At 73.4% G+C, this 57,671-nt stretch carries 40 protein-coding genes, 1 tRNA gene and 2 pseudogenes (2 of these 43 only partly in view); 26 read left to right on the forward strand and 17 right to left on the reverse strand.

Features of this window, described 5'->3' with window-relative positions:
- The 4 genes in view from AC5L3C_RS02925 to AC5L3C_RS02940 are tightly spaced (at most 49 nt apart) and all read right to left on the reverse strand, a layout consistent with a single transcriptional unit that may run on beyond the window.
- A protein-coding gene (locus AC5L3C_RS02925; RefSeq protein WP_125502267.1) for an Rv1733c family protein crosses the window boundary here: on the reverse strand, window positions 1-440 show its 5' portion. The gene continues 190 nt to the left of window position 1, outside the view; 440 of the gene's 630 nt are visible here — the first part of the coding sequence; its start codon is at window positions 438-440; its stop codon lies beyond the left edge, outside the window.
- A 43-nt stretch (window positions 441-483) separates the two neighbouring features.
- The gene (locus AC5L3C_RS02930; protein ID WP_164555554.1) at window positions 484-1,287 is read right to left on the reverse strand and encodes an acetate and sugar kinases/Hsc70/actin family protein; all 804 of its coding nucleotides are present in this window, start codon (window positions 1,285-1,287) and stop codon (window positions 484-486) included.
- Window positions 1,284-1,649 (reverse strand): TraR/DksA family transcriptional regulator, encoded by a 366-nt coding sequence (locus tag AC5L3C_RS02935; protein WP_185931123.1) that lies wholly within the window; start codon window positions 1,647-1,649, stop codon window positions 1,284-1,286. The genes AC5L3C_RS02930 and AC5L3C_RS02935 overlap by 4 nt, the downstream gene beginning before the upstream one ends.
- Before the next feature lie 49 nt (window positions 1,650-1,698).
- Window positions 1,699-2,025, reverse strand: coding sequence for a TraR/DksA family transcriptional regulator (locus tag AC5L3C_RS02940; RefSeq protein ID WP_125502272.1), 327 nt, complete (start codon window positions 2,023-2,025; stop codon window positions 1,699-1,701).
- Window positions 2,026-2,295: 270 nt separating this feature from the next.
- Between AC5L3C_RS02940 and AC5L3C_RS02945 the strand changes: the two genes are divergently transcribed.
- The 4 genes from AC5L3C_RS02945 to secD are packed head-to-tail and all read left to right on the forward strand — an operon-like array spanning window position 2,296 to window position 6,706.
- A complete protein-coding gene (locus tag AC5L3C_RS02945) occupies window positions 2,296-3,273 on the forward strand; it encodes a HAMP domain-containing sensor histidine kinase (protein ID WP_125502274.1) in 978 nt (325 codons plus the stop codon).
- On the forward strand, window positions 3,270-3,956 hold the full coding sequence (locus AC5L3C_RS02950) for a response regulator (RefSeq protein ID WP_493646675.1): 687 nt from the start codon (window positions 3,270-3,272) through the stop codon (window positions 3,954-3,956). Before AC5L3C_RS02945 ends, AC5L3C_RS02950 begins: the two co-directional genes overlap by 4 nt.
- On the forward strand, window positions 3,953-4,369 hold the full coding sequence (locus AC5L3C_RS02955) for a hypothetical protein (RefSeq protein WP_493646677.1): 417 nt from the start codon (window positions 3,953-3,955) through the stop codon (window positions 4,367-4,369). Before AC5L3C_RS02950 ends, AC5L3C_RS02955 begins: the two co-directional genes overlap by 4 nt.
- Window positions 4,370-4,411: 42 nt before the next feature.
- Window positions 4,412-6,706 carry a protein translocase subunit SecD gene (gene secD / locus AC5L3C_RS02960; RefSeq protein WP_493646679.1) on the forward strand — a complete coding sequence of 765 codons (2,295 nt, stop codon included), beginning with the start codon at window positions 4,412-4,414 and terminating at the stop codon, window positions 6,704-6,706.
- Between the two features lie 576 nt (window positions 6,707-7,282).
- Here the strand turns inward: secD and AC5L3C_RS02965 are convergent.
- A complete protein-coding gene (locus AC5L3C_RS02965) occupies window positions 7,283-9,166 on the reverse strand; it encodes an ABC transporter ATP-binding protein (RefSeq protein WP_493646681.1) in 1,884 nt (627 codons plus the stop codon).
- A gap of 168 nt (window positions 9,167-9,334) precedes the next feature.
- Here AC5L3C_RS02965 and AC5L3C_RS02970 point away from each other — a divergent pair, with 168 nt between their 5' ends.
- From AC5L3C_RS02970 to AC5L3C_RS02990, 5 genes are all read left to right on the forward strand, one after another.
- Window positions 9,335-10,234, forward strand: coding sequence for a lysylphosphatidylglycerol synthase transmembrane domain-containing protein (locus AC5L3C_RS02970; protein ID WP_493653724.1), 900 nt, complete (start codon window positions 9,335-9,337; stop codon window positions 10,232-10,234).
- Between the two features lie 84 nt (window positions 10,235-10,318).
- On the forward strand, window positions 10,319-11,083 hold the full coding sequence (locus AC5L3C_RS02975; protein ID WP_493646682.1) for a crotonase/enoyl-CoA hydratase family protein: 765 nt from the start codon (window positions 10,319-10,321) through the stop codon (window positions 11,081-11,083).
- A 169-nt stretch (window positions 11,084-11,252) separates the two neighbouring features.
- Window positions 11,253-12,350 (forward strand): mechanosensitive ion channel family protein, encoded by a 1,098-nt coding sequence (locus AC5L3C_RS02980; RefSeq protein WP_493646683.1) that lies wholly within the window; start codon window positions 11,253-11,255, stop codon window positions 12,348-12,350.
- A gap of 157 nt (window positions 12,351-12,507) precedes the next feature.
- Window positions 12,508-14,727, forward strand: a complete 2,220-nt coding sequence (locus tag AC5L3C_RS02985; RefSeq protein ID WP_493646684.1) for an NADP-dependent isocitrate dehydrogenase — start codon at window positions 12,508-12,510, stop codon at window positions 14,725-14,727.
- 139 nt (window positions 14,728-14,866) lie between these two features.
- Window positions 14,867-15,661: an N-formylglutamate amidohydrolase gene (locus AC5L3C_RS02990; RefSeq protein ID WP_493646686.1), complete on the forward strand. Its 795-nt coding sequence runs from the start codon at window positions 14,867-14,869 to the stop codon at window positions 15,659-15,661.
- A 147-nt stretch (window positions 15,662-15,808) separates the two neighbouring features.
- Here the strand turns inward: AC5L3C_RS02990 and AC5L3C_RS02995 are convergent, their stop codons facing one another.
- Genes AC5L3C_RS02995 through AC5L3C_RS03005 form a run of 3 tightly spaced genes read right to left on the reverse strand, consistent with a single transcriptional unit; the run spans window position 15,809 to window position 18,347 of the window.
- Complete coding sequence (locus tag AC5L3C_RS02995) at window positions 15,809-16,285, reverse strand: hypothetical protein (RefSeq protein WP_493646688.1); 477 nt, start codon at window positions 16,283-16,285, stop codon at window positions 15,809-15,811.
- A complete protein-coding gene (locus tag AC5L3C_RS03000; RefSeq protein ID WP_493646690.1) occupies window positions 16,282-16,857 on the reverse strand; it encodes an RNA polymerase sigma factor in 576 nt (191 codons plus the stop codon). Before AC5L3C_RS03000 ends, AC5L3C_RS02995 begins: the two co-directional genes overlap by 4 nt.
- A 59-nt stretch (window positions 16,858-16,916) precedes the next feature.
- Window positions 16,917-18,347 carry a S8/S53 family peptidase gene (locus AC5L3C_RS03005; RefSeq protein WP_125502295.1) on the reverse strand — a complete coding sequence of 477 codons (1,431 nt, stop codon included), beginning with the start codon at window positions 18,345-18,347 and terminating at the stop codon, window positions 16,917-16,919.
- A 125-nt stretch (window positions 18,348-18,472) separates the two neighbouring features.
- Here AC5L3C_RS03005 and AC5L3C_RS03010 point away from each other — a divergent pair, with 125 nt between their 5' ends.
- Window positions 18,473-21,085 (forward strand): CHAT domain-containing protein, encoded by a 2,613-nt coding sequence (locus AC5L3C_RS03010; protein ID WP_493646692.1) that lies wholly within the window; start codon window positions 18,473-18,475, stop codon window positions 21,083-21,085.
- Window positions 21,086-21,251: 166 nt separating this feature from the next.
- Here the strand turns inward: AC5L3C_RS03010 and AC5L3C_RS03015 are convergent, their stop codons facing one another.
- Window positions 21,252-22,988, reverse strand: coding sequence for a helix-turn-helix transcriptional regulator (locus AC5L3C_RS03015; RefSeq protein WP_493646693.1), 1,737 nt, complete (start codon window positions 22,986-22,988; stop codon window positions 21,252-21,254).
- A gap of 96 nt (window positions 22,989-23,084) precedes the next feature.
- Between AC5L3C_RS03015 and absR1 the strand changes: the two genes are divergently transcribed.
- The 6 genes and pseudogenes from absR1 (at window position 23,085) to AC5L3C_RS03045 (ending at window position 40,090) form a co-directional block, all read left to right on the forward strand.
- Window positions 23,085-24,170, forward strand: a complete 1,086-nt coding sequence (gene absR1, locus AC5L3C_RS03020) for a beta-glucuronidase AbsR1 (RefSeq protein WP_493646695.1) — start codon at window positions 23,085-23,087, stop codon at window positions 24,168-24,170.
- Window positions 24,171-24,457: 287 nt separating this feature from the next.
- Window positions 24,458-24,664 carry a hypothetical protein gene (locus tag AC5L3C_RS03025; protein ID WP_493646697.1) on the forward strand — a complete coding sequence of 69 codons (207 nt, stop codon included), beginning with the start codon at window positions 24,458-24,460 and terminating at the stop codon, window positions 24,662-24,664.
- 639 nt (window positions 24,665-25,303) lie between these two features.
- Window positions 25,304-30,904, forward strand: a pseudogene (locus tag AC5L3C_RS03030) (SDR family NAD(P)-dependent oxidoreductase); the annotation flags it as partial.
- Window positions 30,905-31,133: 229 nt separating this feature from the next.
- A complete protein-coding gene (locus AC5L3C_RS03035; RefSeq protein WP_493653725.1) occupies window positions 31,134-31,586 on the forward strand; it encodes an acyl carrier protein in 453 nt (150 codons plus the stop codon).
- A gap of 61 nt (window positions 31,587-31,647) precedes the next feature.
- A complete protein-coding gene (locus tag AC5L3C_RS03040) occupies window positions 31,648-38,877 on the forward strand; it encodes an amino acid adenylation domain-containing protein (protein WP_493646698.1) in 7,230 nt (2,409 codons plus the stop codon).
- Window positions 38,878-38,881: 4 nt separating this feature from the next.
- On the forward strand, window positions 38,882-40,090 hold the full coding sequence (locus tag AC5L3C_RS03045) for an FAD-dependent monooxygenase (RefSeq protein ID WP_493646700.1): 1,209 nt from the start codon (window positions 38,882-38,884) through the stop codon (window positions 40,088-40,090).
- A gap of 10 nt (window positions 40,091-40,100) precedes the next feature.
- Here the strand turns inward: AC5L3C_RS03045 and AC5L3C_RS03050 are convergent.
- A tRNA-Pro gene (locus AC5L3C_RS03050) sits at window positions 40,101-40,174 on the reverse strand.
- A 168-nt stretch (window positions 40,175-40,342) separates the two neighbouring features.
- Between AC5L3C_RS03050 and AC5L3C_RS03055 the strand changes: the two genes are divergently transcribed.
- Window positions 40,343-41,500 (forward strand): Gfo/Idh/MocA family protein, encoded by a 1,158-nt coding sequence (locus tag AC5L3C_RS03055; protein WP_493646702.1) that lies wholly within the window; start codon window positions 40,343-40,345, stop codon window positions 41,498-41,500.
- 149 nt (window positions 41,501-41,649) lie between these two features.
- On the opposite strand, the gene AC5L3C_RS03060 is transcribed toward AC5L3C_RS03055, so the two are convergent.
- Both AC5L3C_RS03060 and AC5L3C_RS03065 read right to left on the reverse strand, forming a co-directional pair.
- Window positions 41,650-42,255 carry a TMEM175 family protein gene (locus tag AC5L3C_RS03060; RefSeq protein ID WP_493646704.1) on the reverse strand — a complete coding sequence of 202 codons (606 nt, stop codon included), beginning with the start codon at window positions 42,253-42,255 and terminating at the stop codon, window positions 41,650-41,652.
- Window positions 42,256-42,308: 53 nt separating this feature from the next.
- On the reverse strand, window positions 42,309-43,343 hold the full coding sequence (locus tag AC5L3C_RS03065) for a LacI family DNA-binding transcriptional regulator (protein WP_493646706.1): 1,035 nt from the start codon (window positions 43,341-43,343) through the stop codon (window positions 42,309-42,311).
- Window positions 43,344-43,450: 107 nt separating this feature from the next.
- Here AC5L3C_RS03065 and AC5L3C_RS03070 point away from each other — a divergent pair, with 107 nt between their 5' ends.
- The 4 genes and pseudogenes from AC5L3C_RS03070 to AC5L3C_RS03085 all read left to right on the forward strand — a co-directional run bounded on the left by AC5L3C_RS03070 (window position 43,451) and on the right by AC5L3C_RS03085 (window position 47,551).
- Complete coding sequence (locus AC5L3C_RS03070; RefSeq protein ID WP_493646708.1) at window positions 43,451-44,626, forward strand: phytanoyl-CoA dioxygenase family protein; 1,176 nt, start codon at window positions 43,451-43,453, stop codon at window positions 44,624-44,626.
- Between the two features lie 18 nt (window positions 44,627-44,644).
- Window positions 44,645-45,457: pseudogene (locus tag AC5L3C_RS03075) on the forward strand (SDR family oxidoreductase).
- A gap of 73 nt (window positions 45,458-45,530) precedes the next feature.
- On the forward strand, window positions 45,531-46,535 hold the full coding sequence (locus AC5L3C_RS03080) for a Gfo/Idh/MocA family protein (RefSeq protein WP_493646710.1): 1,005 nt from the start codon (window positions 45,531-45,533) through the stop codon (window positions 46,533-46,535).
- Window positions 46,532-47,551 carry a Gfo/Idh/MocA family protein gene (locus AC5L3C_RS03085; RefSeq protein ID WP_493646712.1) on the forward strand — a complete coding sequence of 340 codons (1,020 nt, stop codon included), beginning with the start codon at window positions 46,532-46,534 and terminating at the stop codon, window positions 47,549-47,551. The genes AC5L3C_RS03080 and AC5L3C_RS03085 overlap by 4 nt, the downstream gene beginning before the upstream one ends.
- A gap of 58 nt (window positions 47,552-47,609) precedes the next feature.
- On the opposite strand, the gene AC5L3C_RS03090 is transcribed toward AC5L3C_RS03085, so the two are convergent.
- The 5 genes from AC5L3C_RS03090 to AC5L3C_RS03110 are packed head-to-tail and all read right to left on the reverse strand — an operon-like array spanning window position 47,610 to window position 52,568.
- Entirely contained in the window at window positions 47,610-48,629 is a 1,020-nt protein-coding gene (locus tag AC5L3C_RS03090; RefSeq protein ID WP_493646714.1) for a Gfo/Idh/MocA family protein, read from the reverse strand.
- Between the two features lie 22 nt (window positions 48,630-48,651).
- Window positions 48,652-49,554 (reverse strand): sugar phosphate isomerase/epimerase family protein, encoded by a 903-nt coding sequence (locus AC5L3C_RS03095; protein WP_493646716.1) that lies wholly within the window; start codon window positions 49,552-49,554, stop codon window positions 48,652-48,654.
- 1 nt (window position 49,555) lies between these two features.
- Window positions 49,556-50,467: an ATP-binding cassette domain-containing protein gene (locus tag AC5L3C_RS03100; RefSeq protein ID WP_493646718.1), complete on the reverse strand. Its 912-nt coding sequence runs from the start codon at window positions 50,465-50,467 to the stop codon at window positions 49,556-49,558.
- A gap of 5 nt (window positions 50,468-50,472) precedes the next feature.
- Window positions 50,473-51,549 (reverse strand): ABC transporter permease, encoded by a 1,077-nt coding sequence (locus AC5L3C_RS03105; protein WP_493646720.1) that lies wholly within the window; start codon window positions 51,547-51,549, stop codon window positions 50,473-50,475.
- Window positions 51,549-52,568: a sugar ABC transporter substrate-binding protein gene (locus tag AC5L3C_RS03110; protein ID WP_493646722.1), complete on the reverse strand. Its 1,020-nt coding sequence runs from the start codon at window positions 52,566-52,568 to the stop codon at window positions 51,549-51,551. The genes AC5L3C_RS03105 and AC5L3C_RS03110 overlap by 1 nt, the downstream gene beginning before the upstream one ends.
- A 320-nt stretch (window positions 52,569-52,888) precedes the next feature.
- On the opposite strand from AC5L3C_RS03110, the gene iolC reads away from it, so the two are divergent.
- The 5 genes in view from iolC to AC5L3C_RS03135 are tightly spaced (at most 42 nt apart) and all read left to right on the forward strand, a layout consistent with a single transcriptional unit that may run on beyond the window.
- Window positions 52,889-53,878 carry a 5-dehydro-2-deoxygluconokinase gene (gene iolC / locus AC5L3C_RS03115; RefSeq protein WP_493646724.1) on the forward strand — a complete coding sequence of 330 codons (990 nt, stop codon included), beginning with the start codon at window positions 52,889-52,891 and terminating at the stop codon, window positions 53,876-53,878.
- A gap of 13 nt (window positions 53,879-53,891) precedes the next feature.
- Window positions 53,892-54,767, forward strand: a complete 876-nt coding sequence (locus tag AC5L3C_RS03120) for a Cgl0159 family (beta/alpha)8-fold protein (protein ID WP_125502331.1) — start codon at window positions 53,892-53,894, stop codon at window positions 54,765-54,767.
- Window positions 54,768-54,796: 29 nt separating this feature from the next.
- Window positions 54,797-55,690, forward strand: coding sequence for a 5-deoxy-glucuronate isomerase (iolB, locus tag AC5L3C_RS03125; protein ID WP_493653726.1), 894 nt, complete (start codon window positions 54,797-54,799; stop codon window positions 55,688-55,690).
- Window positions 55,687-57,555: a 3D-(3,5/4)-trihydroxycyclohexane-1,2-dione acylhydrolase (decyclizing) gene (gene iolD, locus AC5L3C_RS03130; protein ID WP_493646727.1), complete on the forward strand. Its 1,869-nt coding sequence runs from the start codon at window positions 55,687-55,689 to the stop codon at window positions 57,553-57,555. The genes iolB and iolD overlap by 4 nt, the downstream gene beginning before the upstream one ends.
- Before the next feature lie 42 nt (window positions 57,556-57,597).
- On the forward strand, window positions 57,598-57,671 hold the beginning of the coding sequence (locus AC5L3C_RS03135; RefSeq protein WP_125502337.1) for a GntR family transcriptional regulator. 712 nt of this gene lie beyond the right edge of the window; only the first 74 of its 786 coding nucleotides appear in the window; its start codon is at window positions 57,598-57,600; the stop codon falls past the right edge of the window.

The raw sequence follows: 57,671 nt of genomic DNA on the forward strand, positions 1-57,671 counted from the left end.
GTCGCCTCGCCGTCGGCGGTGATCCAGATGCGTACGGTGTTGTCGGCGGTCAGTCCGGGGCGGACCTCCGCGCGGGTGGTGCGGGTGCGTCCCTCACGGGTGACGACACGGACCTCGACCGGGTAGCGGGTGTTCTTCTCCTCGTCCGAGCCCGGCTCCGGGTGGCGGGGCGCGTCCTCGGTGAGCGTCGCGTCCGTTTCGTAGCGGGTCTGGCTCTGGTGGCGGGCGAGGTCCTCGTAGTGGCCGCGGGCGGCATCGCCCACGAGGAAGGCGGCCAGTGGCGCGACGGCCAGGACGACGACGAGCACTCCGAGGCCGAGCCAGGCCTGGAGTACGTCGGTGCGGCGGCGCAGGGGGTTGCGCCGCTGCCGCATACGCCACAGCGCCCGGCGCGGTGGCCGGCCGGGAGGCGGCTGTGCCGGAGGAATCTCGCCCGCCATGTCGTCTCTCCCTTCGTACGGGGTCGCAGGCAGCCGGGACGGATCAGACGGTCTCGATGGTCGAGGGGTGGTGGTGCGCCGCGGCGAGCAGGCCGGCGGCTCCCCGCACGGCGGCGGTGTGCGGGGACGGCACCGGCTGGACCGGGCAGCCGAGGCGGTCGGGAAGGTCGCGGGTGATGCCGGGGCGCAGCGCGCCGCCCCCGGACAGCAGGACGCCGCGGCTCAGGGCGGTGCGGGTCAGCGCGGTGCGGTCCTGGCGCAGCATCGCCGTGACCATCCCGGTCACCGACTCGGTGATGAGCTCGGGCTCGGTCTCGTCGGTCAGGTCGGAGGTGCCCAGTGCGGCGCGGCGGGCGTCGGTGACCGCGCCGTCCGCGAGCAGCACCACCTCGGTGAGGTGGGCGCCGATGTCCACGACGAGCAGCGGCCGGATGTGGTCGGCGCCCGCGGCCAGCGCCACCGCCCGCGCGCCCGGGACGGTCAGCACGGCGCGCGGCCGGAGGATCTCGACGGCGGTGCGCGCCTCGGTGCGGAAGGCGAGCCCGTCCAGGACCGGGGCCGTGACGACGACCAGCGGCCGGCCGATCCTCGGCATCCGGTGGCCGAGAAGCCGGTCCAGCATGCGGGCCGTGCCGGGGGTGTCGACGATGGTCCCGCGCTGGATGGGGTGGATGGCCCCGGTGCCCGGGAAGGTCACGGTGGGCACGTCGAGGACCATGCCCCGGCCGGCGATCCACGCGCGTGTGCGGGCGCTGCCCAGGTCGAGAGCGATACCTGAGCAGCGCCGGCACAGCGGCCAGTGCCGGTGACGGACGGGAGCCGGACGGGGGCGCCGGATCACAGTCACCGGCCGGCCTCCCTCACCTGCTGGCAGCGCCCGCAGTAGCGGGCCTGGGGGACGATCAGCAGGCGGTGGCGTTCCACCGGGCGGCGGCACAGATGGCAGCTGCCGTACTCCCCGGAGTCCATCCGGGCGAGCGCCGCCTCGACATCGGCGAGCACCATGCGTGCGGAGGCGGCGAGCTTCACGCCGACCTCGATCCGGGCGGCGTCCGCCCGCCCGCGCCGGTCGTCGGCACGGCTCGTGGAGGCGAACTGCCGCAGCTGCTCCTGGCGGAACAGCTGCTGCTCGAGCAGGTTCTCGCGCAGCGCCGCGAGGTCCTCCGAGGAGAGGACCCCGTCGCGCTCGCCGATGGTCTGGTGGGTCACCACTGCACCCCTCGGGCAGAGCGGGAGAGAAGGACGGTCGGGGCGGGCCTCAGGCCGCGCGGCGCTGGCAGCTGACGCAGTAGCGCGTGTGCGGGAGGATCTCCAGCCGCTCCGGCGGGACGGCCTTGGAGCAGCCCAGGCAGGTGCCGTAGGTGCCGTCGTCGACCCGGGCGAATGCCTCGTCGATCTCCGTGAGGACACGCTTGATCGCATCGATCTGGTTGGACATCAGGTGGTCACCGGGGCTCTGCCCGGTTTCGTCCAGGGCCTTGAGCTGCGCCAGCCGGGTCGTGCGGGCGTGTTCGAGCCGCTGACGGACCTCGTCCGCGGCCGGGAGAGCGGTACGCGGTTCGGTGCGGGGCAGGTCGAGCGACACGTGGGTCCTCCTCGAAGACGTACGGGTGATGTCCCCACCCTCGCCCGTTTCGTGCGTGGCTCCCATTGGGCGCGGTACCCATCTGTTCGGGGTCGCAGGACCCACCCCGTCCGGGATGGGTCCGATGGCTCGCGGGAAATGGGGTACGGGGCCCATCGACACCCGCCGTGCGGTCCGTGCACGCTGGCCGCTGTCCGCCGGGACAAGGGGCCGCGGCCGCACGACGAGGCACGGTGACCGACAGTAGAGGCAGACGAGAAAGAGGAAGGCGTGACCTCCGTGTCCCTGTACTGGCGGATCTTCGGGCTCAACGCGGTGGTGCTGGGCAGCGCCACCGCGCTGCTGCTGTGGGCTCCGGTGACCGTGTCCGTGCCGGTTCTGCTCACCGAGGCGGTGATCCTGGTGGGCGGGCTCGCCGTCATGCTCGTCGCCAACGCCGCCCTGCTGCGCATCGGGCTGGCACCGCTGGACCGCGTGACCCGGCTGATGACCACGGTGGACCTGCTGCGCCCGGGTCAGCGGCTGCCGGTGCGGGGCGGGGGCGAGGTCGCCGAGCTGGTCAGCGCCTTCAACTCCATGCTGGAGCGGCTGGAGCGGGAACGCGTCGCGAGCAGTGCCAGCGCCATCCTCGCCCAGGAGGGCGAACGCCGCCGTATCGCCCAGGAGCTGCACGACGAGGTCGGGCAGAGTATGACGGCGGTGCTGCTGGCCCTGAAGCGGGCCTCGGACGAGGCGTCCGAGCCGCTGCGCGGCGAGCTCCAGCAGGCCCAGGAGATCACCCGGGAGAGCCTCGACGAGGTGCGCCGGCTGGTCCACCGGCTGCGTCCGGGCGTCCTGGACGACCTCGGCCTGGTCAGTGCGGTGACGTCGCTGACCACCGAGTTCGCCACGCACACCGGGCTGCGGGTGGTGCGCCGTTTCGACCCCGACCTGCCGGAGCTCGGACACGAGACGGAGCTGGTGATCTACCGTGTGGCGCAGGAGAGCCTGACCAACGCCGCCCGGCACGCGGAGGCGCGGAGCGTGGAGGTGATCCTGCGCGCGGTCGGCTCCGGTGTCGTGCTCGAGGTGAGCGACGACGGGCGCGGCATCGGTGCCGCGCAGGAGGGCGCCGGGCTTCGCGGAATGCGGGAACGCGCGCTGCTGATCGGGGCCATGCTGGACATATCGAGCCCGGACGAGAACCGCGCGACAGGACGCGGAACGCGTATCCGGCTCACCGTGCCCGCCGTCAGGAAGCAGTCATGACCCATCAGGAATCCCAGCCCGCCCACCGGACGCAGCGGAAGATCCGGATTCTGCTCGCCGACGACCACGCCCTGGTGCGGCGCGGAGTGCGGCTCATCCTCGACCGGGAGCCGGACCTGGAGGTGGTCGCCGAGGCGGGGGACGGCGCGGAGGCGATCGCCATGGCCCGGGCCCACGACATCGACCTGGCGGTCCTGGACATCGCCATGCCGCGGCTGACCGGTCTGCAGGCCGCCCGCGAGCTGACCACGCTGAAGCCGGGGCTGCGCATCCTGATGCTGACGATGCACGACAACGAGCAGTACCTGTTCCAGGCGCTCAAGGCGGGCGCCGGCGGCTATGTGCTGAAGTCGGTCGCCGACCGCGATCTGGTGGCCGCCTGCCGGGCCGCGATGCGGGACGAGCCGTTCCTGTACCCGGGCGCGGTGACGGCCCTGATCCGCAACTACCTCGACCGGGTGCGGCACGGGGAGGAGGCGCCGGAGCAACTGCTGACGCCGCGCGAGGAGGAGGTGCTCAAGCTCGTCGCCGAGGGGCACTCGTCGAAGGAGATCGCCGAGCTGCTGTTCATCAGCGTCAAGACGGTGCAGCGGCACCGGGAGAACCTGCTGCACAAGCTGGGCCTGCGGGACCGCCTCGAGCTGACCCGTTACGCCATTCGCGCCGGGCTCGTCGAACCTTGACCACCGACCAGCGGGGACACCGCGCTCGCCTTCCGTTCCGCCGTGCCGCGGCGGTCCTGGCCGCCTTCGCGGCCGTCCTGCTGACCCTCGGGGTCACCGGCGGCACCGAACTCGTGCCCGGCGCGCGGTCCGCCGCACCCGCGCCCTCCCCGGTGCCCGCCTCGTACTCCTCCGACACCCGTCCGTACAGCGACGACGCCTATGTCGGCGCCCGCACCGTGCTCACCCGGCCGGAGCGGGACGTCGCGGAGCGGTCGGTGTCCGCCGGGCCCGTGCTCTTCACCGCGGCGTACACGCCGCCCGTTCCGCCGCGGCCGCTGCGCCCGGCACCGGTGACGGGGCACGCGCAGCCCGCCGCCGCGCACATGCCGTCGGATCTCGGACGGGCCCCTCCCCCGCTCTCCAGCTCCTGAGAATCCCCCTTCCTCATCTCCGCGTGCCTGCTGGAGGCATCTGTGAAACGTCCCGCCCGCTTCAGGGCGTTGTTCGCGCTCGCCGTGATCGTCGCATCCGTGATCATCGCCGTCACCGTTCCGGTCCGTCTGGGTCTCGACCTCCGGGGCGGCACCCAGATCGTTCTGGAGACCCGCTCCACCGAGACCGTCGAGGCCGACGGGGAGGCCACCGACCGCACCCTGGAGGTCCTGCGCGGCCGGGTCGACGCGCTCGGCGTGGCCGAACCGAGCATCGTCCGCTCCGGTGAGAACCGGATCATCGTCGAACTGCCCGGACTCCAGGACCCGCGGCAGGCGGCCGACGTCCTGGGCCGTACCGCGCAGCTCTCCGTCCATCCGGTGCTCGGCATCGCCTCCGGGACCGACGAACCGCAGAAGGGCGAGCAGATCCTGCCCGACGAGTCCGGCGAACGCCTCCGGCTCGGTGACGCCTCGCTCAGCGGCCAGGACGTGAAGGACGCCGAGGCACGGTTCGACCAGCAGAGCGGCGCGGGCTGGCACGTCACGGTGGACTTCGAGGACGCCAAGGGCTGGGCCCGGCTGACCGGCGAGGCCGCCTGCAACCCGGCCGGGGACCCGAAGCGCCGGGTCGCGATCGTGCTGGACGACAAGGTCATCTCCTCGCCCCAGGTCGACCCGTCCGTCGCCTGCGGGTCGGGCATCACCGGCGGCTCCACGCAGATCACCGGCTCCTTCACCAGCGACGAGGCCAAGGAGCTCGCCCTGCTGATCAAGGGCGGCGCGCTCCCGGTGCCGGTCGACACGGTCGAGCAGCGGACCGTCGGCCCGACGCTGGGCGCCGAGGCCATCGAGGCGAGCGCCTGGGCGGCCGTCATCGGCACCGCGCTGACCGCGGTCTTCATCATCGTCGTCTACCGGCTGATGGGCGTTCTGGCGACCCTGGCCCTGGCCTGCTACGGCCTCATCTCGTACGCCGCTCTGGCGGCCATCGGGGCGACGCTGACCCTGCCCGGACTCGCCGGTTTCGTCCTGGCCATCGGTATGGCGGTGGACGCCAACGTGCTGGTCTTCGAACGGGCCCGGGAGGAGTACGGCAAACGCAACCGGCCCAGCAGCCGCTCGGCCCTGACCGCCGGCTTCAAGGGCGCGTTCAGCGCCATCGCGGACTCCAACATCACCACGCTGATCGCGGCGCTGCTGCTGTTCCTGCTGGCCTCGGGGCCGGTGAAGGGCTTCGGTGTCACGCTGGCTATCGGTGTCGTCGCGTCCATGATCAGTGCGCTGGTGATCACCCGGGTGCTGGCCGAGTTCGCCGTGGCCCGCCGCTGGGTGCACCGCCGGCCGGGGATGACGGGACTGGCCTCGATCGGCCGGGTCCGCGCGTACCTCACCCGGCGCAATCCGCAGCTGATGCGGCGGCCGCTGCGCTGGCTGGCGGTGTCGGCCGTCGTGCTCGTCCTCACCGGTGCGGGCATCGCGGTGCGCGGGCTGAACTACGGTGTGGAGTTCACCGGCGGCCGCCTGATCGAGTACTCCACCAGCACCTCCGTCGACCCCGACCGGGCCCGGGAGGCGCTGGCCGACGCCGGCTTTCCGCAGGCGGTCGTGCAGTCCTCCGGCGACAACCAGCTGACGGTCCGCACCGAGGAGCTCTCCAACCAGGAGGCCGCCGAGGTGGCCGACGCCATCGCGGAGGTCGGCGGCGGGGCGGAGAAGGTCCGTGACGAGCTGATCGGCCCGAGCCTCGGCGACGAGCTGCGGCGCAACGCGCTGATCGCGCTCGGGCTGGCGCTCGCCGCCCAGCTGCTGTACCTCGCGGTGCGGTTCCGCTGGATGTTCGGTGCGGGCGCGGTGGCCGCGCTCGCGCACGACGTGGTGATCCTGACCGGCATCTTCGCCTGGCTGGGCAAACCGATCGACGGGGTGTTCCTGGCCGCGCTGCTCACCGTGATCGGTTACTCGGTGAACGACTCGGTGGTGGTGTTCGACCGGATCCGCGAGCTGTGGCGCAAGGACAGCAAGGCGCCGCTGGACCAGGTGACCAACCTGGCGGTCCTGCAAACGGTGCCGCGTACGGTCAACACCGGTATCGGTGTGATCTTCATCCTGGCCGCGCTGACCCTGCTGGGCGGCGACTCGCTCACCGACTTCGCGCTCGCGCTGCTGATCGGCATGCTCGTGGGCACGTACTCGTCGGTCCTGACGGCGTCGCCTCTCGCCGTCGTGCTCGACAAGTACGCCGGCGACGGCAAGGGCGGCCGGGGCCGCCGCGCCTCCAAACGCCGCCCCCGCGGAGGCACACCTCGGGCCAGGGCCTCCAGCCAGGGCACATGACGTAGCGCGCTCGGCGGCTCCCCACCCGGGAGCCGCCGCACCACACGCGCCGCCCCCGCGTCCCCACAGCCACTCACGCTTTCCCCGGAGCCGTCCCCGAAAGACACTGCACTTCCCCCCGGAGCCGTCGCCGCAGGCACTCGCCGCCGGGGCCGTCCCCGCAGGCGGTCGTACCCGTGGCGCCCCCGCGGGTAGCCACGCCCCGGGGGGCGCCCCCGCGGGCAGTCGCGCCCCGGACCGTCCCCCCGCGGGCACTCACGTCCCGGACCCGCCACACGAGCAGTCGTACCCGTGGGCCCCCCGCGGATAGCCACGCCCCGGGGGGCGCCCCCGCGGGCAGTCGCGCCCCGGACCGTCCCCCCGCGGGCACTCACGTCCCGGACCCGCCACACGAGCAGTCGTACCCGTGGGCCCCCCGCGGATAGCCACGCCCCCGGGGCCGTCCCCGCGGGCAGTCGCACCCCCAGAGGGGCCGCCCCCGCGGGCAGTCGTGCCGCTGGGGCGGCACGGGTGGGCGCGACGGCACCCCGCCGGCGCCGGGCTGCGCTAACACCCCCAGGCCGCCCGCACCGACCCCTAAGCCGTCGCAGGCTCGGTGGTCCGAGAGGCGAACTGGGTTCGATGGAGCTCCGCGTACCGGCCCCCCGCCGCCAGCAGCTCCGCATGCGTACCGCGCTCCACGATCCGCCCCGCCTCGACGACGAGGATCAGATCCGCCGCCCGCACCGTCGACAGCCGGTGCGCGATCACCACCGCCGTCCGTCCCTCCAGCGCCTCCGTCAGCGCCTCCTGGACAGCCGCCTCGGACGTGTTGTCCAGATGCGCGGTCGCCTCGTCGAGGATGACGACCCGCTGACGGGCCAGCAGCAGCCGGGCGATCGTCATCCGCTGGCGTTCGCCCCCGGAGAGCCGGTATCCGCGCTCCCCCACCACCGTGTCCAGCCCGTCCGGCAGCGCCCGTACCAGCGCGTCGAGCCGGGCCCGCGCCAGCGCGTCCCACAGCTCCGCGTCGCTCGCGTCCGGCCGGGCCAGCAGCAGATTGGCGCGGACTGTGTCGTGGAAGAGATGACCGTCCTGGGTCACCATGCCGAGCGTGGCCCGCAGCGATCGCGCCGTCAGGTCGCGCACGTCGACGCCGCCCACCCGCACGGCGCCCGCGTCGACGTCGTACAGCCGGGGCAGCAGCCCCGCGATGGTCGACTTGCCGGCGCCGGAGGAGCCGACGAGGGCGACGGTCTGCCCCGGTTCGGCCCGGAAGGAGATGCCGTGCAGGATTTCCTCGCCGCCGCGCGAGTCGAGCACGGCGACCTCCTCCAGGGAGGCCAGAGAGACCTTGTCGGCGGAGGGGTAGCCGAAGCGGACGTCGTCGAACTCCACGGAGACCGGGCCCTCCGGCAGGTCGCGGGCGTCCGGCCGCTCCGCGATGAGCGGCTCGAGGTCCAGGACCTCGAAGACCCGCTCGAAGCTGACCAGCGCGCTCATCACCTCGACCCGCGCCCCGGCCAGCGAGGTCAGCGGCGCGTACAGCCGGGTGAGCAGCAGCGCGAGGGCGACGACCGCGCCGGCGTCGAGGACGCCGCTGAGGGCGAGCCGCCCGCCGAGGCCGTAGACCAGGGCCAGCGCGAGGGCGGAGACGAGGGTGAGCGCGGTGATGAACACCGTCTGCGCCGTGGCCGTACGGACGCCGATGTCCCGTACCCTCCGGGCGCGCACCGCGAACTCCTCCGCTTCCTCCTCGGGGCGGCCGAACAGCTTCACCAGGGTGGCGCCGGGCGCGGAGAACCGCTCGGTCATCCGGGTGCCCATGGCCGCGTTCAGGGCGGCGGCCTCGCGCTGCATGCCGGCCATGCGGCGGCCCATGCGGCGGGCGGGGATCACGAAGACCGGCAGCAGCACCAGGGCGAGCAGGGTGATCTGCCAGGACAGGGTGAGCATCACGGCGAGGGTGAGCAGCAGGGTGACCAGGTTGCCGACCACGGTCGACAGGGTGTTGCTGAAGGCCCGTTGGGCGCCGATGACGTCGTTGTTGAGACGGGAGACGAGCGCTCCCGTACGGGTGCGTGTGAAGAACGCGACGGGCATACGTTGGACATGGTCGAACACCGCCGTGCGCAGATCGAGGATGAGGTCCTCACCGAGGGCGGCGGACAGTCTCCTGCCCAGGACGCCGAGGGCCGCCTCCACGACCGCGATCAGCGCGATGAGCAGGGCGAGGCGGACGACGGTGGCCTCGTCACCCGCGGCCACGATGGTGTTGACGACGCGTCCGGCGAGCACGGGGGTGGCGACGGCGAGGGCCGCGGTGGCCGTGCCGAGCAGCACGAACAGGACGAGCCGGCGGCGGTGCGGGCGGGCGAAGGCGGCGATGCGTCGCAGTGTCTCCCGGGTCACGGGGCGGTGTTCGTCCTCGGCGGACATGACGCTGCGCAGTTGTGTCCACGCTGTGGTCTCCATGCTCATGAACGCGAAGGTAGAACCTTGACCATGGTTGAGGTCAAGCGCGGGGCGGCCCCTCTCCAGGGGCCGCCTCCCGGTCGTAAGGAGCCGTCCGGACGGGCGCAACCCGCCGTTGGGGCGCGGCGGACACGCTCGGTGGGTGTGACGCGGACGGTCCGCCGGATCCTGTGTGTGCTGCCCCTGCTGCTCGTGACGGTGATCGCGGTGCGGCACCGGGCGGTGCTGGCCGAGGGCTTCTCCCTGCTGACGACCGCCCGGTGGCCCTGGCTGCTGGCGGCGGCCGGTGTCACCTGTCTGACCTGGGTGGCGGCCGCCTTCACCCGGCAGGGTGCGGTGGTGGAGCGGCTGCCTCGACGGCGGTTGCTGGCCACGCAGTTCGCGGCGGGCGCGGCGAATCACATGCTGCCCACGGGCCTGGGCGCGAGCGCGGTGAATCTGCGGTTCATGACGGTGTGCGGGCTGTCGCCGGCCCGTTCGTCGGCCGCCCTGGCGCTGTATCTCCTCGCGGAGTCCGCCGGCCGGGTGGGGCTGCTGGCCGCCCTGCTCGTGGCGTTCCCGGGCGCGCTGCCGTTCGGCTCGCTGCTGCCCGAGGGGGCGCTCGGCCCGCTGCTGGTCGCGGTCGGCGCGGTGGTGGCCGCGGCGGCCGGTGTGCTCGCTGCCGTACGGCCGGTGCGCAGGGTGGTCCGTGCGTTCCTGGAAACGGCGTTGAGCGAGGCGCGGTCGGTGCACGCCCTGCCCTCCCGGGCGCTGGCGCTGTGGGGCGGGGCGCTGGCGTTCCCCGCGCTTCAGGCGACCGTGCTGGTGCTGGTGGGCGTGGCGTTCGGCCTGGCGGTGCCGCCCGCCCACATGGCGGTGGCGTATCTGGCGGCGACGGTCGCGGTGGCGCTGGTGCCCACTCCGGGCGGGCTCGGCTCGGTGGAGACGGCCCTGGTCGTGGCGCTGGTCGCGGTGGGCGGGGCGGCCGCCACGGCCACGGCGGTGGTGCTGGTCTTCCGGGTCGTCACGGTGTGGGTGCCGCTGCTGCCGGGGGCGTTGACGCTGGCCGCGCTGGTGCGGCTGAAGGTGATCTGACCGTCCGTCCGGGTAGGGTCCCGGGTCCGACCAGCGGAGACCGGGGTAGGGTCCCGGGTCCGACCAGCGGAGAGGGGCACTGTCATGCCGGTCCGGACCGAGCGCCGGGGACCCGTCACCACGGTCGTCCTGTCCCGGCCCGAGGTGCGCAACGCGGTGGACGGGCCGACCGCCGCCGCGCTGGCCGATGCCTTCCGCGCGTTCGAGGCGGACGACGGGGCCGCGGTGGCGGTGCTGTGGGGCGAGGGCGGCACGTTCTGCTCGGGCGCCGACCTGAAGGCGCTGGGCACCGAGCGCGGCAACCGGGTCGCCGAGGACGGGGACGGGCCGATGGGGCCCACCCGGATGCGGCTGTCCAAGCCGGTGATCGCCGCCGTCGCCGGGCACGCCGTGGCGGGCGGCCTCGAGCTGGCGCTGTGGTGCGATCTCCGGGTGGCCGAGGAGGACGCCGTCTTCGGGGTGTACTGCCGGCGCTGGGGCGTGCCGCTGGTCGACGGCGGCACGGTACGGCTGCCCCGGCTGATCGGCACCAGCCGGGCGCTGGACCTGATCCTCACCGGGCGTCCGGTGGCGGCCGCGGAAGCCCTGGACATGGGGCTGGCCAACCGCGTGGTGCCGGCGGGGCGGGCCCGCGCCGAGGCGGAGGAACTGGCCGCCGCCCTCGCCCGGTTCCCGCAGGCCTGTCTGCGCGCCGACCGTGCCTCGGTGCTCGGCCAGGAGGGCCTGGACGAGGAGGCGGCGCTGCGCGGCGAACTGAGGGGCGGGGCCGCCGTGGTGACGGCGGGTCTGGAGGGTGCCGCCCGGTTCGCCTCGGGGACCGGACGGCATGGCTCGTTCACGGACCTGTGAGACCGGCCGCGGTACGAACTGCCCCGCCAATACGGCAGGATGAGCGATCGTGCCGACCGCAGGTCAGGGTGCGGGTGCGGCACGCCCTGATTCCGCAGAACTCGAGCAGGTGACACATGACACGACATGGCATACGGCCGTCATCCGGGTGTTTCGCGGGAGGTGAGCGGTGACCCGCTCACTCACCATGGACGATCTGGTGCACGCCGGTATCGCCCTCGCCGCCGGCGTCGTCGCGGCGTTCCTCCTCCGCTTGCTGCTGCGCTGGCTGGGCCGGCACGCCGCACGCACCACCTGGCGCGGGGACGACGTCCTCGTGGACGCGCTGCGCATGATCGCGCCGTGGGCGGCGATCGCGGGCGGCGCGGCCTCCGCGGCGGCGGCGCTGCCGCTGACCCGGACCGTGCAGCACAACGTCAACCAGACGCTGACGCTGATGGTCATCTTCGCCGCGACCGTGTCGGCGGCCCGGGTGATGGCGGGGCTGGTGCAGGGGGTCACCCAGTCCCGTTCCGGCGTGGCCGGGTCGGCGACCATCTTCATGAACATCACCCGGATCCTGGTCCTGGCGATCGGTTTCCTGGTGGGCCTGCAGACGCTGGGCATCTCGATCGCCCCGCTGCTCACCGCCCTCGGCGTCGGCGGTCTCGCGGTGGCGCTGGCGCTCCAGGACACGCTCGCCAACCTGTTCGCGGGCATCCACATCCTCGCCTCCAAGACCGTGCAGCCCGGTGACTACATCCGGCTGAGCAGCGGGGAGGAGGGGTATGTCGAGGACATCAACTGGCGGCAGACCACCGTCCGCGCGCTCGCCAACAACCTGGTGGTCATCCCGAACGGGCAGCTCGCCAAGACGAACATGACCAATTTCATGCGCCCCGAGCAGCAGATGACGGTCCTGGTGCAGGCCGGCGTGTCGTACGACAGCGATCTGGAGCAGGTGGAGCGGGTGACCAAGGAGGTGATCGCCGAGGTGATGACGGAGATCACCGGCGCGGTGCCGGAGCACGAGCCGGCGGTGCGCTTCCACACCTTCGGGGACTCCCGCATCGGATTCACGGTGATCCTGGGCGTCGGTGAGTTCAGCGACCAGTACCGGATCAAGCACGAGTTCATCAAGCGCCTGCACCGCCGCTACCGCGAGGAGGGCATCCGCATTCCGTCGCCCGCGCGGACGGTGGCGCTCCAGCAGGGCACGACGCTGATCCCGTCCCAGCGGGACCTGGAGTCCGCGCCGGACGACATGACCACGGCCCGGCCGGTCTGAGGCCGGGAGGTCCCGGGCCGGGACGCACACGTCCCCGGCCCGGGTGACCGACGGACGGACGGTCGCCCGGGACTCGGCGTGGACCCCTGTCGAGCCGGGGCCCGTCACAAGATATCTTGATGTCGAGCAATGTTGCAGACGTGGAGCGGAGCACCCGGTGACTGACTCGACCATCATCTATACGCACACTGACGAGGCCCCGGCCCTGGCGACGTATTCCTTCCTGCCGGTGGTCCAGGCGTACGCCTCGCAGGCGGGTGTCGCCGTGGAGACGCGCGACATCTCGCTGGCCGGGCGCATCATCGCCGTGTTCCCGGAGTACCTCACCGAGGACCAGCGCATCCCGGACGCCCTGGCCGAGCTCGGCCGGCTGGCGAAGACGCCCGCGGCCAACATCGTCAAGCTGCCGAACATCTCGGCGTCGATTCCGCAGCTCAAGGCCGCCATCGCCGAGCTGCAGGCCCAGGGCTACGCGCTGCCGGACTACCCGGACGACCCGAAGACCGACGAGGAGCGGGAGATCCAGGCCCGCTACGACAAGGTCAAGGGCTCCGCCGTGAACCCGGTCCTGCGCGAGGGCAACTCCGACCGCCGCGCCCCCGCCTCCGTGAAGAACTACGCCAAGACCCACCCGCACCGCATGGGCGCCTGGACCTCCGAGTCCAATACCAACGTCGCCACCATGGACACCGACGACTTCCGCTCCACCGAGAAGTCGGTCGTCATCGCCGAGGACGGCGCGCTGCGCATCGAGCTCAAGGGCGACGACGGCTCCACCACCGTGCTGCGGGAGTCCGTGCCCGTGCTGAAGGGCGAGGTCGTCGACGCCTCCGTGATGCGGGTCGCCGCGCTGCGCGAGTTCCTGACCGAGCAGGTCTCCCGCGCCAAGCAGGAGGGCGTGCTGTTCTCCGTGCACCTGAAGGCCACGATGATGAAGGTCTCCGACCCGATCATCTTCGGCCACGTGGTGCGCGCCTTCTTCCCGAAGACGTTCGCCAAGTACGGTGACAAGCTCGCCGCGGCCGGCCTCACCCCGAACGACGGCCTCGGCGGCATCTACAAGGGCCTGGAGAACCTGCCCGAGGGCGCCGAGATCAAGGCGTCCTTCGACGCCGAGCTCGCCGAGGGCCCGGACCTGGCGATGGTCGACTCCGACAAGGGCATCACCAACCTGCACGTCCCCTCGGACGTCATCGTGGACGCCTCCATGCCGGCCATGATCCGCACCTCCGGCCACATGTGGGGCCCGGACGGCCAGGAGGCCGACACCCTCGCGGTGCTGCCGGACTCCTCCTACGCGGGTGTCTACCAGGCCGTGATCGACGACTGCCGGGCCAACGGCGCCTACGACCCGTCCACCATGGGCTCGGTCCCGAACGTCGGTCTGATGGCGCAGAAGGCCGAGGAGTACGGCAGCCACGACAAGACCTTCGAGATCCCCGTCACCGGCACCGTCCGCCTGGTCGACGGCAACGGCGACGCCGTCATCGAGCAGGCCGTCTCCGCCGGTGATATCTTCCGCGCCTGCCAGACCAAGGACGCGCCGATCCGCGACTGGGTCAAGCTGGCCGTCACCCGCGCCCGCGCCACCGGCGACCCGGCGGTGTTCTGGCTGGACGAGACCCGCGCGCACGACGCCAACCTGATCGCCAAGGTCGAGCAGTACCTGACGGAGCACGACACCGAGGGCCTGGACATCCGGATCCTCAACCCGGTCGAGGCGACCAAGCTGTCGGTGGAGCGCATCCGCCGCGGCGAGAACACCATCTCGGTCACCGGCAACGTGCTGCGCGACTACCTCACCGACCTGTTCCCGATCCTGGAGCTGGGCACCAGCGCCAAGATGCTGTCGGTGGTCCCGTTGATGGCGGGCGGCGGCCTCTTCGAGACCGGCGCCGGCGGCTCGGCGCCCAAGCACGTGCAGCAGCTGATCAAGGAGAACTACCTGCGCTGGGACTCGCTCGGTGAGTTCTTCGCGCTGGTGCCGTCGTTCGAGCAGTACGCCGAGGTCACGGGCAACGGCCGGGCCAAGGTCCTCGCCGGGGCCCTGGACCGCGCCACGGCGACGTTCCTCAACGAGGACAAGTCCCCGACCCGTCGTGTCGGCGGCATCGACAACCGCGGCAGCCACTTCTACCTGTCCCTGTACTGGGCGCAGGAGCTGGCCACGCAGACCGAGGACGCGGACCTGGCGAAGGCCTTCGCGCCGCTCGCCGAGACGCTCGCCGCCAACGAGGCGAAGATCGTCGAGGAGCTGATCGCCGTCCAGGGCAAGCCGGCCGACATCGGCGCCTACTACCAGCCCGACCCGGCCAAGGCGGCCGCGGTCATGCGTCCGTCCGCCACGTGGAACGAGGCGCTGGCGTCCCTGAGCTGACGCGAGCACCGCGAACGATCAGCGACCCGCCCCGGCCGGCATCACGCCCGGCCGGGGCGGTCCCGTGTCCGGCGTTGTCAGTGGTCCGTGCCACCGTGATCCTTGCGCGCACCACCGACCGAGCCCCAGGAGCAACCGCATGACGACCGACGCACCACCGTCCTTCGAGTACCTCCCCGGCGCCCCGGACTCCCCTGTGATCCTCCATGTGCCGCATTCCGCGCGGGAGATACCGGCGGCGGTCCGGTCCGGGATCGTGCTGGACGACGCCGGGCTGGAGCGGGAGCTGGACCACATCACCGACGCGCACACCGCGTCGCTCGCCGGTGCAGCGGCCCGGGCGTCCGCTGTCACGCCGTGGCTTTTCGTGAACCGGCTGTCGCGGCTGGTCGTCGACCCCGAGCGGTTTCCGGACGAGCGGGAGGAGATGCTGGCCGCCGGGATGGGGGCGGTCTACACCCGGACCACGCACAAGGAGGTGCTGCGGCCCGGCGGATTCGACGCCGAGCCGCTGATCGAACGGTACTTCCGGCCGTACGCCCGGGCGATGACGGAGGCGGTCGCGGACCGGCTCGCGGCGACCGGGCGGGCCGTGATCATCGACGTGCACTCCTACCCGAGCGCGCCGCTGCCCTACGAACTGCACGGCGACGGGCCCCGCCCGGAGGTGTGCCTGGGCACCGACTCCTTCCACACCCCGCCCGCACTGCTCACCGCGGCCCGCGAGGCGTTCGCGCGCTGCGGGGAGACGGGCCTGGACAGCCCGTTCGCCGGGACGTACGTACCGCTGGAGTACTACGGGAAGCGGGCGGAGGTGTCCGCGCTGATGGTGGAGATCCGCCGCGACACCTACATGACGGAGCCGGGCGGCCCCGCAGGCCCGGGCCTGCAGGCTCTCGCCGAGTCCCTGGCCTCCCTGACCGACGCGGCATAACGAGCCCCTCCGGCCCACCCAGCCTCTCCGGCCCACCCAGCCCCTCCGGCGTTTGAGGAGCGGGGGTCCGGGGGCAGAGCCCCCGGGGTCGGGACGGGAAGGGGCGGCGGGGGCGAAACTCCCCCCTCGCCCACCCACCCGGCAGGCTCACGCCCGCAACCACTCCGTCACCACCACGTCCTCCCCCGTACGCAGCCGCAAGGCAAACGGTCCGGACGGCGCCGTATCCGCACGGAACCGCCCCATCTCGTCCGCGGCCAGCGGCACCGCACCGCCCGGCCCCCCGAGCACCTCGATCCGGGCCGGCTGAGGCGGCAACACCTGCCCCATCAAGCCCCCCGACGTCACCTCGACGTCCAGCATCACCTCCCCCGCGCTGAACGTCAGCATGCGCGGCGGGTCCGTGGCCCCCCGCACCGGAATGGCGTCGACCAGCGAGTCGAAGGTCAACTCGGCCACCCGGGCCTCGAGGTCGTGCAACGCGTACGCGTCGATCGCGACCTGCAGCAGCGCCGGAGGCAACGGATCCAGCACGGCCGCCGCCCGCCGGAGCTCTTCCTCCAACGGCGCCCCGTCGACCCGCTCGTCGAACCCGTCGCCGTTCACACCGTTCGTGTCCCTCATATGGCCCCCCGTGCCTCGAGCCGGGCCCGCAGCCGGCGCAGACAGCGCTGGCGCAGCGGTCCGATGCTGCCCACCGCGATGTCGAGCGCGGCGGACACCTCCTGATAACTGGGCGGCGGCGAGGCGATGAGCACACGCAGCAACTGCCTGCACCGTTCGCCCAGTTCCTCGAACTCCTGCCACAGCCGCCGCACGCGTTCGCTCTGCTCACGCGCCGCCTCCGAATCCAGCAGCGACTGCTCGGGCGTGTCGTCCTCGCTGACGCGGTCGAGCAGTTGCGGGTCGTCGGTCAGCATCAGCCGGCGCGCGTTGCGGTGCACCTTCAGGCACTCGTGCCGCGCCGTGCTGGCCAGCCAGGAGCCCGCCTTCTCCGGTTCCCTGATCCGCCCCAGATGCTGGGCGAAACGGAACCAGACGGTCTGGTAGACCTCGTGCGCGTCGGCGTCGGAGAGCCGGTGCGCGCGCACCACGGACCACACCAGGGGGCCCAGACCTTCCACGATCGCCTTCCAGGCCGCCGCGTCGCCGTCGACAGCGGACCGGACCAACGCGCCGACTTCACTACGCTCCACGGTCCCACCCCTCGTGTACGGCACGTCATGGTACGCCGTGGAAGGAGGGACTCCGGTCCTCATGCCCGCGCGGACGGTGGTGAGACGGGCAGCGGGCGCCAGGTGGGCGGCAGCAGCGCGGGAACGTGCGCCCCGCGCACTTCGGCGAAGTCCGCGTTGGCGTCCAGCAGCTGACGGCGGGCCTTGCGCGGGTCGGTCTCCGCCTGCCCGCTCATGTGGGCGGCGATCATGCCGACGGCGACGGGGGTGGCGAACGAGGTACCGCTCCACTGGGCGAGCCCTTCGAACATCACCTGGTCCGGCTTGCCGGAGCCGCCCTCCTCGCTCAGTACCCCGGTGTGACGCGGGTGACGGCAGGTGCAGGCGTAGCCGAAGCCGTAGCGGCAGGCGTCGTAGGTGGAGTGCTGGTACACGTACGGCACGGGGCTGTCGAAGCCGGTGAGGGCGCTGACGAGGCGCTCGCCCGGCGCGTAGGCCTTCACCCAGCCGCCGTGGTTGCTGAAGCAGGCGCCGAACTCGCCGTCCGTGCGCAGGGCGCCGACGGACAGCACCGCGTTCTCGTAGCCGGGCAGGCCGGCGTAGGCGGCGGGCCAGAAGGGGGTGGCGCTGCCGTTGTTGCCGGCGGCGGCGACCAGGAGGGTGCGCTGCTCGCGCAGTTCCCGCATGAAGGCGTCGATGCCGAGGAGGCCGTCGGTCCGGCCGTTGGACGTGCCGGCGGAGAGGCTGAGGACGTCGGGCCAGCCGTCCCGGTCGACCGCCTCGAAGAGCTTCTCGCCGAACTCGGACTCCAGGATCGCGCCGGCGTTGTTGAGTGTGCCCCGCACGGTGATGTCGGTGTTGGGGGCGACGGCGGCGACGAGTCCGGCGATGAACGTGCCGTGGCCGCAGTACTGCTGGAGGACCCCGTCCTCGTCGCACTCGGCGGCCTCGGTGTCGCCGTGGGTGTGGGCGAGCAGCGGGTAGGAGCCGTGGTCGTGCGTGAGGCCGGTGTCGATGACGAGGACGTCGACGGCGGTGTCCGGGTCGTGCGCGGTCTCGGCGGCGGCCGGGTTGGGCCGGCCGCCGCGCGCGACGGGCACGGGTTCGTCGCCGGGGCAGGCGTTGACGGCGATGGACACCACGTGGTTGCGGCTGATCAGCCGGCGTCCGGCGCGGCCCTCGGTCGCCGAGAGCGCGCGCAGGGCGCCGGCGACCGCCGGGTCGCCGCTGCCGTCGCCCTGGCCCGGGTCGGCGACCTGGATGCGGGTGATGCCGGAGCGGTTGGTCTCGGGGCTCGCGCGGCGCACCTGGTCCGGGGTGACTCCGGAGAAGGTGGTGAAGTGCGAGCGCACGGTGTCCTCGACGACGCGGGCCTCCTCCCCGTCGCGGGCGAGGACGACACCCTTCTCGTAGAGGAACTCGCCCGCGTCGTCCGGCCCGATCGCCAGGGGGACGTCGGGCATGGAGCGCTGGATCTGTGCGAACTGCTCACGGAATCGCTGTGGTGCCATGGCATGCCCTCCACTCGGACGGTGGCGGCCGGGGCCGCCGAGCTGTCGTGATGCAGAGCCACAAGACGGCCGTTTGATACAACGACCGGCCTGTGGGGTGCTGTTGAGACCACTACCATCGTGGGGTGACAGCGGGATGCGACACGGTGCTGGAACTGCTGCCGATGGTGTTCGCCGACCCGGGTGAGGCCCGGGCGAGGGCAGAAGAGGTCCTGGACGACCGCCCCGCGCCGCTGCACGCCTCCGTCGCCCATCAGGTGCTCGGCATCTGGCAGCGGGACTTCGGCGACATGCGGCTCGCCCTGCGCCATCTGCGGCGGGCCAGGGACTGGGCGGCGCGCGCGGACTCGGCCGAGCGGGAGGCGGACGTCCTGGCCACGCTCGGCGTCGCACTGGTGCACGCCGGGCGCACCCGGCAGGGCATGGACGCCCTGCGGCGGGGCGTCGAGCGCGGAACGGGGCACACACGCGCGCGAGTGCTGTACCGCCGGGCGTACTCGTGGTGGGTCCTCGGCCATCACAAGGAGGCGCTGGAGGACGTACGGCGGGCGATCCCGGTCCTGCGGCAGGCCGACGACGTGATCTGGACGGCGCGTGCGCTGACGCTGCGGGCGACGGTGCATCTGGCGCTGGGCGCCGTGGAGCGGGCGGACGCCGACTTCACGGCCGCGGAGGCGCTGTGGGACACCACCGGCCAGGAGCACGACAAGGCGGACGCCGTGGAGAGCCGGGGGCTGGCCGCGTTCCGCGCGGGCGACATCCCGGCGGCGCTGCGGCTGCTCGACGAGGCGGAGGTGCGGTACGCCAAGCTGGGCACGCCGACGTTCATGCTCAGCATCCGGCGCTGCGAGGTGCTGATGGCGGCGGGTCTGCCCGCGGAGGCGCTCGCCGAGGCGGACACGGCGATCAGGGCGCTGGACGGCATCGGCGGGCAGTCGACGCGCAAGGCGGAGCTGCTGCTGGCCGCCGCGCGGGCGGCGCGGGTGGCCGGCGAACCGCAGACGGCCATCGCGCGGGCGGCGCTCGCGGTGCGGCTGTTCGCGGGGCAGCGGCGCACCTGGTGGGAGACGCACGCGCGGCTGGTGCTGACCGAGGCCCGGCACGCGGCCGGGCGCGGGTCGGGCCGGCTGGTCGCGGACGCGTCGGCGGTGGCGGAGAAGCTGGCGGCGCTCGGCGCTCCGGCCGCTCCCGAGGCGTCGTTGCTGGCGGGCCGGATCGCGCTCGATCTCGGCTGGACGGCGGACGCGGAGGCGCATCTGGCGGTCGCGGCGCGCAGCAGACGGGTCGGGCCGCCGCTCGCGCGGATGACGGGCTGGGCGGCGCAGGCGCTGCGCGCGCAGGCCGCCGGTTCCGCGCGGGGTGTGCTGGAGGCCTGCCGGCGCGGCCTGGACGTGCTGGACGACCACCGGATGACGCTCGGAGCCTCGGAGCTGCGGGCCCGCGCCACCGCCCAGGGCGCGGAGCTGGCCGCCCTCGCGCAGCGGGCCAGTCTGGTCTCGGGCGGGCCGCGGCGGCTGCTGGTGTGGAGCGAACGCTGGCGGGCCACCGCGCTGTCCGCACCGCCCACCCGGCCGCCGGCCGACCCGGCACTGCTCAGCGGCATGACCGCCTACCGGGAGATCGCCGCCCGCGCGGAGGAGGCCCGGATGGAGGGCAAGCCCGTGCCGGCCCTGGAGCGCGAACAGCGGCGCCTGGAACGGGAGATCCGCTCGCGGACGCTGCACATGCGCGGTGCGGCCGCCGACGGCGGTGACCGTTTCGACGTGGGCCGGCTCCTCGCGCGGCTGCGCGACAGCGGTGACGCCCAGCTGGTGGAACTCGCCGTGCTCGACGGGCGCGTCCAGGTGCTGTTGTGCGGGCAGGGCCGGGTGCGGCGGTTCGAGGCGGGGCCGCTGACGGCGGCGGAGACCGAGGCGGAGCACGTGCAGGCAGGGCTGCGGCGGCTGGCCCATCCGGGGGCGGAGTGCCGGCTGCCGGTGGTGGAGGCGGCGGGCCGCCGGCTGGAGGAGCTGCTGCTCGGTCCCGCCGCGGCGCACCTCGGGGACGGGCCGGTGGTGATCGTGCCACCGGGACGGCTGCACCGGGTGCCGTGGGCGCTGCTGCCGTCGCTGCGGGAGAAGGTGGCGACGGTGTCGCCCTCGGCGAGCAGCTGGCTGCGTGCGAAGGACACGGCGCCGCCGCGCCGGGGCCGTCAGGTGCTGGTGCGCGGCCCAGGGCTGGCGACGGGCGGCGCGGAGGTGTCCGAGCTGGCCGGCCGCTACGGCGGTGCGACGGTTCTGGAGTACGCGGACGCGACGGTGCCGCGGGTGCTGGGCGAGCTGGACGGGGCGGCGCTGGCGCACATCGCGGCGCACGGCGTGTTCCGCGCGGACGGCCCGTTGTTCTCCTCGCTGCGGATGGCCGACGGCCCCTTGATCGTGCACGACTTCGAGCGGCTGGACCGCAGCCCGTACCGGATCATCCTGTCGTGCTGCGACACCGCGCGGTTCGCCACGGTCGGGGCCGACGAACTCCTCGGCCTGGTCACGGCGTTGCTGCCGCTGGGCACGGCGGGGGTGGTGGCGTGCAGCGCACCGGTGAACGACGCGGCGGTCGTCCCGCTGATGCTGGCGCTGCACGCGGCGCTCGACAAGGGCCTGTGCCTGGCGGAGGCGCTGCGCGACGCCCGCGCGGCCCTCCCGCAGGACGCGGTGCACCGGGCCACGGGCTGGGCGTTCACGGCGTTCGGGGCGGCGTGACCCTGATGCCGGCGGCTGCGGTGCATCGTGGTTTTCCCGCCCTCCTGGTACGTGGGTCCGGTGCACCCCTCAGGGCGCGGGGCCGTGTCGCTGTGCGGCGCCGCCGCGTGGGCGCGACCAGCCATGCAGGACCCGCGGCCGCCGACCGGCGGAACCCGCCGAGCTGTCAGGCGACCACCACCGCGCGGCGGCCGGACGCACCGAGCCGGGTGTACGCGCCGTACAGGTGATTGCCGACCGTACGCACGGACAGGGTGAGCCGTTCGGCGATCTGGCGGTTGCTCAGCCCCGCCGCGGCGAGGGCGACGATCTGCCGTTGCCGGGCGGTGAGTTCGCCGAGGACCAAGCCGGCCGTCGCGGGCGTGTGCGCGTTCCCGCAGCGGCGGGCGAGCGCGACCGCCCGCGTACGCGCGGTGCGCGCGGCCAGCGGTTCCCGGTGGGCGGAGACGGCCTGGGCGTACGCCTCCGCGGCGAACAGCAGGAAGCCGCGCCGCTCGAGTTCCGCCGCCACGCGGTCCAGGGCGGGCCCGTCTCCCCGCACGAGGGCGTCGGCGTGGTCGGCGAAGACGCCGGTGAGCCGGCCGGCGGCCCGCTCGGGGGTGCCGAGGCGTACCGCGTCGTAGGGGTCGGTGTCCGGGTCCGGGAGGCCTTCCGCGCGGGCGAGTTCTGCGCGGCAGGACGCGTCGTCGGGGGCGGCGTCCAGCCCTTCGCGGGCCCATGCGGCCGCCTCCCGCAGCTCGCCGCGCAGCCGTGCGCACCGAGCGCGCAGGGCCGCGTATCCGGCCGGTACCGGCAGGCCCTCGCCCACCAGCCAGTCCCCCACCGGCGCCGGGACGGCCGCCAGGTCCGCGCGGTCGATCCGCCGGGTGAGCTCCGCCGCCTCGGCGTCCAGGGCGGGACCGTGGGCGCCGGACGGGCGGGCGAGCCGGCGGGCGCGCAGTCGGCCGGCCGCGGCGCGCAGCACCGGGCCGTGCAGGGGGTGGGCCAGGCGGATGCGGTCGTGGTCGTCGACGTCGATCAGGCCCTCGGCCTCCAGGTGTTCCAGAGCGGTGAGGTCGAGGTCGTCGGCGTCGAGGGGCAGGGGTTCGGCGAAGGCGAGCCGGTCGAGGGTGTCGCGCTCCGGGCCGGGGGCGCGGTCCAGGAGGCGGGCGGTGCGGGTGCACACCGCGGGTGTCAGGGGCACGGGCCCGCGCCAGGTCCAGGTGCGCGGGGCGGCGGCGGTCCGGGCGGGTCGGCGTACGGCGTCCACGAGTTCCCTCAGCAACCGCAGGTCCCCGTCGCACAGGCGGTACAGCCGGTGGGCGGTGAGTGGTTCGGGGGCGTCGTCCGCGTCCGCCCCGAGCAGGCGCATGGTGTGCTCACGGGGCAGGGGCGCCAGGGGCAGCCGGGGCAGCAGTTCCCCGGTCCACAGGCGTGACACGGCGGCCGGCACGGGCTCGCCGTCGGTGACGACGACCAGCAGCCGGACCCGGCCGTGCACGGCGAGCTGGTGGAGCAGCGCGGCGGAGGCGTCGTCGAGCAGGTGGGCGTCGTCGATCAGCAGGGTGCGTATGTCGGACAGGTGGTGCAGCGCGCCGTGCAGGGTGGCGGGCGCGGGCAGCAGCGGGGCGAAGGCGGCGAACGGGAGGTGCCGGCTCTGCGGCGTCCCGGTGACGCGGGCGCAATCGGTGCCGCGTACGGCCTCGGTGACGAGGCGGGTCTTGCCCCGGCCCGCCGGACCCGTCACCACGATGCCGCGCCGGGCGCCCCGCAGGGAGTGGCGTATCTGCTCGAGCTCGTCCTCCCGCCCGGTGAACGGCCAGGGCCGGCGCGCCGCCGGCTCCGTCGTGTCCGTCTCCCGTGTCCCGGTCTCATGCGTCCCGGTCTCATGCGTCCCGATGGTGCCCTGTCGTGAAGTCGTCACGAGAACAGGAGCCCCGCTACTCAGGTCTGATACACCGGGACTTGAGCAGACCCCGGCTCAGGCGCCTCGCCGGGGTGGCGGGGCAGGCTGTCGTCCATGACCGTTCGCCACTGCTCGCTGCCTCGGGAGCCGGCGCCCGCGTTCGCGCCGGGCCTGGCCGCCGAGCGGCTCCGCGCGCTGGCCGGCGGGCGGCGCGTGTGGGTCAACGGCACGGTGCTGCACTACTGCTTCTTCGACGGCGACACGGACGGTTCGGAGATCGCCGTACCCGGTACCGGGCGGACCCGGTGGGTGTCCTGGGGCGGGGCCGAGGAGCAGCGGGACGTGGTGCGTGAGTGCTTCGCCGAGTGGCGGGATCTCGGGCTCGGGGTGACGTTCGCCGAGGTCCGTGACCGCACCGAGGCGGAACTGCGCATCGGGTTCCAGGCCGGTGGCGGCTCCTGGTCGGCCGTGGGGCGGGAGGCGCTGCACAAGGGTGTGCACGAGCGCACGATGAACTTCGGCTGGGACCTGACCGCGCCGGGCGGACGGGCGACGGCCCTGCACCAGATCGGGCACGCGCTCGGCATGCTGCACGAGCACCAGAGTCCGTACGCCGGGCTGCACTGGGACGAGGAAGCGGTGTACGCCGAGATGGCGGGCGCCCCGAACCACTGGAGCCGGGACAGCACGTACCGCAACATCCTGCGCACGCTCGGCCCGGACGAGGCCAACAGCTCCGTCTGGGACCCGCAGTCGGTCATGCAGTTCGCGCTGCCGCCCGGGCTGATCCTGGAGCCGGAGCAGTACCGCGGGGGCGTGCACCCGCCCGGCACCCTGTCCGCCGCGGACAAGGAGTTCGTGCTGCGCCGGTATCCGCCGGCGGCTCCGTCACCGCCTCCCGTGCTGGTGCCGTTCCGTTCGGTGCCGCTGCGTCTGGGCCCCGGCGAGCAGGCGGACTTCGTCATCGAACCGCCGATGACCCGTGACTACTCGGTGGGCACGTTCGGCGACGGCGACCGGGTCCTGGTGCTGTTCGAGGAACGGGACGGCGAGCCCCGCTTCCTCGCCGGCCACGACGACGGCGGGACCGCGCACAACGCGACGATCACGGCCCGCCTGGTCAAGGGCCGCCGCTATTACGTCCGCACCCGCCTGTACTCCGCGTGGGGCCCGGGCAGGACAGCCCTCATGTGCTGGTGACAGCACGGTCCGCCCGCGGACACCAGAACCATTTCCGGCGCCGGGGGAGCGGCCGGGGGGACGCCACCTTCGGGGGAGGGTGACGTCTTCCCGGCCGCGGGCTTCACCGGGGAGAACGACGTTCCCGCAGGCGCCGCCGCGCGGCTTCGGCAGCCATGAACCGTCGCCGGTCAACACAACGCACCACGACGCTCATGTTGCCGAGAACGGCCGCCTTCCTGAAACCGGCCTGCCCAAAACACCGTTGGCTCCGGTGATCGACAGAACTTCACCGTAAGGGAGCCGCCTTGACCAGGCCGTACCTCGCACGCTCCAATGCCGCGTTCGTCGTGGGGCTGGTTGGGGGTCTCGCGTTCTTCGGGTTCTTTCCTGGGCTCCCGCATGTCATCGACTGGGGCGCCGTCCTGGTGTCCGTTGTCGTCGGGGGGCTGGCGCGATGGGCGTGTCAGGGGTGGATGGACAGGTCGGCGAAGAAGTCCCAGCGCCGCATGTGACGAGCGCGGTCGCGTCGCGTGTTGGCGCTCCGTACGGCACGCGGGGCGTGGCCGCGTGCACGGCTCGTTTCCGGCTGGCCCAAACCTTGAGGAATCGCTTGGGTGCAGCGGAGAAGGGGATTTCGCAAGACTCAGGTCATTCATGGAAATATGCGTTCCAACGGTCCGCCCATTCAGGGCGCGATCCACAGATTGACCCGAATGCACCCCCGCCCGGTAGCTGTTGACGCTCGTTCAGTTCGTGAGTGTCGGCGTCGGGGCACCTAGAGCGAGGTCATCGCACGATCATGAATCGTCAGGGCGGTGAACAAATCTTCACAGATAGCGCGTCTTTGTGTTCACGTCTGGCCTGAACCGTTCGGATGTGGTGCTTACATCCGGGCAAAGAGCGTTCCGTTCGGCGGAACGGTGCTGGTGCGGGCGTTGCGGCGGCGACAGCGGGCGGCCAGAGTGACGGAGGCGGAGGCGGTGTGACGATCTCACGGATGCCTCCGACGCAGACCATTCGGCCGCACCTCGCGCGCCCTGGTGAGCGCGCTGTGCCCTTCTCGTCCCCCTGCAGAGATCCCGTCGAGAGATCCCCCTGAGAGATTGGGTGCCGTAGTGGACGCTGACAACGATGCCATCGCCGTCGTGGGCATGGCGGGCCGGTTCCCCGGCGCGCCCGACACGGAGGCACTGTGGAGACTCCTGACCGAGCGCGCCGACGCCATCCGCCCCGTCCCCGCCGACCGCTGGGACACTGCCCGCCCCCTCGACCCCGGCAGAACCGTGCAGGCGGTCGGCGGCTTCCTCGAGGGCGTCGACCGGTTCGACGCCGCCTTCTTCGGGATCTCCCCGAGGGAAGCGGCCGACATGGACCCCCAGCAACGGCTGCTCCTGGAGGTCGTCCGGCGCGCCCTGGAGGACGCGGGGCAGCGCACGGCGGACCTCAAAGGCTCCCGGACGGGGGTCTACGTCGCGGCGTCGTGGCACGACTACGAAATCCTCCGCAAGGAACACGGAGCACGGCCCACCCAGCACAGCCTCGTCGGCAGCGCCCTGGACGTGCTCGCCGCCCGGATCAGCTACGTCCTGCGGCTGCGCGGTCCCAGCCTCACCGTCGAATCGGGCTGCTCCTCTTCGCTCGTCGCGCTGCACCTGGCCGTGCAGGCACTGCGATCGGGCGAGACCGACACCGCGATCGTCGGTGCGGCCAACCTGATCCTGTCCCCGGACGTGTCCGTGGGACTCACCCACTTCGGCGGCCTGTCCCCCCAAGGCCGCTGTGCCGCCTTCTCCGCGTCCGCCGACGGCTTCGTCCGGGGCGAGGGCGTGGCGGCCGTCTGCCTGAAGCCCTTGTCGCGCGCGCTGGCGGACGGCGACACGGTCCACGGGATCATCGAGCGCACGGCGGTCAACAACGACGGCGGTGACGAGAGCATGGTCACCCCCAGCGCGGACGCCCAGGCGGAACTGCTGGCAGGCGTCTACGGGGACCGCCCGGGCGCGATCCCCGCGGACTCCCTCGCCTATGTGGAGGCCCACGGAACGGGCACCCGGCGCGGCGACCCGGCGGAGGCCCGCGCGCTCGGCCACGCCGTCGGCAGGCACCGTACGACCGGCCCTCTGCCGATCGGCTCGGTCAAGACGAACATCGGGCATCTGGAGGCCGCCGCCGGGATGGCCGGGCTGTTCAAGGTGCTGCTCGCGCTGCGGCACCGGGTGGTGCCGCCGAGTCTGCACGCCGAGGTGCTCAATCCCGGCATCCCCTTCGACGACCTGAACGTGCGGGTGCTGCGCGACCCTTTGGAACTGCCGCGCACCGGTCCCGTCCGGCTCGGCGTCAGCTCCTTCGGCTGGGGCGGCACCAACGCTCACGTGGTCGTGGCCGCACCGCCCGGGGAGGACTCCGGACACCGCACGTCCGGCTCCGCCCGGGCCACGGCGTCGGCACGGAGCCGCCCGGAGCGTCCGCCCACCGGGCTCCCCGTACTCGTCCCGCTGTCCGCCCACGAACCCTCCGTGCTGGCCGAACGGGCCGCGCAGCTCGCGGAGCGGGTGGCGGACGGCCCGGACACCTCCGCCGCCGTCCGCGCCCTGGCCGGAACCCTGGCCTGGCGCCGCGACCACTTCCCCGTGCGGGCGGCCCTGCTCGCCGGCACCCCCGGCGAGCTGCCGGCCGCGCTGACCGCCGTGTCCCGGCGTCCCGAGGACAGCGACCGGGCGACGGTGGTGACGGGCCGTGCCGTACCCCGTGGACGCACCGCGTTCGTCTTCCCCGGGCAGGGCTCGCAGTGGAGCGGCATGGGCGAGCAGCTGTACCGCGACAGCCCGCTGTTCGCCGACGTGGTGGCACGGTGCGCCGACGCCCTGCGCCCGCACGTCGGCTGGGAACTCCTGGACGTGTTCTCGGGGAAGTCCGGCGACGACTGGCTGGACCGCGTCGACACCCTGCAGCCCGTGTCCTGGGCGATGTCACTGGGCCTGGCCGCGCTGTGGCGGGCCGCCGGTGTGGAACCCGACGTCGTCCTGGGCCACAGCCAGGGCGAGATCGCCGCGGCCGTGCTCGCCGGAGCGCTGTCGTACGAGGACGCCGCGCTGGTCCTGGCGCGGCGCAGCGCGATCGTCCGCCGGACCTGCGGGCACGGGCGCATGATGGCGGTGGACCTCGACCGCGACGCCGCCCTCGCGGCGGTCCGTCCGTTCGGGGACGCGATCTCGCTGGCCGCGCACAACGGGCCGACGTCGTGCGTGCTGTCCGGGGACGGTGACGCCGTACTCGCGCTGCGGGAGCGGCTGGAGGCGGACGGCACGTACTGCAAGCTCGTCAACGTCGACTACGCCTCGCACAGCGCCCAGATGACCGCGCTGCGGGACGACCTGCTGGACGCGCTCGCGGAGACCGCCCCGCGGCCGGGCACCCTGGAGCTGCTCTCCACGGTGCACGCCGAGCCGGTCGACGGCTCCCGGATGGACGCGGCCTACTGGGCGGCGAACCTGTGCCGCCCGGTGCTGTTCGCCGACACCATGAGCCGCGCGCTGGCGGACGGCGTCACGCACGTCGTGGAGATCAGCCCGCATCCGGTCCTCACCCCGGCCGTCGAGCAGCTGATCGCCGCCCAGGCACGGCCCGTGGCGACGCTGGCCACGCTGCGCCGGGGCGAGGGAGGCCCGGAGGCCTTCGCCCGCGCGCTCGCCCTCGGCTACACCGCCGGCCTGGAACCCTTCGGCGACCTGCCCCGGGGCGGCCCCGTCCCGCTGCCCGCGTATCCGATGCGGCCCGAGCGCCACTGGTTCGCCGACGGCCGGACGTCCGACCGTTTCGGGGCGGTCCGCGGGCTCGACGTCCGGCTGGAGCCCTCGCCCGGCGAACGGGACGTCTGGCACGCCGTCCTGGACGTCGGCACGGCGGACCTGCCCTGGCTGGCCGACCACCGGGTGCACGGCACGGCCGTCCTGCCGGGTGCCGCGACCCTGGCGCTGGCGGTCGACGCGGCGCGGGCACGGTCCGGTTCCGCACCGCGCACCCTGCACGACGTCACCCTGAGCGCCGCGGTCGCGTTCGCCGGCGAGGCCCCCCGGCGGCTGGCCGTCGAGTGGCGCGACGACATGAGGGAAGGGGGGAGCCTCCGATTACTGTCGCTGACCCCCGACGGCACCGCCTGGACCGAGCACGCCTCGGCGCGGGCCGGCTACCTGGACGACGCCGCGGCCGGTGCGACCTGGCCCGGCTGGGACGCCACGGCGGAGCCGGCGGACACCGGTGACTTCTACCGCGAGGCCGCCGGGCGCGGGCTCGACTACGGCCCCGCCTTCCGCTGTGTGCGCGCGCTGTACCGGCGGCCGGACGGCCGTGAGGCGGTGGGCGAGGCGGTGCTGGACGAGCAACTGAGGGGCGCCGCAGGGCAGTTCCTGCTCCACCCCGCGCTGTGGGACGGAGCCCTGCAGGTCTCACTGGCGCTGTTCGACCAGGACGCGGCGGATACGGCCCTGGTGCCGACCGCGATACGCCGGGTCCGGGTGTTCGCGTCCCCCGGCGAGCCGGTCATCACGGTGCGGTCCCATGCCGTACGGCACGACGACGGCACCGTGGACGTGCACGTCTTCGACGGCGACCGCCGGCCGGTGCTGTCCATGGAGGGGCTGCGGCTGGAGGCGGCGGCGCGTGCCGTGTCCCCCGGGGCCGTGGACGCCGAGCGCCTGCACCTGTTGCGGTGGACCGACGTCACGGACGCCGGGCTTCGGGCCGCTCCCGCGCCCACCGGGCCGTGGATCGTCTGCGGCGCCCCGGGCGGCCTCGCCGAACCCCTCGCCGACGCCCTGGCGGCCCGCGGCGCCACGGTCGACCGGGTGGCCGCGCCGGACGACGGGGGCGTACTGGGCGGTGCGACCGCGCCCGGGGGTGTCGTGTTCGCCGCTCCCCCGCCCGAGGCGGGTCCCGCCGCCCGGCAACGGGGGCTCGCGGCGCTGACCGAGGCCGTACGCGCCTGCGCGGCGCTGCCCCGTCCACCGCGGCTGACTGTGGTCACGGGCGCCGCCCGGGCGGCCGCCGCGGGCGACCGCCCCGACCCCGGTGCCGCCCTGTACTGGGGATACGCCCGGGTGCTGCGCCGCGAGCATGGAGAGTTGCGGTCCCGCGTGGTGGACGTCGACCCCGCCGACGACGGCTGGGCCGGCGCCTGTGCCGCCGAACTCCTCGGCGCCGGCGACGAGGACCAGGTCGCCCTGCGCGGCGGGACCCGTCTGGCCGCCCGGCTCACCCGGGCCGACTCCCCCGGTGCTCAGGACGTGGCGTGGCCCCCGCTGCGCGCCGTGCGGCAGCCGTTCCGGCTCGCCGTCACCCGGCCCGGCCTCTGGGAGGGCGTACGGGCCCGGCCGGCGGGCGAGCGGCCGCCCGGGCCCGGCGAGATCCAGCTCGAAGTCACCGCGGCCGGGCTGAACTTCATCGACGTGATGAAGGCGCTCGGCACCTACCCCGATCCCACGGGCGGCGCCGGGTTGCTCGGCGGCGAGTGCGCGGGCCGGGTCGTCGCCGTCGGCCCGGAGGCGACCGGGTTCGTCACCGGACAGCGCGTGGTGGCCTGCGTGTTCGGCTCCCTGGCCGACCGCGTGACGGTCCGCGCCGAGCATGCCCGTCCCGTTCCCGACGGACTCGGTGACGCGGAGGCCGCCGCCCTGCCCCTGGCCATGACGACCGCCTGGTACGGACTCGTCGGCCTCGCCCGCCTGGAACGGGACGAGACCGTGCTGATCCACTCGGCCGCCGGAGGGGTCGGGCTCGCCGCCGTGCAGGTGGCCCGGCTGCTCGGGGCCCGCGTCCTCGCGACCGCCGGGAGCGAGTCCAAGCGCCGGCACCTGGCCTCCCTCGGCGTCACCGACGTGTTCGACTCACGGGACCTCGGCTGGGCGTCCGGCGTGCGCGCGGCCACCGCGGGACGCGGCGTCGACGTGGTGCTGAACTCCCTGACCGGGGCGGCCATCCCCGCCGGTCTCGACGTGCTCGCGGAGGACGGGCGCTTCGTCGAACTCGGCAAGAAGGACATCCACGGCGGCCACCGGCTCGCCCTGGACCCGTTCCGCAAGGGCGTCAGCTTCAGCGCGGTGGACCTCGCCGGGCTGATGCAACGCCGGCCGCGGCGCTTCGCGCGGGTCCTCTCCGACGTGTGGGACCGCGTCGCCGACGGCACGCTCGCGCCGCTTCCGCTGCGCACCCGCCCGTTCGCCGAAGCGGTGGAGGCGCTGCGGGAGCTGTCGCACGGCGACCACATCGGCAAGTTCGTCCTCACCGATCCCTCCACCGTCGGGGGCGTGGCTCCGGTGCCGCTGCCGGACGGCCGGTTCCGGGCCGACGCGACCTATCTGGTCACCGGCGGGCTGGGCGCCCTCGGCCTGTCGCTGGCGGAGTTCCTGGCGGACCACGGCGCGGGCTCGCTGGCTCTGCTGGGCCGCTCCGCGCCCGGCCCGGAGGCCGAGGCCCGCATCGGGGCACTGCGCGAGGCCGGCACCCGTGTGGAGGTGCTGCGGTGCGACGTCGGCGATGCGACGGCCGTGCACGACGCGCTGCGCACGGTGCGGGCGCGCATGCCGCGGCTGCGCGGCGTGTTCCATGCCGCGGGGGTGCTGGCCGACGCCACGATCGCCACGCTGACACCGTCCCGGATCGCCGAGGTGCTGGCCCCCAAGGCGGCGGGCGCCCGCAATCTCGACGAGGCGACCGCCGACGACCCGCTCGACCTGTTCGTGCTGTTCTCCTCCGCCGCCGCGCTGGTCGGCAACTCCGGACAGGCCGCGTACGCCGCCGCCAACGCCTTCCTCGCAGGCCCTGGCCGAGAACCGCCGCGGCCGGGGCCTGCCCGCCCTGAGCGTGCAGTGGGGGCCGTTCACCGGCATCGGTCTGGCCGCCGCGGAGGAGCGGCGCGGCGCCCGGCTCGACGAGCGCGGCATGGGCGGCTTCCCGGTGCGGGAGGCCTGGCCCGCGCTGCTGCGGATGCTCGAGCGCGACACGCCGGTCGTCGGCTACGTACCGCTCGACCTGCGGCGGTGGTTCGAGGCGTATCCGGACACCGCCGCACTGCCCAGCTGGCGGATCCTGCACGAGGCCGCGGGCAGTGGCGGCGAGGGCGGTGCCGCGGTGACCGGCGGGGCCCTGCGCGACCGGATCCTGGCCGCCGCCGAGGAGGCGCGGGCGGGTATCGCCGAGGACGTCGTGCGCGAGCTCACCGGGCGGGTACTGCGGCTCGCCCCGGAGCGGATCGAGCCGGACGCCCCGTTCAAGGCGCTCGGGCTCGACTCGCTGATGAGCCTGGAGCTGCGCAACCGGCTGGAAGCCGCGTTCGGCACCCGGCTGTCCCCGACGCTGCTGTGGGCCCACGACAGCGTGCGGGCGCTGGCGGGGGCGCTGATCGCGGAGATGGTCCAGGCCCCGCCGTCCGCGGGCTGACCGGAGACCCGCCCGTTCCGGTACCGGTCCGACGTCCGACATCCGACGTCCGAGGAGAGAGATGCCCGATCCGACGCCTTCGCCGCTGACCTCCCACCAGCGGGACATCTGGGCGGAGAGTGCCATCGACGAGACCCATCCGCAGTTCAACTGCGTCATCCACGAACGTCTCACGGGACGGGTGGACGTCCCCGCCCTGCGCGCGTGTCTGGCCCGGGCCGCGCGCCGCCACGACGCCCTGGCGCTGTCCTTCGACGAGCGCGACGGCGTGCCCTTCCAGTGGGTGTCGCCCGAGGTCGCCTCCGCCGCCGACGGTGAGCTGGTCCGCGTCGTGGACCTGTCCGACGAGGCCGACCCCCGGGCCGCCTGCGGCTCCTGGGTGGAACGGTCGCTGGCCCGCCCGTTCCCGCTGCGCCGCGGCCGCATGGTCGAGCTGACCCTCCTCAGGGAGGGGCCCGGCGCGGTCCACCTGGTCGTCAAGGCCCACCACATCGTCACCGACGGCTACGGCATCCTGCTCTTCACCGAGCAGGTCTTCGAGGACTACGAACGGGTGAAGGCGGGCGCCGCCCCCTTGGACCGGTCAGCCCCTTCCTACCTGGACGCCGTCGCCGAGGACGCCCGCTACCTGGCGTCCCCTCAGTTCCGGGCGGACCTGGACGTCCACCGCCGCACACTCGGTGACGTCGAGCCCGCCCTGTTCACCCGCCGCCCGGGGGACGCGGGAGTGCGGACCAGGCGGTACTCCTTCACCCTCGACAGCGCTCTGGTGGGACGGCTGCGCGAGCAGCGGCGCTCGGTCTTCCCCGTGGTGGCCGCCGCGTTCGCCACCTGGCTCGGCCGGGTGCACCGCACCGGCGACGTGGTCATCGGCGTGCCGCTGCTCAACCGCAGGACGGGCGAGGAGCTGGCGACCGTCGGCCACTACGCGGGCACCCTGCCGCTGCGGATGCGGGTGCCCGCCACGGCGACGATGCGGGAGGTGGCCGAGGCCGCCGAGGCGGGCGCCGAAGAGCTGCGGCGCCATGAGCGGCCGGCGCTGGGCGATCTGCTCCGCGCCCTGCCACGCCGCGGCGAGGGTGCGCCGCAGTTGTTCGATGTGACGCTGTCCTATCTGCCGGTGCCGCCCAGCCGCCCGGTGGCCGGGGTGGCCCGCAAGGCCACGGGCACGGCTCCCGCGCACGCCCGGGACGCCCTGGCCGTGCACGTGCTGCACCCGCGCGGCACCGACGAGGTCACGGTCTCCCTCGTCCACGCCCTCGACGTCTTCGACGAGGACTTCCCGGCGGAGGCGCTCGCCGGCCACGTCACGGCTCTGATCCGCGGCGCGGTCGAGGAACCCGACCGTCCGATCGGGAGCCTGCGCATGCTGGGCACCGCGGAGCGCCGGGCCCTGGACGCCGCCGCCCACGGCCCCCGGGTGCCCCATCCCGGCGACCGGACCCTGCACGACCTGTTCGAGGAGCAGGCGCGGCGCACCCCCGACCGCTGTGCCGTTCTCACCGGGCCGGGAGGTGCGTCGATGACCTTCGGCCGGCTCGACGGCGCCGCCAATCAGGTCGCCCGGTCCCTGCGCGCGGCGGGGGTCGGCCCCGGCGAGCGGGTCGCCGTCCTGGTGGAGCGCGGGCCGCTGCTGCTGGTGTCGGTGCTCGGCGTGCTCAAGGCGGGGGGTGCCTATGTGCCGGTTGATCCCGGTTATCCCGCCGAGCGCATCGCGTTCATGCTGCGGGACAGCCGGGCCAAGGCCGTCCTGACCGATGCCGGCTCGCCCGGCATCGGTCAGGACGGGGGCGGAGCGGGCGGCGCCGTCCACTTGTGTGTCGACGAGCTGCTCGACGGTGACGACACGCCCCTCGCCCCCGCCGCCACCGCCCGCGACCTCGCGTATGTCATCTACACCTCCGGCTCGACCGGCCGGCCCAAGGGCGTCATGGTCGAGCACCGTTCGGTGGTCAACCGCCTCGCCTGGATGCAGCGCGCCCATCCCATCGGTGCGGACGACGTGATCCTGCACAAGACCCCGGCCTCGTTCGACGTGTCGGTCTGGGAGCTGTTCTGGTGGGCGCTCGCGGGCGCCGCGGTCACCCCGGCGCCGGTCGGGGCCGAGCGGGATCCGCGGGTCCTGGTGCGGGTGATCGCCGAACGGCGGGTCACCGTGACGCACTTCGTGCCCTCGATGCTGGGGCCGTTCCTGGATCTGCTGGAGGAGTCGCCGGACCGCAGGGCGGACGTCCGCTCGCTGCGGTACGTCTTCTGCAGCGGCGAGGCGCTGCCCCCGGCGCGGGTCGAGCAGTTCCACCGCGTCTTCGGCACCGCGGGCGCGCCGAAGCTGGTGAACCTCTACGGGCCGACCGAGGCGGCGGTCGACGTGTCCTGCTTCGAGTGCCCCGCCGATGCCGCGCGGCCGGTGCGGCGGGTGCCCATCGGCCGGCCGATCGACAACACGGAGCTGTACGTGCTGGGCGACCAGGACGAGCCGCAGCCCGCCGGGGCGCCCGGTGAACTGTGCATCGGCGGTGTGCAGGTGGCCCGTGGGTATCTGGACCGGCCCGGGCCGACCGCCGACAGGTTCGTCGACGACCCGTTCACGCCGGGGCGCCGGCTGTACCGGACGGGCGACCTCGCCCGGTGGCTCGCCGACGGGAACCTCGAGTACCTGGGGCGGCTGGACGGCCAGGTCAAGATCCGCGGCAACCGGGTGGAGACCGGCGAGGTCGCCGCCGCGCTCGCCGCCGTACCCGGGGTGCGCGACGCCGTGGTGGTCGACCGTACCGACTCCGCGCGCGGTGTCCATCTCGTCGGTTACTACGTGGCCGAGGAGGACCTCTCGCCGCGGGACCTGCGGGAGCGCTTACGCCGGCAGCTGCCCGAGTTCATGGTGCCGGCGCTGTTCCGGCGCATCGAGCACATCCCGCTGACCCCCAGTGGCAAGACCGACCGCGCGGCGCTGCCCTCCCCGGAGTACCCGGCGGGACCGGCGACCGGGCGGCCGGCGGAGGGGTCGGTGGAGGCCCGGCTCGCCGCCGTCTGGGCCGAGGTGCTGCGCGTGGACCACGTGGGTCTCCACGACGACTACTACGCCCTGGGCGGCGACTCGATCACGGTGCTCAGGATTCGGAGCCTGGCCGAGAAGCGCGGTCTGTACTTCTCCCCCACCGATCTGGTGCGGCACCCCACCGTCGCGTCGCTCGCCGCCCGGGTCTCCACGGAGGCGGACGCGTCCGGTCCGGACCCCGCCCTGGCCCCGTTCGCCCTGATCCCCCGCGTGGACCGGGCGCGGCTGGCGGGTGCTCAGGACGCCCATCCGCTGTCCCGGATGCAGCTCGGACTGCTCTACCACAGCAGCCGCGACGCGCGCTCGGCGGTCTACCGGGACGTGTTCCGCTACACGCTGGAGGTGGCCTGGGAGGAGACGGCGTTCCGCCAGGCCTTCGCGCGTCTGACGGCCCGTCATCCGGCGCTGCGCTCCTCGTTCGACCTGGTGCACCACTCCGAGCCCGTGCAGATCGTGCACGACACGGTGAGCGGCGGCCTGGACGTCGTCGATCTGCGCTCGCGCGCCGCGTCCGGCTCCGTGGCGGAGGCGGAGGAGGAGATCCTCGACCACATCGAGCGGCGGCGCCACCACCGGTACGCCGTGGAGCGCGCTCCGTTGTACCTCATGCGCGCCCATGTGCTGCCGTCGACGGTGGAGTTGGTGTTCAGTTTCCACCACGCGCTGCTCGACGGCGGCAGCGTGGCCAATCTGATCGGGGAACTGCTCCAGGACTACGCGCATCTTCTGGGCCTGGACACCGGCCCGGTGCCGGACGGTCCGCTGCCGTCGGCCGCCCACTTCGTCCGCGACGAGCGGCGGGCCCTGGATTCGGCGGACAGCAGGCGCCACTGGCGGCGCCTGCTGGACGGGGCCGGGATGCCGGCCCTGGACATGCTGCGCTCCTACCAGGCGCCGGGCGACGACGGGCAGCTCACCCGGCACGTCGTGCTTCCCGACGAGCTCGCCGGGAAGCTGCGGCGCCTCGCGCGGGACCAGGCACTGCCGCTGAAGTCGCTGTTCGCCGCGGTCCACTGCCAGGTACTGCGCCTGCTGGCCGGAACGGACGACGTGACGACCGGGGTGATCACCCACGGGCGGCCGGACGCGGAGCACGCCGAACGCCTCACGGGGCTGTTCCTCAACACCGTGCCCCTGCGCCTGCGGACGCGCGGCGCGAGTTGGCTGGACGAGGCGCGCGAGGTCGTCCGGCAGGAGCGGTCGGGCCATCCGCACCGGCGCTACCCGCTCAGCGCCATCCAGGAGGACCACGGCGCCGCGGTCGTGCGCACGGCCTTCAATTACGTGCACTTCCGGCAGCTGGACCCGGTGCTGGCGCTGCCGGGCATCCGGCTGCGGGAGTTCCGGGCGTGGGAGGAGACCGACTTCGAGCTGCTCGCCAACGTCTACACCGAACTCGGCGGTGAGCGGCTGCGGTTGCGCCTGGACTGCGACGGGCGCGCCTTCAGCCCCGCACAGGCGGACCAGCTCGGGAAGATCTGGATCGCGCTGCTGCGGCACCTGGCCGGCCACCCCGCGCGGGAACCGGACCCCGCCTTCCTGGCCCCGCGCGCCGTCCGGGCCGAAGCGGCGGCCGCCCCGCCCGGCGTCGTCCGGCTGTTCCGCGAGCGGGCCGCCGCCACCCCGGACGCGACAGCCGTGGTGACGGGCGAGGGCCGCTGGAGCTACGCGCGCCTGCTGGCCGCCGCCGAGGCGGTGGCGCGGCGGCTGCTCGCCGAGGAACCACCCCCCGACGCCCTGGTGGGCGTGGCCGTGGACCGCTCCCCCCGAGCCGTCGCGGTGCTCCTCGGCACCCTGATGGCGGGTGCCGCCGTCGTGCCGCTGGACACCGGGTTCCCCGCGGAGCGCATCGCCGCGATGCTGCGGCAGGCGCGGCCGTTCCGGGTCATCGCCGACGCCCGGCACACCGCTCTGGTGGGCGCCGTTTCCCCACTGCTGCCCGCGGAGTCGGTCACCGAGCCGGTACCCGGCGAGGGCGTGCTGCCCGAGCCCTCGCCCGGGGCGGCCGCGTACGTGCTGTTCACCTCCGGTTCCACGGGCGCCCCCAAGGGGGTGGTGATGCCGCACCGGGGGCTGGCGAACCTGGTGGCCTGGCAGAACGGCAGGCCGAGCGGGGTCGTCGGCGGAGCGACGCTGCAATACGCCCCGCTCAGCTTCGATGTGTCGTTCCAGGAGATCTTCTCCACCCTGTGCGGCGGCGGGACGCTGCACCTCGTGGACGACGCGGAGCGCAGGGACATGCCCGCGCTGCTGCGCAGGATCGACCGGGAGGGCATCGAGCGGGTCTTCTTCCCCTACGTCACCCTCCAGCAGTTCGCCGAGGCCGCGCGCGCCCTGGACATCTTCCCGCGGCGGCTGCGCGTGCTGATCTCCTCCGGCGAGCAGCTGCGGACGACCGACGAGATCCGCGGCCTTCTCGCCGCCCTCCCGGGCGCGCTGCTGGAGAACCACTACGGGCCCACGGAGACCCATGTCGCCACGGCGTTCACGATGAAGGGCGACCCCGGGGTGTTCCCGGCGCTGCCCCCGGTCGGGCGGGCCATCGACGGCGCCGATGTCCATGTGCTGGACTCCCGGATGCGTCCGGTGCCCCCGGGCGGCCAGGGCGAGCTCCACATCGGCGGCTCGGGCCTGGCCCTCGGGTATCTGGGGCGGCCCGATCTGACGGAGGAACGCTTCGTCGACGACCCGTTCACCCCCGGGGGACGTCTGTACCGGACGGGCGACCTCGCGCGTACCCTGCCCGGCGGGGACATCGCCTACATGGGACGCGCGGACGCGCAGGTGAAGATCCGCGGCCATCGCGTGGAGCCCGCCGAGGCGGAGCTGGCCGTCACCCGTCTCGCCGCGGACGACCCCGGCATCCGCGAAGCCGCTGTCGTCGCCCGGCGCGGGCAGGACGGCGACACCTCGCTCGCCGCGTTCCTCACCGGTGACCGGGCCGTGGCGGACCTCGACGGTCTGCGGTCACGCCTGCGCGAGCTGCTGCCGGACCATCTGGTGCCGTGCCACTTCGCGTGGCTGCCCGCGCTGCCGTTGACTCCGAGCGGCAAACGCGACGACGCCGCCCTGCGGCGTGTCCCGCTCACCCCGGTCGACGCCTCCGCCCCGGCGGGCGTGCCGCGGGACGCGTACGAGGAGGCGCTGGCGGACATGCTGGCCGACCTGCTGCGGCTGCCCGCGGTCGGGGTGCACAGCGACATGTTCGAGCTCGGCGGCACGTCGCTGACCGCGATGCGGCTGGTGGTGTCGGTCGAACAGCGCTACGGCGTGAGCATCCCCCTGTCCACGTTCCTCGCCGCCCCGACCGTGGCCCGGCTCGCCGACCACCTGCGGTCCGGCGCCGCCGTCCCGGCCTTCGACCCGCTGGTGCCCGTCCGGCCGGAAGGCACCCGCCGGCCCCTCTTCCTGGTCCACCCCATGGGCGGCAACGTGCTGTGCTATCTGCCGTTCGCCCGGCACCTGCCGGCCGGCCAGCCGCTGTACGCGCTCCAGGCCGCCGGGGCCGACCCGGGCGTCCTGCCGCTGACATCGGTGCCGGCGCTCGCGGCGAGCTACCTCGACGCCGTGCGCCGGGTGCAGCCGCGCGGGCCCTACACCCTCGGCGGCTGGTCCTTCGGCGGTTTCGTCGCCTTCGAGATGGCCCGGCAGCTCACGGCCGCCGGGGAGGAGGTCGAGCACCTGATCGTCCTCGACACCGTGGCCGCGGTCCCGGGCAGCCGCGCCCGTCAGCCGGACGACCGCCTGCTGAGCTGGTTCTTCTGGGAGCTGCTGCTGACGCTCGGCGGGACGTCCCCCGTCGCGGATCTCCCCGCCCCGGCGGGCTCGGAGGAGGAGAGGTTCGCGCGCATGGCGGAGATCGCCACCGAGTCCGGTGTGCTCCCCGCCGGCAGCTCCGCGGCCGTGATCCGCCGGCTCTTCCGCGTCTACGAGGCGAACTGGGCGGCGGCGCTGGACTACCGGCCGCAGGCCTCCGACACCCGCCTCACCCTGATCCGGGCCGATGATCCGCTGCCCGAGGTACTGCGGTCCATGCACGACGCGGTGGGCAGCCGGCACCAGGACCCGGCCAACGGCTGGCGGCTGCTGACGAACCGCGTCGAGGTCGTCGGCGTCCCCGGGGACCATCTGTCGATCATGACCGAACCGTACGTCGGACATGTCGCCCGGACGGTCGGCGAACTGATCCGGCGCCGGCCGCACACCGCTGTCACCTCCTCGCCCGGAAGGGACTGAGCACATGGGAACAGAGAAGCACCGCAGCACCGCCGTTGTCGTCGGAGCCGGGATCGGCGGCCTGACCGCCGCCGCCGCGCTGAGCCGCGCGGGGCTCGACGTGCGCGTCCACGAACGCGCCACCGAACTGCGCGCGGCCGGCTCCGGCCTGTCCGTCATGACCAACGCCCTCACCGCGCTCTCCCGCGCCGGCATCGACCTGGGGCTGGAGAAGCACGGCCAGGCAGTCGAGGTCTTCAAGGTCCTGGACCGGCGTGGCCGGCTGATCCGGGAACAGCCGCTGAAGGAGGTCAGCGACCGGCTGGGCGCGCCGTGCGTGAGCATCAGCCGCGCGGCCCTGCAGAGCGCCCTGCTCGCCGAGGCCGGTGACGTCCCCATCACACTCGGGGCCGCCGCCACCCGCTACGAGACCGACGACGACGGCGTCACCGTGCACTTCGCCGACGGCACCACCGCCCGGGGCGACATCCTCGTCGGCGCCGACGGCTTCCGCTCCGCCGTCCGCCGCCAACTGGCGGGCCCGGAGGAGGAACGGGACAGCGGATATCTGTGCTGGCTGGCCCTCGTCCCCTTCGAGGACCCGCGGCTGCCGCCCGGGTACGTCGGCCACTACTGGGGACGCGGTCGCCGCTTCGGCCTGATCGACATCGGCCACGGCCGCTACTACTGGTGGGGCACCTGCAACATGCCGGCCGCCCGCAGCCGCTCGTGGTCCGGGGGCAAGGACGAGATCCTGCGCGTGTACGACGGCTGGGCCCCCGAGGTGCTGCGGGCCGTCCGGGAGACTCCTGAGGACGCCATCCTCAGCATGCCGTCGTGCGACCGCGTCTTCCTGGAGCGCTGGGGCGACGGACCCGTCACGCTGCTCGGCGACGCGGCCCATCCGATGCTGACCAGTCTCGGCCAGGGGGCGGCCATGGCGATCGAGGACGCCGTCGTCCTCGCCGACGCGATGGCGCGGCATGCGGACGACCCCCGGGCGGGCCTGCGCGCGTACGAGGACGCGCGGCGTGAACGCACCAGGGTCATGGTCGCCCAGTCGCGCAGGACGAGCGATCTCGAACAGCTGGAACACCCGGTCGCGACGGCACTGCGCAACACGTTCCTCCGCTGGGCGCCGAAGTCCGCGCTGACGCGCCCGCTGGAGGCGGCACTGACCTTCCCTGTGCCCGGGGCCGGTTCGAGTACCCCCGAAACCGGCCCGGACCTGTGACTCCGACGAGTCGGGACGACAGGATTTGAACCTGCGACCCCTTGACCCCCAGTCAAGTGCGCTACCAAGCTGCGCCACGTCCCGATGCGTTCCGCGCGGTGAACCGCGTGATCACGCAGGTCAACCTTACCGCATGTGCGGCACCGGTCCCGGCGCGGCGCGGCTATTTGTCCTGTCAAAAGGTTGACATGACGCCGGTCGCCCGCAGAGGGTGTGCGGACAGGACGCGGAACGGGCCGGAAAGAGGCTTTCATGGTGGATGCGCTGGGTGTCGCCGTCGTGGGTTTCGGCTGGATGGGGCGGGTGCACACCCAGGCGTACGCGCGTGTGCGGCACCACTATCCGCGACTGGCCCTGCGTCCGGAGCTGATCACGGTGGCCGAGGAGGTGCCGGGGCGGGCCGAGGAGGCCGCCGCGCAGTTCGGGTTCGCCTCCACGGCGCGTGACTGGCGCGAGGTGGCCGCCGATCCGCGTGTCCAGGCGGTCAGCATCACCGCCCCCAACTTCCTGCACCGCGAGATCGGCGTCGCGATGGCGCAGGCCGGGAAGCACATCTGGATCGAGAAGCCGGTGGGCCTGGGTTCCGAGGACGCCCGCGCGGTGGCCGACGCGGTCGCGGCCGCGGGGGTGCAGGGCGCGGTCGGCTTCAACTACCGCAACGCGCCGGCCGTGGAGGCGGCCCGCGACCTCATCGCCTCCGGTGACATCGGCCGGGTCACGCATGTCCGCATCCGGCTGTTCAGCGACTACGCGGCCCATCCCGAGTCCGCGCTGACGTGGCGTTACGAGCGGGAGCGGGGCGGCAGCGGGGTGCTGGGAGACCTCGCCTCGCACGGCGCCGATCTGGCCCGCTTCCTGCTCGGCGACATCGACTCGCTGACCGCCGACACCGCGATCTTCGTGCCCGAGCGGGCCCGTCCGGCGGGCGCCACGGCCGGCCACTCCCGCGCGACGGGCGGCGAATTGGGCCCCGTGGAGAACGAGGACTACGTCAGCTGTCTGCTGCGGTTCGCCTCCGGGGCGCGCGGGGTGCTCGAGGCGTGCCGGGTCTCGGTGGGTGAGCAGAACAACTACGGCTTCGAGGTGCACGGGACCGAGGGGGCGGTGTTCTGGGACTTCCGGAGGATGAACGAACTCGGTGTCGGGCGGGGCGGCGGGTATCAGGACCAGCCGGTCAGCACGGTGTATGTGGGGCCCGGGGACGGGGAGTTCGGGGCGTTTCAGCCGGGGGCGGGGAATGCGATGGGGTACGACGATCTGAAGGTGATCGAGGCGTACCGGTTCGTGCGGTCCGTAGCGGAGGGGGTGGGGTACGGGGCGACGGTGTCGGACGCGGTCCGCAGTGCGGGGGTGCTGGACGCGATGGCGCGGTCCGCGGAGAGCGGGGCGTGGGTGCGGGTGGGGTCCTGAAGGGCTTTTCCTCGCCCCCGCCGCCCCTTCCCGTCCCGTCCTGGGGGCTTCGCCCCAGACCCCCTTCGCGCAGTTCCCCGCGCCCCTTGAGGACGGGAAGGGAAGGGACGGCGGGGGCGGACACACCGTTCCGGACCACGGTGCGCGCGTCACAGGGTTCCGCGGTTGCCCAGCCAAGCCTTGATGGGGATGAGGACCAGCCACCACCACATCGCCGCGGGGCCGATGACCAGGGCCAGGGGGATGGTCACCAGGAACACCACCACCGTCGCCCCCAGATCGACGGCCGACAGCTTCTCGTCCCGCACGGGCGCGGCCCCACCCCGCAGCCACGGCCGCCGCGCGACAAGCGCCGCCAGCGCGAGATGGACCGCCCCGAGCGAGGCGACCGCCGCCGAGTAGATGACCACCGAGGCGCTCTCGTCGCCGTACTCGGAGACCAGGGCCGTCGGGAACGGCACCAGCGCCGCGAGACCCAGCCCCAGGATCGTCAGGACGATCACGCCGCCGTCCACCTGCTGCACGCCCCGGAAGATCGCGCGGTGGTCGCGCCAGAAGCCCGCCAGCACCGCCAGGCTGATGCCGTACGCGCCGAGGTTGGGCAGTACGTCCCTCAGCGCCTGGTCGAACTCCTCGGAGTTCAGGCCCTGCGGCACGGAGATGTCCAGGACCAGCAGGGTGATGGCGATGGCGAACACGCCGTCGGCGAGCGCCACCAGCCGTTCGGGCCCGCCTTCCGGGGTCGGTTTGCTCATGGACACGACGGTAGGCAGGCCCGGCACGCCGGGCGGCCGTACACGCCGGGCCGTCACCCCGTCACGGTCGCGGGCGGCATGTTGTAGGGGGTCACCACCTGGATGGCGGAGGGCAGGGTGGGCCCCGCGGGCGGCAGGGCGCCGTGTGCGCGCATCACCAGGTGGCAGGCCTCCCGCAGGTCGTGGCGCAGGTCGTGGTGGAGCACGGCGGACAGGCGGTGCTCGCGCAGCAGGCGGGTGTTGTCCTGGTCGAGGTCGTGCGCGACGAAGACCGGGCACTCCCGTCCGGCGTCGGCGAAGGCGCGCAGGGTGGCGATGTTGCCGCCGCCGATGGAGTAGACGGCGCGGATCTCCGGGTCCCGGTCGAGGGCGGCGCGCACGAGGTCGTACTGGGTGGCGTCCAGGCCCTGGCCCTCGGCGATCTCGACGAGGGTCCGCCCGGGGTGCCGGGCGCGCATGACGCTGCGGAAGCCCATCTCCCGTTCCTCCTCGTTGCGGAAGAAGCCGCTGGAGAGGCTGGTGAGCACGTTGCCGGGGCGGTCGCCGAGCCACTGGCCCATGAGGTAGGCGGCGGTGGCTCCCGCCGCCCGGTTGTCACTTCCGACGTGGCCGATCCGCGCGCTCGCGGGCAGGTCGGTCACCAGGGTCACCACCGGGATGTCCGACGCGGCGAGCCGGGCGACGGCGGCGGTGATCTCGGGGACGTCGGGTGCCTTGAGCAGCACGCCCTGTGAGCCGCGGCGGGCTATGCGGTCCAGGGTCTCGACCAGTTCCCCCGCCGGACCCGTCTCGCGGAAGTGGAAGCGCGAGCGGACCACCGCCGGGTGCAGGGAGGGCAGTTCGGCCTCCAGGGCGGCGCGCACGGCGGTGGAGAAGCGCTCCGGTGACTGCATCACGATGTCCACCATGAACGTACGGCCGACGAGACGGACCTGGGTGCGCTGGCGGTCCAGGTCGGCTATCGCGCGGCGTACCTCCTGCGCGGTACTCTCCCGCACACCGCCGCGCCGGTTGAGGACGCGGTCCACCGTGGCCTCGCTCAACCCGGCCTGACGTGCGATTTCCCTGATCGGGAAGGGGTGGCCCATACGGCCTCCTGAGGGGTTTTTGATGGGTTCCTGCTGGTTGTTCGACGGGTTTGTACTGTCAAGAATGGCAGCAGCCGCGTCGCTCCGTGACCCGAAGGGACGACCCCATGTCCGCATCCTCTTCCGTGCAGACCCCCGCGCCGGCCGACTGGCTCTCCGAGCGGGACTGCGACCTGGAGAGCTTCCGCGCGCTGGTGGAGCAGCGGACCGACCTCGCCGCCCACCCGCACGCCACCGCCGTCGAGCGGAACGTGCTGCTCTACGACGCCGAGCGGCTCGCCCTCGCCGACCGCCGCGCCGTCCGGGCCGAACTCGTCCGCGCGCTGTCCGCGGGCCCCGGCATCGTGGTGGTCCGCGGTGCCTTCCCCGACCCGGCGGTCGTGGACCGGATCACCGCCGTGTTCGACGCACTGATCGCCGGGCAGCGCGCCTCGGGCACCGCCGCCGGTGACCACTTCGCCCGGCCGGGCGACAACGACCGGGTGTGGAACGCCCTGGAGAAGACGGCCCTGTACGACCCGCAGGCGTTCGCCGACTACTACGCCAACGATGTGATCGCCCTGCTCTCCTCGGCCTGGCTCGGCCCCGGCTACCAGATCACCTCGCAGGTCAACGTGGTCAACCCGGGCGGCGCCGCGCAGACCGTGCACCGCGACTACCACCTGGGGTTCCTGTCCAACGAGACGGCCGCGGCCTACCCGGCGCACGTGCACCGCCTCTCCCCCGCGCTCACCCTCCAGGGCGCCGTGGCGCACTGCGACATGCCCGTGGAGTCCGGGCCCACGCTGTATCTGCCGCACTCGCAGAAGTACGAGCCCGGCTACCTCGCCTGGCGGCTGCCGGAGTTCCGGGCGTACTTCGAGGAGCATCATGTGCAGCTGCCGCTCGCCAAGGGCGACGCGGTGTTCTTCAACCCGGCGCTGTTCCACGCCGCCGGTGCCAACCGTTCGGCGGACATCCGGCGCACGGCCAACCTGCTCCAGGTGTCCTCCGCGTTCGGGCGGGCCATGGAGAGCGTGGACCGCGAGGCCGTGACGGGCGCCGTCTACCCGGTGCTCCTGGGCCGCAAGGCCGAGGGCGCCGGTGAGCGGTGGCTGGAGAACGTGATCGCGGCGAGCGCCGAGGGCTACCCGTTCCCCACCAACCTCGACAACGACCCGCCGGTCGACGGTCTGGCCCCGCCGTCGCAGGCCGACGTCGTACGGCGGGCGCTGCGGGAGGGCTGGACCGCGCGGACCCTGCGCAACGAACTGCGGGCCGCCGCCAAGCGGCGCGAGAGCTGAAAGGGACGCGGACAGATCATGGGACTTCTCGACGACAGGATCGTCCTCGTCAACGGCGGCAGTCAGGGCGTCGGCGCCGCGATCGCGCGGGCCGCGGTCCGCGAGGGGGCGGTCGTGGCCGTCAGCGGGCGGCGCCCGGAAGCCGGCGAGGCGCTGGTGGCCGAGCTGACGGCCGGAGGCGGCAAGGCGATGTTCGTACGGGCCGACCTGGCGACGCCGAGCAGGCCAGGGCCTCGGTGACCCGGGTGGTCGAGGCGTACGGCCGGGTCGACTGCCTGGTCAACTCGGCGGGGCTGACGACGCGCGGAACGCTGCTCGACACCACGCCCGAGCTGTTCGACCAGCATGTCGCGATCAACCTGAAGGCGCCGTTCTTCGCCATGCAGGCCGCCGTCGCGGACATGGTGCGGCGCGAGGCGCCCGGCACGATCGTGAACATCATCACCTCGTCGGCGCACGGCGGGCAGCCGTTCCTCGCGCCGTACGTCGCCGCGAAGGCCGGGCTGATCGGTCTGCCCCTCCCCCACGCTCGGACTTCGCTCGCGCGGGGGGACCCCCATCGCGGCGCACGCCCACCGCTGGGACCGGATCCGGATCAACGGAGTGAACATCGGCTGGACCGCCACCGAGGGCGAGGACGCCACCCAGCGCGCCTTTCACGGCGCCGGGGACGACTGGCGCGAACAGGCCGCCGCGCGGCTGCCGATGGGCAAGCTCGGGCAGCCGGACGAGATCGCCGACTTCGTGGTCCTGCTGCTCTCCGACCGTTCCGGTGTGGTCACCGGGTCCGTGATCGACTGGGACCAGAACGTCCTCGGCGGCCTCGACTGATCCGCTCGTCCCCCGCTCGTACGCACCACCCCCGCACCCCCCGCACCCCCCGCACCCAAGGAGCACCGCCCGCATGCGTATCGGAATCCTCGGCCTCGGCCGCATCGGCGCCTTCCACGCCGAGACCCTGTCCGGGCTCGACGCCGTCGAGTCCCTCGTCGTCTCCGATCCGTTCGCGGACGCCGCGAAGGCCGCCGCCGAGCGGTTCGGCGCGCAGGTCGCGGACTCGCCCGAGGCGGTGCTGGCGGCCGGGGTGGACGGTGTGGTCGTCGCCGCCGCGACGGACGCCCACCCGGCGCTGATCCTCTCCTGCGCGGAGGCGGGCGTGCCGGTCTTCTGCGAGAAGCCGGTGGCGCGCACGATGGCCGAGGGTGTGCGGGTGCTGAGGGCGGTCGAGAAACTGGACGTGCCGATCCAGATCGGCTTCAACCGCCGGTTCGACGCCGGCTTCGTCGCCGCTCGGGAGGCCGTGCGCGGTGGTGAGCTGGGCGATCTGCACACGGTGCGCTCGACGACGCTCGACCCGGCGCCGCCGCCGGCCGCGTACATCGCCGCGTCCGGGGGCATCTTCCGCGACTGCTCGGTGCACGACTTCGACATCATCCGCTGGGTGACCGGCCGCGAGGTGGGCGAGGTGTACGCGGCCGGCGGCAACCGGGGCGCCGCCTTCATCAAGGAGGCGGGCGACGCCGACACCACGGGCGCGCTGCTCACCCTGGACGACGGCACCCTCGCGGTGGTCTCCAACAGCCGGCACAACGCCCGCGGTTACGACGTCCGCATGGAGCTGCACGGCTTCCGGGACTCCATCGCGGTCGGCCTGGAGGACAAGCTGCCGCTGCGGTCGGTGGAGCCGGGCGTGACCTTCCCCGCGGGCACCCCGCACGACTTCTTCATGGACCGCTTCACCGCCGCCTACCGGGCCGAACTGACGGCGTTCACCGAGGTCGTCGCCGGTTCCCGGCCCTCGCCGTGCACGGTCGCGGACGCCCTGGAGGCGGGCTGGATCGCGGAGGCGTGCACACTGTCGTTGCACGAGCACCGGCCTGTCACCCTCGAGGAGGTACGGCACGCATGAGCGAGCCCGCCCGCGCACCCCTGCGCATCGGAATCCTGGGAGCCGCGCGGATCACCGAGCGCTCCCTCGTCGCCCCGGCACGGGCGGGCGGCCACCGGCTTGTCGCGGTGGCCGCCCGCGACCGGGACCGCGCGGGCGCCTTCGCCGCGGCGCACGGTGTGGAGCGGGTCGCGGGGTCCTACCGCGAGCTGCTGGCCGATCCCGAGGTCGACGTCGTCTACAACCCGCTCGCCAACGGTCTGCACGGCCCGTGGAACCTGGCGGCGCTGGAGGCGGGCAAGCACGTCCTGACGGAGAAGCCGTCGGCGAGCAACGCCGAGGAGGCGCGGCGGGTGCGGGAGGCGGCGGCGAAGTCCGGCACCGTCTTCATGGAGGCGTTCCACTACCTCTTCCACCCGGTCACCCGCCGGCTGCACGAGCTGCTGGCCTCCGGTGAGCTCGGCGCCCTGCGCCACGTGGAGACCGTGGTGGCGATCCCCGCCCCGGAGGCCACCGACCCGCGCTGGTCGCTGTCCCTGGCCGGCGGTGCCCTGATGGACCTCGGCTGCTACGGCCTGCACGCGCTGCGCATGCTGGCGCCCTGGGCGGGCGGCGCCCCGCGCCTGGTCTCCGCCCGGGCGGGTGAGCGGGCGGGCGCGCCGGGGGTGGACGAGTGGCTCGACGCCGAGCTGGAGTTCCCCGGCGGCGCGACGGGCACCGCCCGCTGCCACATGGCCTACGAGGGGCTGGAGATGAGCCTGAGGCTGGTCGGTGAGCGGGGCGAGGCGAGCGCCCCGAACTTCGTGCTGCCACAGCGGGACGACCGGGTCGTGGTCCGTACGGCGGACGGCGAGCGCACGGAGCACCTGGGCACCCGGTCGTCGTACACGTATCAGCTGGAGGCGTTCGCCGCCCGGGTGCGCGAGGGTGCTCCGCTGCCGCTGGACCCGGACGACGCGGTGGCCACGATGCGGCTGATCGACGCGTGCTACCGGGCGGCGGGACTCGCGCCGCGGCCCAGCGGCACGATCGGCTGACCTCGCGCGGCCGGTGTGCGTGCGGCCGTCCCGCGGGGGCGGCCGCACGCGGGGCGGGTCAGCGGTACAGCGGGGGTTTGTCCACCAGGTCGACGCGCACCCTGCCGCCGTCCTCCAGCGCGCGCACGCCCGCCTCGCAGACGGCCGCGGCGGCATAGCCGTCCCAGACGCCCGGGCCGGTGACCCGGCCCGCGCGGGTGGCGTCGACCCAGGCCCGGATCTCGTCGTCGTAGGCCTGGGCGAAGCGTTCGGTCCAGTCCTGGGTGATGGTGCCGCCCCAGCGGCCGTCGGTGTGGGTGACCAGGGCGTGGCCGTCGCCGATGCGGGCGGTGCCGCGTTCGCAGACGGCCTCGGCCTGCACCTGGTAGCCGAAGCCGCAGTTGACGAAGATCTCCACGTCGGAGAGGGCGCCGCCGTCGGTCTCGAGGACGACGAACTGGGGGTCGCGCAGTCCCTCGGGGGCGCCGGCGGACGGGGTGGGGCGCAGGACCGTGACGGCGGTGATCTCGTGGCCGAGCAGCCAGCGGGTGGCGTCCACCTCGTGGGCCACGGAGTCGCTGATGAGCATGGCGCTGGTGAAGAAGGACGGGCTGGCGACGTTGCGGTGCCGGTTGTGCAGCATGAGCGGGCGGCCCAGCCGGCCGCTGTCCAGCAGGGCCTTGAGGTGCGTGTACTCGGTGTCGTAGCGGCGCATGAAGCCGACCTGGACCCTGCGGTGGCCGAGGGCCTGTTCGGCCTCCATCACGCGCAGGGCGGACGCCGCGTCGGGGGTGAGCGGCTTCTCGCACAGGACGGGCAGATCGCGCTCGAACGCGGTGAGCAGGGCGGCCTCGTGGGCCGGGCCCGAGGAGGCGACGAGCACGGCGTCGACGTCGGCCGACGCCATCGCGGCGGCCGGGTCGGTGTGGGCGGTGCAGCCCTCGACGTCCGCGGCGACGGCCTCGGCCCGCGCGGCGTCGATGTCCACGACGGCGGTGACCCGCGCGCCGCTGATGAGCCGGTCGATCCGGCGGACGTGGTCCGCGCCCATACGGCCGGCGCCGATGACGGCGACGCGCAGCGGTCCGCCGCGGTTCATCCTCCGCCTCCCTTCGGTGTCGTCAGGCGCCGCAGGAGCGCAGGAACTTGCGGGTGCGTACGGCGATGGGCAGCGGCTTGTCCGGCTCGCAGGGGTACATGTCCTGCTCGACGATGGCGAACAGGTCCACGCCCAGTTTCTGGGCGGCCGTGAGGACCGGGCCCAGTTCGGGGACGCCGGCGGGCGGTTCGCACATCACGCCGCGCTGGACGGCGGGCCCGAAGGGGATCTCGTTCTTGACGACGTCGGCGAGGATCTCCGGGTCGACCTGCTTGAGGTGGAGGTAGCCGATGCGCTCGCCGTAGGTCTCGATCAGCTTGACGCTGTCGCCGCCGCAGTAGGCGTAGTGGCCGGTGTCCAGGCAGAGGTTGACCAGGGAGGAGTCGGTGGAGTCGAGGAAGCGCTCGACGTGCTCCTCGGTGTCGATGTGGGTGTCGGCGTGCGGGTGGACGACGATGTCGAGCCCGTAGGTCTCCTTCACCTCGCGGCCCAGGCGTTCCATGCCCGTGCTGAGGTGGCCCCACTGCTCGGTGGTGAGCTCCGGGGGTTCCAGGACCTCGGCGGTCTTGTCGTCGCGCCAGAAGGACGGGATGACGACGAGGTGCCGGGCGTTCATGTCGCGGGTGAGCGCGGCGACGCGGCTGACCTGTTCCCAGGTGGCGTCCCACTCGGAGGGGCCGCGGTGCAGTCCGCAGAAGATGGTGCCGGCGGAGACCTTCAGGCCCCGCCGCTCCACCTCGTCGGTGAGGCGGGCCGCGTCGGTGGGGAGGTAGCCGTAGGGGCCGAGTTCGATCCAGGAGTAACCGGCCTCGGCGACCTCGTCGAGGAAGCGCTGCCAGGGCACCTGCTGGGGGTCGTCGGGGAACCAGACGCCCCAGGAGTCGGGGGCGGATCCGACCCGGATGCGGTCGAGCGCGACTGCCATGTCAGGACTTTCCTTCCGGGGTTGCGGCCGCGGGGGCCTGGAGGTCGCCCTCCTCGGGGAGGCCTTCGGTGTCCACGCCGCGCACCTGTGCCAGCTCGTGCTTGAGGGCGGCGAGTTCGGCTCCGCCGGCCATGTGGTTGGTCAGTTCCTCCAGGCCGATCTCGCTGCGGCCGGCGGACAGTTCCAGGGTGCCCAGGCGCAGCACGCTGAAGTGGTCGCCGACCATGTAGGCGTGGTGCGGGTTGTGGGTGATGAAGATGACGCCGAGGCCGCGGTCGCGGGCCATGGCGATGTACTTCAGGACCACGCCGGACTGTTTGACGCCGAGGGCGGCGGTGGGCTCGTCGAGGATGAGGACGCGGGCGCCGAAGTACACGGCGCGGGCGATGGCGACGCACTGGCGCTGGCCGCCGGAGAGGGTGCCGATGGGCTGCTCCAGGTCGTCCAGGACGATGCCCATCTCGCGCAGCTCGTGGTCGGCGGTCTGCTTCATCCGGTCGATGTCAAGGCGGCGCAGCGGCCAGGGCCCCTTGGTCATCTCGGAGCCGAGGAAGAAGTTGCGCCACACGGGCATCAGCGGGACGACGGCGAGGTCCTGGTAGACGGTGGCGATGCCCCGGTCGAGGGCCTCACGGGGGGTGGAGAAGCGCACCGGTTCGCCGTCGACGAGGAACTCGCCCTCGGTGTGCTGGTGCAACCCGGAGATGATCTTGATGAGGGTGGATTTGCCGGCGCCGTTGTCCCCGAGGACGCAGGTGACCCTGCCGGGGTGGACGGCGAGGTCGACGCCGTGGAGGGCGCGGATGTTGCCGTAGGACTTGCCGGCCGCGCGGAGTTCGACCAGGGGGCGGTCACCGTCCTGCGCGGTGTCGCTGGTGGCGGCGCCCTGGGTGCCGGTGGTGTTGTCGGTCATTGCGGTCACCTCCGGGTCGCCGTGCGCTGGACCCACAGATTGATGAGGACGGCGCCGAGGAGCATCACGCCGAGGAAGGCCTTGAACCAGTCGGGGTTCCAGCCGGCGTAGACGATGCCCTGCTGCACCATGCCGAACATGAACGCGCCGAAGACCGGGCCGATCGCGGAGCCGTAGCCGCCGGTCAGCAGGCAGCCGCCGATGACCGCCGCGGCGATGTAGATCAGCTCCTGGCCCACGCCCTCGCCGGACTGCACGGTGTTGAAGGAGAACAGGTTGTGCATGCCCACGAACCAGGCGCCGAAGCCGACCAGCATGAACAGCGAGATCTTGGTGAAGGTGACGGGGACGCCGACCGCGCGGGCACTTTCCTTGTTGCCGCCCACCGCGAAGATCCAGTTGCCGTACTTGGTGCGCAGCAGCACCCAGGTGGCCAGGGCGGCGAAGACCAGCCACCACACGACGGTGATCTTCACCTGGACGCCGCCGACCTCGAAGCTGGAGGCGAAGAGCGCCTTGGCCTGGTCGAAGCCGTCCATGTCGCTGATGTCGTCGGTGGCGACGTTGCCGGTGACCAGCTTGGTCACCGCGAGGTTGACGCCCTGGAGGATCAGGAAGGTGCCGAGGGTGACGAGGAAGCTGGGCAGCCCCGTTCTGACCAGCAGCCAGCCGTTGAACATGCCGACGGCGAGGGAGACCGCCAGGGCGACGATCACGCCCACCCAGACGTTCATGGTGAGCTGGTAGCTGAGCATGCTGGCGGTGAGCGCCGAGGTGACGACGGCGACACCGGCCGAGAGGTCGAACTCGCCGCCGATCATCAGCAGGGCCACGGGCAGGGCCATGATCCCGATGGTCGACGACTGGTACAGGATGTTCGCCATGGAGCTGCCGTCCCGCACCGGCGGCGCGGTGACGAGGAAGAACACCATGACGGCGACGGCACCGAGGAACACCCCGACCTCGGGCCGGGCGAGCAGGCGCAGGGCCAGCGGTCGGCGCGCGGTCCGGCCGTCGGTCTGCTTGGGGCCGGGGGCCGGCGGTGTGTTCACCGCCGGCTCAGCCTGTTGAGCCATACTCATCACCGAGTGCCCTTCGCGGCGAACTCGGAGATCGTGTCGACATTGGACTCGTCGACGAACGCCGGGCCGGTCAGCACGGGCTGCTCACCGCCGCCGCTGTAGTTGCCGTTGTTCTTGTAGAGCCACAGTCCGTCGACGGCGAGGTAGCCCTGGAGGTAGGGCTGCTGGTCGACGGCGAACTGGATGTCGCCGTCCTTGATCGCGCCGGTCAGCTGCTTGTTCAGGTCGAAGGTGGCGACCTTCGCCTTGCTGCCGGACTCCTCGACCGACTGCACCGCGGTCAGCGCGAAGGGGGCGCCGAGGGTGACGACGTAGTCGATGGCGGAGTCCTGCTTGAGCTTGGCGGTGATCGTCGACTTGACGGAGGGCATGTCGGTGCCGTTGACGTTGAGGACCTGGGTCTCCCCCTCGAAGGTCTTCTTCACGCCGTCGCAGCGCTGGGTCAGGCCGACGTTGCCCTGCTCCTGGACGACGCAGACGGCGTTCTTGGCGCCGACCTCGTTGAGCTTCTTGCCGAAGGCCTCGCCCGCCACGGACTCGTCCTGGCCGAAGAACTCCAGCAGGCCGAGGTCCTTCCAGTCGCTCACGCCGGAGTTGAGGCCGACGACCGGGATGCCGGCGGCCTCGGCCTTGGCTATGACGCCCTTGAGGGCGTCGGGCTTGGCGAGGGTGACCGCGATGCCGTCGACCTTCTGGTCGATCGCGTTCTGCACCAGGGTGGCCTGGTTGCCCGCGTTGGGGTCGGCGGAGTAGACGAGCTTGACGTTGTCCTTGTCGGCGGCGGCCTGGGCGCCCTTGCGGACGATGTCCCAGAAGGTGTCGCCGGGGGACTGGTGGGTGACGAGGGCGACCGTCATGCGGGGCGTGGAGGCCTTGCCGGCCGAGGAGTCGCCGCCGCCTTCCTCGGACTTCTTGCCGCCGGAGGAGCTGGAACAGCCGGCGAGGGTCAGGGCGGCTGCCGCTGCGACCGCGACGTACGGCGCGATTCTGCGGGAGCGGGTGTGAGAAGAGCGGTCCATCTGTCCTGCACCTCACTGTGCTACACGGGGAAAGGGCGAAGGTCCGAGTATCTCCGGTGCCCGGAAGGCCCGGGAATCCGGGTGTGTGCCGTGGCACACGGCTGTCGTGCTGGGACGCGATCCAATCCCCAGTTCCGGCCGCTGTCAATACTTTGTTAAGACATCATTTCACGCGCTCGTCCGAATGTAAGTACAAACTATTGACATCGCCGCCCCGCGCGACCTACACCTGAGAGGCGGCAGGTCCCCGGTACGCACGTCCCCACCGTGGCAGGGCCTGAAGGGGCCCGCATCCCCAGCAGCTTCAGGAGCATCGCCTCATGGCCGACTCACCACAGTATTTCGACCTGATCACCATGGGTCGCATCGGGGTCGATCTCTACCCCCTGCAGACCGGGGTGCCGCTGTCGCGGGTGGAGACCTTCGGGAAGTTCCTCGGCGGCTCGGCCGCCAACGTCGCGGTCGCGGCCGCCCGGCTGGGCCGCTCCACGGCGGTGATCACCCGCACGGGGGCCGACCCCTTCGGCACCTTCCTGCACGAGGCGCTGAAGGACTTCGGCGTCGACGACCGGTGGGTCACCCCGGTCGCCGCGTACCCCACCCCCGTCACGTTCTGCGAGATCTTCCCGCCGGACGACTTCCCGCTGTACTTCTACCGCCGGCCCAAGGCACCCGACCTGGAGATCCACACCCACGAGCTGGACCTGCCCGCCGTGGGCGCGGCGGGAATCTTCTGGATCACCGGTACGGGGCTGAGCGAGGAGCCGAGCCGCTCGGCCACCCTCGACGCGCTGGCCGCCCGCGACAAGGCCGGCACCATCGTCTTCGACCTGGACTGGCGCCCCATGTTCTGGCGCGACCCCGATGAGGCCCGCCCCTACTACCGCGAGGCACTGCGCCACGCCACGGTCGCGGTCGGCAACCTCGAGGAGTGCGAGGTCGCCACGGGCGTGCGCGAGCCCGAGGCGTGCGCCGAGGCGCTGCTGGCGGCCGGTGTGGAGCTGGCCGTGGTCAAGCAGGGACCCCGGGGCGTGCTCGCCGTGCACCGCGACGGCGCCCGGACCGAGGTGCCGCCGGTGCCGGTCGAGGTGGTCAACGGCCTCGGCGCGGGCGACGCCTTCGGCGGCTCGCTCTGCCACGGTCTGCTCTCCGGCTGGGACCTGGAGCGGACCATGCGCCACGCCAACGCCGCCGGTGCCCTCGTCGCCTCGCGCCTCGCCTGCTCGTCCGCCATGCCGACCGGGCCGGAGGTCGCGGACCTGCTCGCGCGGGCCGCCTCGCCGGACGCGGGCCTGCCGCACCAGTCCTGAACGGAGCCCTTCCTTGAATCTCAGCATCCCCGAGCTCACCACGGTCCGTGCCCGGAACCCGGAGGCCGTCGCCGAGGCGGCCGCCCGCCGGGCCCGCCGCCCGCTGATCGGCGACAGCGGCCGGCTGATGATCGTGGCCGCCGACCACCCGGCCCGGGGCGCGCTCGGCATCGGCGACCGGCGGCTGGCCATGGCGGACCGCGGCGATCTGCTCGAACGCCTGTGCGTAGCGCTGTCCCGGCCGGGCGTGGACGGAGTGCTGGGCACCGCCGACATCCTCGAGGACCTGCTGCTGCTCGGGGCGCTGGAGAACAAGGTCGTCATGGGGTCGATGAACCGGGGCGGTCTGGCCGGGGCGTCCTTCGAGATGGACGACCGCTTCACCGGCCACCGCGCCGAGGACATCGCCCGGCTGGGCTTCGACGCCGGCAAGCTGCTGGTCCGGGTCGACTACGACGACCCGGGCTCGCTGGCCACCCTGGAGTCCTCCGCCCGCGCCATCGACGCCATGGCCGAGCGCCGGCTGCCCGTCTTCGTCGAGCCGTTCGTCTCACGGCGGGTGGACGGCCGGGTGCGCAACGACCTGTCCGCCGAGGCCGTCACCCGCTCCATCGCCATCGCCTCCGGACTGGGCGGCACCTCCGCCTACACCTGGCTGAAACTCCCGGTCACCGAGGCCGTGGACGACATGCCCGAGGTGCTGCGGACCTCGACGCTGCCCGTCGTACTGCTCGGCGGGGAGGTCGGCGACCAGGAGGCGGCGTACGAACGCTGGGGCAAGGCGCTGCGGCTGCCCACCGTGCAGGGGATGGTCGTCGGCCGCTCGCTGCTCTATCCGGCCGAGGGCAGTGTGGAGAAGGCGGTCGACACGGCCGTCGGCCTGTTGTGAGAAGCATGTTCGCCAACGAAAGGCACGGCATGACCTATCACCTTCCCGCCGGCAAGGCCCTCGCCGGCCCCTACGTCGTCGACGTGAGCCCGCGCACGGCGGGCTGGGGGTATTCCGCTCTGCGCGTGCTGGAGCTGCCGCCGGGCGGCGGCCACACCTTCGACGCCGGTGACAGCGAGTGGATCGTGCTGCCGCTGAGCGGCGGCTGCACGGTGGCCGTGGACGACGACTTCGGCCACGACACCTTCGAACTCACCGGCCGCACCAGCGTGTTCGACGGGGTCACCGACTTCGCCTACGTCCCCCGCGACGCCCGCACGACGGTGTCCTCGGCCGGCGGCGGCCGGTTCGCGCTCACCGGCGCCCGCTGCACCCGCCGGCTGCCCGCCCGCTACGGACCCGCCTCCGGCGTGCCGGTCGAGCTGCGCGGCACCGGGAACTGCTCACGGCAGGTCAACAACTTCGGCGCCGCGGGCACGTTCGAATGCGACCGGCTCATCGCGGTGGAGGTGCTCACCCCGGGCGGCAACTGGTCGTCGTTCCCGCCGCACAAGCACGACGAGCACCGGCCGGGCGAGGAGTCGGTGCTGGAGGAGATCTACTACTTCGAGTTCGCCGCCCATGAGGGCACGCCCGGCCTGGGCTACCAGCGGGTCTCCCCGTCCGGCCCGGGCCGCGAGACGGATGTGCTGGCCGAGGTGCGCGACGGCGACGTCGTCCTCATCCCGGACGGCTGGCACGGTCCGTCCATGGCGGTACCCGGCCACCACATGTACTACCTCAACGTCATGGCCGGACCCGACACCGAACGCGCGTGGCTGATCTGCGACCACCCCGACCACGCCTGGATCCGCGACACCTGGCCGGACACACCGGTCGACCCCCGACTCCCCCTCTACACCGCACCGGAGAGGTCAGCATGAGCGCCACCACCCGCCGACTGACGACCGCCCAGGCGCTGGTGCGGTTCCTGTCCGTCCAGTACACCGAGCGCGACGGCGTGCGCCGCCGGCTGATCGCGGGCACCTGGGGCATCTTCGGCCACGGCAACGTGGCCGGCATCGGACAGGCCCTGGTCGAGCACCGCGACGTCATGCCGTACCACCAGGGCCGCAACGAGCAGGCGATGGTGCACGCCGCCGTCGGCCACGCCCGTCAGCTCAACCGGCTCTCCGCGCAGGCGGTGACCACGTCCATCGGCCCCGGCGCGACCAACCTGGTCACCGGCGCAGCGCTCGCCACCGTCAACCGGCTGCCGGTGCTCCTCCTCCCCGGCGACTACTTCGCCTCGCGCGTCGCCGACCCGCTGCTCCAGCAGCTCGAGCACCCGGCCGCCGCGGATGTGTCGGTCAACGACACGCTGCGCCCGGTGTCGCGGTACTTCGACCGGATCCACCGGCCCGAGGCGCTGATCCCGTCCGTGCTCAACGCCATGCGGGTGCTCACCGACCCGGCCGAGACCGGCGCCGTCACCCTCGCCCTGCCGCAGGACGTGCAGGCGGAGGCGTACGACTGGCCGGAGGAGTTCTTCACCGAGCGCGTGTGGTCCGTACGGCGCCCCGCCCCGGACCCGGTGGAGCTGACGGCGGCGGTGGCGGCCGTACGGGCGGCGCGGCGGCCGCTGATCGTCGCGGGCGGCGGCGTCCACCACAGCGAGGCCGAGGAGGCGCTGCGGGCCCTGGTGGACGCCACCGGCATCCCGGTCGCCTCCACCCAGGCCGGCAAGGGCTCGCTGCGCCACGACCACCCGGCCGACCTCGGCGGCATCGGCCACACCGGCACGGCGGTGAGCAACGACCTCGCCCGCACGGCCGACCTGGTGATCGGCGTCGGCACCCGCTACTCCGACTTCACCACCGCCTCCGGCACCCTCTTCCAGCACCCGGACGTGCGCTTCCTCAACGTCAACATCACCGCCTTCGACGCCCACAAGCTGGCCGCGCGCACGCTGGTCTGCGACGCGCGGTCCGGTCTGGAGGCGCTCACCGGGGCGCTGGCCGGGCACCGGGTGGAGGAGGCGTACACGGCCGCGTACCGGGACGGCAAGGAGCGCTGGGAGCGGGTCGTCGAGGCCGCCTACCGGGCCGACGACGACGCCGTGCCGACCCAGACGCAGGTGCTCGGCGCGCTGGACGCGGTCGTCGGCGACGAGGACGTGGTGATCAACGCGGCCGGTTCGCTCCCCGGCGACCTGCACAAGCTGTGGCGGGCGCGCAGCCCTCGCCAGTACCACCTGGAGTACGGCTACTCCTGCATGGGCTACGAGATCCCGGCCTCGCTGGGCGTCCAGCAGGCCGCTCCCGGCACCCCCGTGTGGGCGCTGGTCGGTGACGGCACCTATCTGATGATGCCGACGGAGATCGTCACCGCCGTGCAGGAGGGCCTGCCGGTGAACATGGTCCTGCTCCAGAACCACGGATACGCCTCCATCGGCGGTCTGTCCGAGGAGACGGGCGGCGAGCGCTTCGGCACCGCCTACCGCCACCGGGCCGCCGACGGCGGCTTCACCGGCGCCCCGCTCCCCGTCGACCTCGCCGCGAACGCCGCCAGCCTCGGCATGGACGTGCTGCGCGCCAAGACCGTGCGGGAGCTGCGGGACGCGCTGGCCGAGGCCCGCGCCTCCGACCGTCCGACCTGCGTCTACATCGAAACGGACCCCACGCCCACCGCTCCCCCGGCCGAGGCCTGGTGGGACGTGCCGGTGGCGGAGGTGGCGTCCCGCGAGGCGGCCGTCCGGGCCCGCGAACACTACGACGCCCAGGTCGCCGCCCGCCGCCGCCACCTGTGACCCCGTCCGCACCGACCGCGCCCCGACAGGGAGGTACGTTCCATGGCGAAGACCGGTGATCCCGCCCGCGCCGCTGCCGCACCCGCGCTGAGCACCCTGGACTTCGCCCTGGACCG

It is taken from the genome of Streptomyces speibonae (assembly GCF_984686075.1).

What these genes read in the sequence shown, in the direction of transcription:
- iolD (WP_493646727.1), top strand. Translation starts at nt 55,687, where the DNA reads ATGAGCGCCACCACCCGCCGACTGACGACCGCCCAGGCGCTGGTGCGG.
- AC5L3C_RS03085 (WP_493646712.1), top strand. Translation starts at nt 46,532, where the DNA reads ATGAGCGAGCCCGCCCGCGCACCCCTGCGCATCGGAATCCTGGGAGCC.
- AC5L3C_RS03100 (WP_493646718.1), bottom strand. Translation starts at nt 50,467, where the DNA reads ATGACCGACAACACCACCGGCACCCAGGGCGCCGCCACCAGCGACACC.
- AC5L3C_RS03065 (WP_493646706.1), bottom strand. Translation starts at nt 43,343, where the DNA reads ATGGGCCACCCCTTCCCGATCAGGGAAATCGCACGTCAGGCCGGGTTG.
- AC5L3C_RS03110 (WP_493646722.1), bottom strand. Translation starts at nt 52,568, where the DNA reads ATGGACCGCTCTTCTCACACCCGCTCCCGCAGAATCGCGCCGTACGTC.
- AC5L3C_RS02975 (WP_493646682.1), top strand. Translation starts at nt 10,319, where the DNA reads ATGCCGGTCCGGACCGAGCGCCGGGGACCCGTCACCACGGTCGTCCTG.
- AC5L3C_RS03005 (WP_125502295.1), bottom strand. Translation starts at nt 18,347, where the DNA reads ATGGCACCACAGCGATTCCGTGAGCAGTTCGCACAGATCCAGCGCTCC.
- iolB (WP_493653726.1), top strand. Translation starts at nt 54,797, where the DNA reads ATGACCTATCACCTTCCCGCCGGCAAGGCCCTCGCCGGCCCCTACGTC.
- AC5L3C_RS03060 (WP_493646704.1), bottom strand. Translation starts at nt 42,255, where the DNA reads ATGAGCAAACCGACCCCGGAAGGCGGGCCCGAACGGCTGGTGGCGCTC.
- AC5L3C_RS03080 (WP_493646710.1), top strand. Translation starts at nt 45,531, where the DNA reads ATGCGTATCGGAATCCTCGGCCTCGGCCGCATCGGCGCCTTCCACGCC.
- AC5L3C_RS03090 (WP_493646714.1), bottom strand. Translation starts at nt 48,629, where the DNA reads ATGAACCGCGGCGGACCGCTGCGCGTCGCCGTCATCGGCGCCGGCCGT.
- AC5L3C_RS03055 (WP_493646702.1), top strand. Translation starts at nt 40,343, where the DNA reads ATGGTGGATGCGCTGGGTGTCGCCGTCGTGGGTTTCGGCTGGATGGGG.
- AC5L3C_RS03045 (WP_493646700.1), top strand. Translation starts at nt 38,882, where the DNA reads ATGGGAACAGAGAAGCACCGCAGCACCGCCGTTGTCGTCGGAGCCGGG.
- AC5L3C_RS03105 (WP_493646720.1), bottom strand. Translation starts at nt 51,549, where the DNA reads ATGAGTATGGCTCAACAGGCTGAGCCGGCGGTGAACACACCGCCGGCC.
- AC5L3C_RS03035 (WP_493653725.1), top strand. Translation starts at nt 31,134, where the DNA reads ATGCTCGAGCGCGACACGCCGGTCGTCGGCTACGTACCGCTCGACCTG.
- AC5L3C_RS02950 (WP_493646675.1), top strand. Translation starts at nt 3,270, where the DNA reads ATGACCCATCAGGAATCCCAGCCCGCCCACCGGACGCAGCGGAAGATC.
- absR1 (WP_493646695.1), top strand. Translation starts at nt 23,085, where the DNA reads ATGACCGTTCGCCACTGCTCGCTGCCTCGGGAGCCGGCGCCCGCGTTC.
- AC5L3C_RS02990 (WP_493646686.1), top strand. Translation starts at nt 14,867, where the DNA reads ATGACGACCGACGCACCACCGTCCTTCGAGTACCTCCCCGGCGCCCCG.
- AC5L3C_RS03070 (WP_493646708.1), top strand. Translation starts at nt 43,451, where the DNA reads ATGTCCGCATCCTCTTCCGTGCAGACCCCCGCGCCGGCCGACTGGCTC.
- AC5L3C_RS03095 (WP_493646716.1), bottom strand. Translation starts at nt 49,554, where the DNA reads ATGGCAGTCGCGCTCGACCGCATCCGGGTCGGATCCGCCCCCGACTCC.
- AC5L3C_RS03040 (WP_493646698.1), top strand. Translation starts at nt 31,648, where the DNA reads ATGCCCGATCCGACGCCTTCGCCGCTGACCTCCCACCAGCGGGACATC.
- AC5L3C_RS02995 (WP_493646688.1), bottom strand. Translation starts at nt 16,285, where the DNA reads ATGAGGGACACGAACGGTGTGAACGGCGACGGGTTCGACGAGCGGGTC.
- AC5L3C_RS02965 (WP_493646681.1), bottom strand. Translation starts at nt 9,166, where the DNA reads ATGAGCATGGAGACCACAGCGTGGACACAACTGCGCAGCGTCATGTCC.
- iolC (WP_493646724.1), top strand. Translation starts at nt 52,889, where the DNA reads ATGGCCGACTCACCACAGTATTTCGACCTGATCACCATGGGTCGCATC.